This is a genomic window from Nocardia aurea (assembly GCF_003123685.1).
Lineage (GTDB): Bacteria > Actinomycetota > Actinomycetes > Mycobacteriales > Mycobacteriaceae > Nocardia > Nocardia aurea.
In genome coordinates this window covers 1-55,736 of the sequence record NZ_QCYJ01000137.1, presented here as the reverse complement: position 1 = coordinate 55,736, position 55,736 = coordinate 1, and the positions used below count along the sequence as shown (strand labels likewise).

58 protein-coding genes and 2 pseudogenes (1 of these 60 running past the window's edge) are annotated in these 55,736 nt (G+C 66.4%); 28 read left to right on the top strand and 32 right to left on the bottom strand.

The annotated features are described in order from the left end of the window. A protein-coding gene (locus DAT37_RS36320; RefSeq protein ID WP_109529477.1) for an acyl-CoA dehydrogenase family protein crosses the window boundary here: on the top strand, positions 1-983 show its 3' portion. 277 nt of this gene lie to the left of the window's left edge; only the last 983 of its 1,260 coding nucleotides appear in the window; its start codon lies off the left edge, out of view; it ends in the stop codon at positions 981-983. Between the two features lie 138 nt (positions 984-1,121). Here the strand turns inward: DAT37_RS36320 and DAT37_RS36315 are convergent, their stop codons facing one another. From DAT37_RS36315 to DAT37_RS36290, 6 genes are all read right to left on the bottom strand, one after another. Then, positions 1,122-1,790 carry a nitroreductase family protein gene (locus DAT37_RS36315; protein WP_109529476.1) on the bottom strand — a complete coding sequence of 223 codons (669 nt, stop codon included), beginning with the start codon at positions 1,788-1,790 and terminating at the stop codon, positions 1,122-1,124. Between the two features lie 58 nt (positions 1,791-1,848). Next, entirely contained in the window at positions 1,849-2,070 is a 222-nt protein-coding gene (locus DAT37_RS45845) for a helix-turn-helix domain-containing protein (RefSeq protein WP_269814829.1), read from the bottom strand. A 147-nt stretch (positions 2,071-2,217) separates the two neighbouring features. Then, a complete protein-coding gene (locus tag DAT37_RS36305; protein ID WP_109529474.1) occupies positions 2,218-3,036 on the bottom strand; it encodes an alpha/beta fold hydrolase in 819 nt (272 codons plus the stop codon). A 299-nt stretch (positions 3,037-3,335) separates the two neighbouring features. Further along, on the bottom strand, positions 3,336-3,716 hold the full coding sequence (locus DAT37_RS36300; protein WP_109529473.1) for an STAS domain-containing protein: 381 nt from the start codon (positions 3,714-3,716) through the stop codon (positions 3,336-3,338). Next, a complete protein-coding gene (locus DAT37_RS36295) occupies positions 3,713-5,002 on the bottom strand; it encodes a PP2C family protein-serine/threonine phosphatase (RefSeq protein WP_109529472.1) in 1,290 nt (429 codons plus the stop codon). Before DAT37_RS36295 ends, DAT37_RS36300 begins: the two co-directional genes overlap by 4 nt. After that, positions 5,002-5,799 carry an alpha/beta fold hydrolase gene (locus DAT37_RS36290; protein WP_109529471.1) on the bottom strand — a complete coding sequence of 266 codons (798 nt, stop codon included), beginning with the start codon at positions 5,797-5,799 and terminating at the stop codon, positions 5,002-5,004. The genes DAT37_RS36295 and DAT37_RS36290 overlap by 1 nt, the downstream gene beginning before the upstream one ends. A gap of 753 nt (positions 5,800-6,552) precedes the next feature. Here DAT37_RS36290 and DAT37_RS36285 point away from each other — a divergent pair. Then, positions 6,553-6,996: a response regulator gene (locus DAT37_RS36285; RefSeq protein WP_109529543.1), complete on the top strand. Its 444-nt coding sequence runs from the start codon at positions 6,553-6,555 to the stop codon at positions 6,994-6,996. A gap of 253 nt (positions 6,997-7,249) precedes the next feature. On the opposite strand, the gene DAT37_RS36280 is transcribed toward DAT37_RS36285, so the two are convergent. Beyond that, positions 7,250-8,131 (bottom strand): alpha/beta fold hydrolase, encoded by an 882-nt coding sequence (locus DAT37_RS36280; RefSeq protein ID WP_157978873.1) that lies wholly within the window; start codon positions 8,129-8,131, stop codon positions 7,250-7,252. Between the two features lie 103 nt (positions 8,132-8,234). On the opposite strand from DAT37_RS36280, the gene DAT37_RS36275 reads away from it, so the two are divergent. Next, a complete protein-coding gene (locus DAT37_RS36275) occupies positions 8,235-8,873 on the top strand; it encodes a TetR/AcrR family transcriptional regulator (protein ID WP_109529469.1) in 639 nt (212 codons plus the stop codon). A 110-nt stretch (positions 8,874-8,983) separates the two neighbouring features. Here DAT37_RS36275 and DAT37_RS36270 read toward each other — a convergent pair whose 3' ends face one another. Further along, positions 8,984-9,439 carry a MarR family transcriptional regulator gene (locus tag DAT37_RS36270; protein ID WP_109529468.1) on the bottom strand — a complete coding sequence of 152 codons (456 nt, stop codon included), beginning with the start codon at positions 9,437-9,439 and terminating at the stop codon, positions 8,984-8,986. Between the two features lie 103 nt (positions 9,440-9,542). On the opposite strand from DAT37_RS36270, the gene DAT37_RS36265 reads away from it, so the two are divergent. Next, entirely contained in the window at positions 9,543-9,938 is a 396-nt protein-coding gene (locus DAT37_RS36265; protein ID WP_109529467.1) for a hypothetical protein, read from the top strand. A 147-nt stretch (positions 9,939-10,085) separates the two neighbouring features. Beyond that, positions 10,086-10,895: an asparaginase domain-containing protein gene (locus DAT37_RS36260; RefSeq protein ID WP_157978872.1), complete on the top strand. Its 810-nt coding sequence runs from the start codon at positions 10,086-10,088 to the stop codon at positions 10,893-10,895. 39 nt (positions 10,896-10,934) lie between these two features. On the opposite strand, the gene DAT37_RS36255 is transcribed toward DAT37_RS36260, so the two are convergent. Beyond that, positions 10,935-11,666 (bottom strand): helix-turn-helix domain-containing protein, encoded by a 732-nt coding sequence (locus tag DAT37_RS36255; RefSeq protein WP_109529465.1) that lies wholly within the window; start codon positions 11,664-11,666, stop codon positions 10,935-10,937. An 875-nt stretch (positions 11,667-12,541) separates the two neighbouring features. Continuing rightward, positions 12,542-12,784, bottom strand: coding sequence for a hypothetical protein (locus DAT37_RS36250; RefSeq protein WP_157978871.1), 243 nt, complete (start codon positions 12,782-12,784; stop codon positions 12,542-12,544). A gap of 215 nt (positions 12,785-12,999) precedes the next feature. Here DAT37_RS36250 and DAT37_RS36245 point away from each other — a divergent pair, with 215 nt between their 5' ends. From DAT37_RS36245 to DAT37_RS36235, 3 genes are all read left to right on the top strand, one after another. Beyond that, entirely contained in the window at positions 13,000-15,759 is a 2,760-nt protein-coding gene (locus tag DAT37_RS36245; protein ID WP_109529463.1) for a helix-turn-helix transcriptional regulator, read from the top strand. 114 nt (positions 15,760-15,873) lie between these two features. Next, positions 15,874-16,125, top strand: coding sequence for a hypothetical protein (locus tag DAT37_RS36240; RefSeq protein WP_157978870.1), 252 nt, complete (start codon positions 15,874-15,876; stop codon positions 16,123-16,125). 128 nt (positions 16,126-16,253) lie between these two features. Then, a complete protein-coding gene (locus DAT37_RS36235) occupies positions 16,254-16,718 on the top strand; it encodes a hypothetical protein (RefSeq protein WP_109529461.1) in 465 nt (154 codons plus the stop codon). 130 nt (positions 16,719-16,848) lie between these two features. Here the strand turns inward: DAT37_RS36235 and DAT37_RS36230 are convergent, their stop codons facing one another. Then, complete coding sequence (locus DAT37_RS36230; protein WP_109529460.1) at positions 16,849-17,259, bottom strand: nuclear transport factor 2 family protein; 411 nt, start codon at positions 17,257-17,259, stop codon at positions 16,849-16,851. 85 nt (positions 17,260-17,344) lie between these two features. Between DAT37_RS36230 and DAT37_RS36225 the strand changes: the two genes are divergently transcribed. Further along, positions 17,345-17,896, top strand: coding sequence for a TetR/AcrR family transcriptional regulator (locus tag DAT37_RS36225; RefSeq protein WP_109529459.1), 552 nt, complete (start codon positions 17,345-17,347; stop codon positions 17,894-17,896). Positions 17,897-18,010: 114 nt separating this feature from the next. On the opposite strand, the gene DAT37_RS36220 is transcribed toward DAT37_RS36225, so the two are convergent. Next, the gene (locus DAT37_RS36220) at positions 18,011-18,853 is read right to left on the bottom strand and encodes an alpha/beta hydrolase (RefSeq protein ID WP_157978869.1); all 843 of its coding nucleotides are present in this window, start codon (positions 18,851-18,853) and stop codon (positions 18,011-18,013) included. Positions 18,854-18,912: 59 nt separating this feature from the next. On the opposite strand from DAT37_RS36220, the gene DAT37_RS36215 reads away from it, so the two are divergent. From DAT37_RS36215 to DAT37_RS36190, 5 genes and pseudogenes are all read left to right on the top strand, one after another. Beyond that, positions 18,913-19,440, top strand: coding sequence for a helix-turn-helix domain-containing protein (locus DAT37_RS36215; RefSeq protein WP_109529457.1), 528 nt, complete (start codon positions 18,913-18,915; stop codon positions 19,438-19,440). A 792-nt stretch (positions 19,441-20,232) separates the two neighbouring features. Beyond that, positions 20,233-21,414: a DUF4185 domain-containing protein gene (locus DAT37_RS36205; protein ID WP_109529455.1), complete on the top strand. Its 1,182-nt coding sequence runs from the start codon at positions 20,233-20,235 to the stop codon at positions 21,412-21,414. Positions 21,415-21,422: 8 nt separating this feature from the next. Further along, positions 21,423-22,088: pseudogene (locus DAT37_RS46565) on the top strand (serine/threonine-protein kinase); the annotation flags it as partial. Positions 22,089-22,419: 331 nt separating this feature from the next. Continuing rightward, the gene (locus DAT37_RS45840; RefSeq protein ID WP_232840216.1) at positions 22,420-22,851 is read left to right on the top strand and encodes a hypothetical protein; all 432 of its coding nucleotides are present in this window, start codon (positions 22,420-22,422) and stop codon (positions 22,849-22,851) included. A 236-nt stretch (positions 22,852-23,087) separates the two neighbouring features. Beyond that, complete coding sequence (locus DAT37_RS36190; protein ID WP_109529452.1) at positions 23,088-24,611, top strand: FAD-binding oxidoreductase; 1,524 nt, start codon at positions 23,088-23,090, stop codon at positions 24,609-24,611. Between the two features lie 44 nt (positions 24,612-24,655). Here the strand turns inward: DAT37_RS36190 and DAT37_RS36185 are convergent, their stop codons facing one another. Further along, positions 24,656-25,219 (bottom strand): hypothetical protein, encoded by a 564-nt coding sequence (locus DAT37_RS36185; RefSeq protein WP_109529451.1) that lies wholly within the window; start codon positions 25,217-25,219, stop codon positions 24,656-24,658. 100 nt (positions 25,220-25,319) lie between these two features. Here DAT37_RS36185 and DAT37_RS36180 point away from each other — a divergent pair, with 100 nt between their 5' ends. Then, on the top strand, positions 25,320-25,508 hold the full coding sequence (locus tag DAT37_RS36180; protein ID WP_157978866.1) for a hypothetical protein: 189 nt from the start codon (positions 25,320-25,322) through the stop codon (positions 25,506-25,508). Between the two features lie 147 nt (positions 25,509-25,655). Here the strand turns inward: DAT37_RS36180 and arfB are convergent, their stop codons facing one another. After that, positions 25,656-26,084 (bottom strand): alternative ribosome rescue aminoacyl-tRNA hydrolase ArfB, encoded by a 429-nt coding sequence (gene arfB, locus DAT37_RS36175; RefSeq protein WP_109529449.1) that lies wholly within the window; start codon positions 26,082-26,084, stop codon positions 25,656-25,658. A 96-nt stretch (positions 26,085-26,180) separates the two neighbouring features. On the opposite strand from arfB, the pseudogene DAT37_RS36170 reads away from it, so the two are divergent. Next, positions 26,181-27,140 (top strand): annotated as a pseudogene (locus DAT37_RS36170) (amidase family protein). Between the two features lie 127 nt (positions 27,141-27,267). On the opposite strand, the gene DAT37_RS36165 reads toward DAT37_RS36170, so the two are convergent. The 3 genes from DAT37_RS36165 to DAT37_RS36155 form a co-directional block, all read right to left on the bottom strand. Then, positions 27,268-27,771, bottom strand: a complete 504-nt coding sequence (locus DAT37_RS36165; protein ID WP_109529448.1) for a MarR family winged helix-turn-helix transcriptional regulator — start codon at positions 27,769-27,771, stop codon at positions 27,268-27,270. Beyond that, positions 27,768-28,859 carry an LLM class flavin-dependent oxidoreductase gene (locus DAT37_RS36160; protein ID WP_109529447.1) on the bottom strand — a complete coding sequence of 364 codons (1,092 nt, stop codon included), beginning with the start codon at positions 28,857-28,859 and terminating at the stop codon, positions 27,768-27,770. The genes DAT37_RS36165 and DAT37_RS36160 overlap by 4 nt, the downstream gene beginning before the upstream one ends. 70 nt (positions 28,860-28,929) lie before the next feature. Further along, positions 28,930-30,363 carry an FAD-dependent monooxygenase gene (locus DAT37_RS36155; protein WP_157978865.1) on the bottom strand — a complete coding sequence of 478 codons (1,434 nt, stop codon included), beginning with the start codon at positions 30,361-30,363 and terminating at the stop codon, positions 28,930-28,932. A gap of 34 nt (positions 30,364-30,397) precedes the next feature. Between DAT37_RS36155 and DAT37_RS36150 the strand changes: the two genes are divergently transcribed. Further along, positions 30,398-31,084 carry a TetR/AcrR family transcriptional regulator gene (locus DAT37_RS36150; RefSeq protein ID WP_109529542.1) on the top strand — a complete coding sequence of 229 codons (687 nt, stop codon included), beginning with the start codon at positions 30,398-30,400 and terminating at the stop codon, positions 31,082-31,084. 58 nt (positions 31,085-31,142) lie between these two features. Here the strand turns inward: DAT37_RS36150 and DAT37_RS36145 are convergent, their stop codons facing one another. From DAT37_RS36145 to DAT37_RS36135, 3 genes are all read right to left on the bottom strand, one after another. Beyond that, a complete protein-coding gene (locus DAT37_RS36145; RefSeq protein ID WP_109529445.1) occupies positions 31,143-33,326 on the bottom strand; it encodes an MMPL family transporter in 2,184 nt (727 codons plus the stop codon). 237 nt (positions 33,327-33,563) lie between these two features. Beyond that, a complete protein-coding gene (locus DAT37_RS36140) occupies positions 33,564-34,517 on the bottom strand; it encodes an NAD(P)-dependent alcohol dehydrogenase (protein WP_109529444.1) in 954 nt (317 codons plus the stop codon). Positions 34,518-34,697: 180 nt separating this feature from the next. Continuing rightward, positions 34,698-35,246 carry a TetR/AcrR family transcriptional regulator gene (locus DAT37_RS36135; protein ID WP_109529443.1) on the bottom strand — a complete coding sequence of 183 codons (549 nt, stop codon included), beginning with the start codon at positions 35,244-35,246 and terminating at the stop codon, positions 34,698-34,700. Positions 35,247-35,326: 80 nt separating this feature from the next. Between DAT37_RS36135 and DAT37_RS36130 the strand changes: the two genes are divergently transcribed. The 3 genes from DAT37_RS36130 to DAT37_RS36120 all read left to right on the top strand — a co-directional run bounded on the left by DAT37_RS36130 (position 35,327) and on the right by DAT37_RS36120 (position 38,551). Further along, the gene (locus DAT37_RS36130) at positions 35,327-36,550 is read left to right on the top strand and encodes a cytochrome P450 (RefSeq protein WP_109529442.1); all 1,224 of its coding nucleotides are present in this window, start codon (positions 35,327-35,329) and stop codon (positions 36,548-36,550) included. Between the two features lie 124 nt (positions 36,551-36,674). After that, positions 36,675-37,268 carry a TetR/AcrR family transcriptional regulator gene (locus DAT37_RS36125; protein WP_109529441.1) on the top strand — a complete coding sequence of 198 codons (594 nt, stop codon included), beginning with the start codon at positions 36,675-36,677 and terminating at the stop codon, positions 37,266-37,268. Continuing rightward, positions 37,265-38,551: a glycosyltransferase gene (locus DAT37_RS36120; RefSeq protein WP_109529440.1), complete on the top strand. Its 1,287-nt coding sequence runs from the start codon at positions 37,265-37,267 to the stop codon at positions 38,549-38,551. Before DAT37_RS36125 ends, DAT37_RS36120 begins: the two co-directional genes overlap by 4 nt. A 133-nt stretch (positions 38,552-38,684) precedes the next feature. Here the strand turns inward: DAT37_RS36120 and DAT37_RS36115 are convergent, their stop codons facing one another. Then, positions 38,685-39,494 (bottom strand): enoyl-CoA hydratase-related protein, encoded by an 810-nt coding sequence (locus DAT37_RS36115; protein ID WP_109529439.1) that lies wholly within the window; start codon positions 39,492-39,494, stop codon positions 38,685-38,687. A gap of 108 nt (positions 39,495-39,602) precedes the next feature. Between DAT37_RS36115 and DAT37_RS36110 the strand changes: the two genes are divergently transcribed. After that, positions 39,603-40,940, top strand: coding sequence for an aminotransferase-like domain-containing protein (locus tag DAT37_RS36110; RefSeq protein WP_109529438.1), 1,338 nt, complete (start codon positions 39,603-39,605; stop codon positions 40,938-40,940). A gap of 47 nt (positions 40,941-40,987) precedes the next feature. Here the strand turns inward: DAT37_RS36110 and DAT37_RS45835 are convergent, their stop codons facing one another. From DAT37_RS45835 to DAT37_RS36085, 5 genes are all read right to left on the bottom strand, one after another. Beyond that, the gene (locus tag DAT37_RS45835; protein ID WP_109529437.1) at positions 40,988-41,362 is read right to left on the bottom strand and encodes a PIN domain-containing protein; all 375 of its coding nucleotides are present in this window, start codon (positions 41,360-41,362) and stop codon (positions 40,988-40,990) included. Between the two features lie 191 nt (positions 41,363-41,553). After that, positions 41,554-42,207, bottom strand: coding sequence for a nitroreductase family protein (locus DAT37_RS36100; protein WP_109529436.1), 654 nt, complete (start codon positions 42,205-42,207; stop codon positions 41,554-41,556). Between the two features lie 282 nt (positions 42,208-42,489). Next, positions 42,490-43,443, bottom strand: coding sequence for a sugar phosphate isomerase/epimerase family protein (locus DAT37_RS36095; RefSeq protein ID WP_109529541.1), 954 nt, complete (start codon positions 43,441-43,443; stop codon positions 42,490-42,492). Positions 43,444-43,451: 8 nt separating this feature from the next. Next, positions 43,452-44,720: a tetratricopeptide repeat protein gene (locus DAT37_RS36090; protein WP_157978864.1), complete on the bottom strand. Its 1,269-nt coding sequence runs from the start codon at positions 44,718-44,720 to the stop codon at positions 43,452-43,454. Further along, positions 44,720-45,565, bottom strand: coding sequence for an RNA polymerase sigma factor (locus tag DAT37_RS36085; RefSeq protein ID WP_198654614.1), 846 nt, complete (start codon positions 45,563-45,565; stop codon positions 44,720-44,722). Before DAT37_RS36085 ends, DAT37_RS36090 begins: the two co-directional genes overlap by 1 nt. A gap of 183 nt (positions 45,566-45,748) precedes the next feature. Here DAT37_RS36085 and DAT37_RS36080 point away from each other — a divergent pair, with 183 nt between their 5' ends. Next, the gene (locus tag DAT37_RS36080) at positions 45,749-46,015 is read left to right on the top strand and encodes a hypothetical protein (RefSeq protein WP_109529433.1); all 267 of its coding nucleotides are present in this window, start codon (positions 45,749-45,751) and stop codon (positions 46,013-46,015) included. Positions 46,016-46,272: 257 nt separating this feature from the next. Here DAT37_RS36080 and DAT37_RS36075 read toward each other — a convergent pair whose 3' ends face one another. Next, the gene (locus tag DAT37_RS36075) at positions 46,273-46,662 is read right to left on the bottom strand and encodes a VOC family protein (RefSeq protein ID WP_109529432.1); all 390 of its coding nucleotides are present in this window, start codon (positions 46,660-46,662) and stop codon (positions 46,273-46,275) included. 669 nt (positions 46,663-47,331) lie between these two features. On the opposite strand from DAT37_RS36075, the gene DAT37_RS44505 reads away from it, so the two are divergent. Together DAT37_RS44505 and DAT37_RS36065 are read left to right on the top strand one after the other, a co-directional pair. Next, positions 47,332-47,640, top strand: a complete 309-nt coding sequence (locus tag DAT37_RS44505; RefSeq protein WP_157978862.1) for a hypothetical protein — start codon at positions 47,332-47,334, stop codon at positions 47,638-47,640. 268 nt (positions 47,641-47,908) lie between these two features. Further along, positions 47,909-49,009, top strand: a complete 1,101-nt coding sequence (locus tag DAT37_RS36065; protein WP_232840215.1) for a YncE family protein — start codon at positions 47,909-47,911, stop codon at positions 49,007-49,009. A gap of 163 nt (positions 49,010-49,172) precedes the next feature. Here DAT37_RS36065 and DAT37_RS45090 read toward each other — a convergent pair whose 3' ends face one another. Beyond that, positions 49,173-49,817, bottom strand: a complete 645-nt coding sequence (locus DAT37_RS45090; RefSeq protein ID WP_198654613.1) for a DUF6325 family protein — start codon at positions 49,815-49,817, stop codon at positions 49,173-49,175. A 253-nt stretch (positions 49,818-50,070) separates the two neighbouring features. Between DAT37_RS45090 and DAT37_RS36055 the strand changes: the two genes are divergently transcribed. Next, positions 50,071-50,409 (top strand): hypothetical protein, encoded by a 339-nt coding sequence (locus tag DAT37_RS36055; protein WP_157978861.1) that lies wholly within the window; start codon positions 50,071-50,073, stop codon positions 50,407-50,409. Positions 50,410-50,514: 105 nt separating this feature from the next. Here the strand turns inward: DAT37_RS36055 and DAT37_RS36050 are convergent, their stop codons facing one another. The 3 genes from DAT37_RS36050 to DAT37_RS36040 form a co-directional block, all read right to left on the bottom strand. After that, entirely contained in the window at positions 50,515-50,886 is a 372-nt protein-coding gene (locus tag DAT37_RS36050; RefSeq protein WP_109529428.1) for a hypothetical protein, read from the bottom strand. Between the two features lie 123 nt (positions 50,887-51,009). Beyond that, positions 51,010-51,426, bottom strand: coding sequence for a roadblock/LC7 domain-containing protein (locus DAT37_RS36045; RefSeq protein ID WP_109529427.1), 417 nt, complete (start codon positions 51,424-51,426; stop codon positions 51,010-51,012). Beyond that, positions 51,423-51,818, bottom strand: a complete 396-nt coding sequence (locus DAT37_RS36040) for a hypothetical protein (RefSeq protein ID WP_232840214.1) — start codon at positions 51,816-51,818, stop codon at positions 51,423-51,425. Before DAT37_RS36040 ends, DAT37_RS36045 begins: the two co-directional genes overlap by 4 nt. Before the next feature lie 387 nt (positions 51,819-52,205). On the opposite strand from DAT37_RS36040, the gene DAT37_RS36035 reads away from it, so the two are divergent. From DAT37_RS36035 to DAT37_RS36020, 3 genes are all read left to right on the top strand, one after another. After that, entirely contained in the window at positions 52,206-52,868 is a 663-nt protein-coding gene (locus DAT37_RS36035) for an alpha/beta fold hydrolase (protein WP_232840213.1), read from the top strand. Between the two features lie 290 nt (positions 52,869-53,158). Further along, positions 53,159-54,004 (top strand): alpha/beta fold hydrolase, encoded by an 846-nt coding sequence (locus DAT37_RS36025; protein WP_109529425.1) that lies wholly within the window; start codon positions 53,159-53,161, stop codon positions 54,002-54,004. Between the two features lie 301 nt (positions 54,005-54,305). Continuing rightward, positions 54,306-54,644: a DUF732 domain-containing protein gene (locus DAT37_RS36020; RefSeq protein WP_157978860.1), complete on the top strand. Its 339-nt coding sequence runs from the start codon at positions 54,306-54,308 to the stop codon at positions 54,642-54,644. An 89-nt stretch (positions 54,645-54,733) separates the two neighbouring features. On the opposite strand, the gene DAT37_RS36015 is transcribed toward DAT37_RS36020, so the two are convergent. Next, positions 54,734-55,150 carry a hypothetical protein gene (locus tag DAT37_RS36015; protein WP_109529423.1) on the bottom strand — a complete coding sequence of 139 codons (417 nt, stop codon included), beginning with the start codon at positions 55,148-55,150 and terminating at the stop codon, positions 54,734-54,736. Between the last annotated feature and the right edge of the window lie 586 nt (positions 55,151-55,736).

Below are 55,736 nucleotides of genomic sequence, written 5' to 3'. Positions count from 1 at the left end.
CCACCCGGTTCCAGGTGCCGACCATGTCGCCGTGCGCGGCGGTGCTGTTGGATTTCGGCACCGAGGAACAGAAGTCGCGCCATATCCCGGCCATCCTGCGCGGGGAGGAGATCTGGATGCAGTTCCTGTCCGAGCCCGGCGGCGGCTCCGATGTGGCAGGTGCTGTCACGACGGCCGTCCGCGACGGCGAGGACTGGATCCTCAACGGCGCCAAGATCTGGACCACCGGCGCTTGGTGGTCGGATTGGGCGCTGTGTCTGGCCCGCACCGATTGGGATGTACCGAAACATCGCGGACTGACGGTGTTCATCCTGCCGATCCATCAACCGGGGATCGAGGTGCACCAGATCGAAATGCTGAACGGCGCCAAGGATTTCTGTCAGGAATTCCTCACCGATGTCCGCGTTCCCGACAGCGATCGGGTCGGCGCGGTGGACGACGGCTGGACGGTCGGGCGACGGTGGATGTTCCACGAGAGGATGGCCGCGAACTCGCCGCACGTCACCCGGGCGGATCGGCCCGCGATCGTCGACACCCCCATGGTGGATGTCGCGCGAGCGGCGGGCAACGTCGACGATCCGGGCGTACGTGAGCTGCTCGGCGAAGCGCATATGCTCGACCTCGTCGGTTCGGCCCTGCAGGATCGACTCACCGTCGGTTTGGCCTCCGGGGTGTTGCCGGACCAATCCGCCGCCATCGGCAGGCTTTTCCACGGTGTCGCGAATGTGCGCCAAGCCACTATCAGAGCCGATATCGCCGGTTGCGCGGCGGCGGCGTGGCCCGAGGACGATGACGCGCTCGTCGGCGCGGGCGAGGCCTTCCTGATGCGTCAGGTCGCCTGCATCGGCGGCGGCACCACCGAGATGGCACGTAACGCCATCAGCGAACGCGTCCTCGGCATGCCGCGCGAGCCGGCCCCCGACGGCAACCTCACCTTTCGTGAGATACCACGCGGAAAGGTCCGCGGTTCCGGCCCGGGGTGAACAAACCTGGCCGGACCTCCGAGCCGAAAGGCCCTGTCGGCACCAGGGTTCGGCTCACGGCGCCTCGTCACGGAAGGTCGGGTTGCCCCGATAGACAGTCGAAGCGACGTCGGCGAATCTCGGAGGTGTCGATGTCGGCTAGCCTCTGGGGCGGGCGCCCCTCCCGAAGGTGATGTCGGCGTGTTCGGTATCCCAGCGGTTGCGGAAGACCACATCGGTGAGGGGGCGCCGACGTACCGGACCGTGTCGCCCGCGCGGCCAGCCGACAACGATGTGCCCGGCCAGAAACCATTCGTCGGGAATGCCGACCGACTCGCGGATAGTCTGGCCGCCCTCGTAAGAAGCCCAGCTCGTCAGACATGCCCCCAGCCCCTGCGCACGCGCGGCCAGGTAGAAGTTCTGTACCGCGGGATAGATCGAACCGCCCTGCAGAAACTCCGAGGAGAAGTCGTTCTTGAACGCGGTGAAGAGCACGGAGGTGTATTCACCCGCACGGTCGTGCAGTTCGTAGGTGGCGCGATTGTTCCGTGCTGCGCGGCTCTGGTCGCTGTCGTCGGGCCTGCTCATCCCGTAGATCGATTCGATCGACCGCAAGGCGATCCGGGCCGCCTGTGCCACCGCGGCCCGCTGTTCGGGCGCGTCGAGGACTACGAATCGCCACAGTTGCGCGTTGGCGCCGTTCGGCGCCCACGTCGCGGCCTGTAGGCAACGCTCGAGCGTCGCGTCGTCGACCGGCTCGTCGGTGAATCGGCGAATCGAACGCGCGGTGGACAACACTTGCCAGATATCGTCACTCGAAGAGGGCATTGCATCGGTGTACTCGACATGGCCGACGATGTCGAGAGCCGCACGTTGTCGTGCGAACTCACGTGACGGATCGGGAATCCGATCGTAAAGCGGTGTGGTAGCCGTAGGCGGTCAGCGCCGAAGTCGGCTTCCAGATTCCTGTGCTGGGGACGGGGTCGTGGCCGGTGAGTCGCGCAACCCTTTTCAAGCGGTAGTCGACGGTGTTGGGGTGGACGCCGAGTCGGGCCGCGGTGCGTTGTCGGTCGAGGTCGTTGCCTATGTGGATTCGTAAGGTGGACAGCAGTTCCCGATAGTGTACGTTTCCCGGTCGAGCAGGCCGCTCGGCGAGGAGGGCTCGGCGCGATCGAGAACGAAGTCGAGAGGCCGCCGATGCCCCGTGCGGCCGACATATCGCGCCGCCGAGTGCCCACGGAGACGTAGGCAGATCTCAGGCTTTCACGTCGGGATCGCGTAGCGCGGTGAGGGATCGGATGAACGGTTGTGTCAGTGCGAGGAATTCCTGTGGTGCCGAGGAGAAGACGACGTGGCCGGTGGGCAGTTCGTGCAGTCTCGATTGTGTGATCGCTCGGTGGGTACGGCGTCCGACCCGAGTCGGGATGGCGGTGTCGCGGGTGCCCCATACGATGAGGGTGGGGGCGGTGATCCGATCGGCCCGGTCCCGCAGGTCGAAGGTCTTGTCGTTGAAACTGCGCCAGAGCGCTGCGGCGACGGCGGTGCCGGCGGGGGTTCGCGCCGCGGCGGTGGCGCGCTCGATGATCGCTTCGTCGGCCGGTCCGGCTGCTTTCATATAGCTGCGGATGAACAACGGCATGACACGGCGCGTGATCCGCGGTGTTCCCAGCGCGGCGCAGAAGGCGTGGACGAACGGATTTCGTGGAATGAAGCCGCCGGTGTTGACCAGCACCAGTCCTGCCACGCGATCCGGACGTTCGATGGCCAGTTTCGCCGCGGCGTATCCACCCACCGAATTTCCCACGAAGACGGCTCGTCGTAGATCCAGACCGGTGACGAACTCGTCGAGCGTATCGGCCAGCAGCGCCGCCGAAAGGGTTGCCGTGGGCGCGGATTCGCCGTGGCCGGGCCAGTCCAGGGCGATCACCCTGTTCTTCCGTGCGAGTGCGGGGATGATCGGCGCGAAGTCTCGTCGGTCGTGCAGGGTGGCGTGCAGCAGTACGACCGGGTCACCGGAGCCGAGGTCGTCGTAGGCCACATCGCCTGTCGCCGTCGCGAATTTCCTGGTCACCATTGCGATTCCTCCTGATGGACGCCCGCCGTCGTACGCTATGACCGACCGGTCGGTCATAGCGTACGACGGGGTCGCGGCGTCGATCAAGGGAGGTTTCGCCGCTTTGCGGGGGATTCAGCGACTCGTCCGCGAGCGGCGTTGGTAGAGGGCGGATTACGTCCAGCAGAACGGCTCGGGCTCAGCGTTGCCCCGCTCGTCGGGGCCGTCGCGGGTGCGGGTCATAACGGCCGTGGAGATCTGCTGGTTCCCGGGACGGCTGGGTCTCCGGCATCTCACCCACGCACCCGGCGGGACGGGGTTCAGGTGTTGGTCGCGTGGGGTGCGGGGTGCGCGGCAATCCACGCGGTGTGGGCGTCTGCGCGGGTGGGGTAGGTGGTGAAGACGCGGTCCAATCCGATGAGGGTCAGCACCCGGGCCAGGTGCGCGGGTACCGCGGCGAGGGCGAACTCGGCGTCACTGTCGGTGGCGCGGTGGCTGGCGGCGATGAGAGCGGAGATGCCGCTGGAATCACAGAGCCGCAGCCCGGCCAGGTCGACGAGCAGCAGCTGCCCGCGCGATAGTGGCACTTCCTGGATCGCGGCGAAGGCGGTGTGGGCGGTGTGGGCGTCGAGTTCGCCGGTGAAGGCGAGCACCGGTCCCGCCGTGGTGGTGTGGCTGGCAGCGGCGAATTCGGTGCTCACGGTCGTGGGCCTTCGGTCGGTGGGATACTCAGGGCGAGCAGGGCGGTATCGTCGTCGACTCCGTCGCCGAACGCGGTGAGCAGATCGGTGAGGTCCGCGATCAGTGTCGACGCGTCCACCGGCCCGAGGGCGGCGATGTGGTGACGGAGTTGTTCCTCGCTGAAGCGTTCCCGCCCGCCGGTGCGGGCCTCGGTGAGTCCGTCGGTGTAGAACAACAGACTATCGCCCGGTAGTAGCTGCACCTCGACGGTGACGAAGGTCGCGGTGGGGAACGCGCCGACGAGCATCCCGCCCGGCGCCTCGATCAGGCTGGTGGCGCCGTCGGCACGGATCAATACCGCGGGGGTGTGCCCACCGGTCGCCAGGGTGAGCCCGAACCCGGTGTCGGTGGGGGTGAGGGAGCCGTAGACGACGGTGCAGAAGCGGGGCTCGTCACGCCGATACCTGTGGTGCAGCACGGTATTGAGGTTGTCGAGCACCGAGATCGGATCAGGGTCGTACACCGCGGCCGCGCGCAGGGTGTAGCGGGTCAGGGAGGTGACCGCGGCGGCGGTGGCGCCTTTGCCGGAGACATCGCCGAGGAAGAATCCCCAGGCGTCGCCGCGCAGGGGGAACAGGTCGTAGAAGTCGCCGCCGACCTCGTCGGCGGAGGCGGGGTGGTAGTAGGCGGCGATCCGCATGCCCGGTACTCGAGGAAGTTGCGGGGGTAGCAGGCTGCGTTGCAGGGTGGTCGCGAGTTTCTGGACCCGGTCGCGTTCGCGATCGGCGGCTTCGCGGGCGTCTTCGGCGTCTCGGCGGGCGCGCAGGAGTTCTTGTTCGTAGGCTCGCCGGTCGGTGGCGTCGAAGACGGTGGTGCGGATCAGTTGCGCGGTGCCGTCCGGGCCGGTCTTGACCACCGAGGTCGCCAGCACCGGGAGCCGAGATCCGTTGGCGCCCCGCAGCTCCAGGGCCACACCACCCACTTCACCGTGCATGGCCAGCATCGGGGCGAGATGGGTCTCGTAATACATACGCCCGCCCACGGTGAGCAGGTCGGTGACGCGTCGGCGCCCGACGAGTTCTGCACGCCGGTAGCCCAACCAGTCCAGCAGGGTGGTGTTGATCTTGGCGATGGTGCCGTCCATCAGGGTGGACAGGTACCCACAGGGAGCGTTCTCGTAGAGGTCTTCGGCGCTGTCCTCGAGCAACGCGGAGAACGCCGGGTTGGTGTCGGTGCCCTCGGGTCGGGGCTCGTCCCCGCAGGATCCGCCCCCACCTCCGGTGAGGTCACCGGTCGGCGACATCATCACGAGCGCGCGAACGCCGCGATCGCGGCCGCGGTGGCCTGCGGGGCGCTCAACTGTGGGCAGTGTCCGATCGCATCGAGGGTGACCAGCGCACTGCCGGGGATCTGGGCGCGTACGAACGCACCGACCCCGGGTGGGGCGATCGCGTCCTGTGCGGTCTGGATCACCAGGGTCGGCACGCCGACATCGGGCAGGTCGGCGCGGTTGTCGGACAGGAACGTCGCTTGGGCGAAGACCCGGGCGATCACCGGATCGGTGCGGCAGAAACTGGCGGTCAACTCCTCACCCAGCTCGGGACGCTCCGGGTTGCCCATGATCACCGGCGCCATCGACGCCGACCAGCCCAGATAGTTCGAATCCAGCGATTCGAGCAGTTCCTCGATATCGGCGCGGCTGAATCCGCCCCGGTAGTCGCCGTCGTCGATGTAGCGCGGCGACGGGGTGAGCAGGACGAGTTTCGCGAACCGCTTCGGGGCCTGGTTGACGGCCAGGACCGCGATCATCGCCGAGACCGAATGCCCGACCAGCACCACCTCACGCAGATCCAGCTCGTCGCAGATCTCGACGAGGTCCTCGGCATACCCGGTCAGGGAGCTGTAGCGCTCGGGCGTCCACGCCGACAGAGCCGATTTCCCGGCGCCGACGTGGTCGAACAGCACCACCCGAAACTCTCGCGCCAGTTCCGGGGCCACGAGTCGCCACAGGTTCTGATCGCAGCCGAAACCGTGCGCGAGCAGTAACGTCGGCCCGTCGTCGACACCGGTGACGACCACGTTGTTCCTGCCCCGCACGCTCATCGACCTCATACTGCCACGTCCGGGGACGACGCCCCGTCAGCTGTCGGGGACCGCGCAACGGATCGACGCTGCGCAGCGTGGGCGGACTGACACCGCTCTGACCTGCGGGTTCGGTCCCGTGAATATCGGTGTCGGCACCGAATAGCGGGCGGTCGATGGCCTGCCGTCCGAGGGTTTCGCGCCCTCGGCCTGCTCGAGGCCAGGCTCGGGCGTTCTCGGATTTCGACGCCGGTGGGCCCCGGCGCACTGTGCGCCGGGGCCCATGAACCTACGAAAGGGATTCAGGTTTTGCTCTGTCCGCCGACCGTACGGATCGGCGGCGAACAAGGCGCCCGATCCTCGGGCACGGAAGAGTCGAGTAACTGATGCAGTAAGCCACCTCCCTGATCGAACCAGCATATGTCTGCGGGGTTTTCCACGTCTCCTCCGGCGGGCCGGCCGAGTGCACCGGATTCTCTTCTCCGCCGGAGGAGACGGTCGAACTTTGCTTCTTCCGGGCAGTTCACCTGCCCGGCCATTCGGCCTTCTGCTCTGCAACGACAGCGACTTTAACCCCCTCCCGCCACAATGTCTACTCTTGCCGCTACAGATTTTTTTCGGCTACTGTGCGCGTTTATCTTCGGGAGTGCTCGGGTACTTCCGGCTCGATCCACGGGAAGGACGCCGATCGATGCGGTACGGACAGCGACAGAGTTCGTGGCACGGTAGGCCCGTGCTCGGCGGGATCGGAGGGCTCGCCCCGGGGTGGTCGCCGTGACGGTCCGCGTGCGTCCGATCGTCATCCTGCTCGTCGAGGACGACCCGGGTGACGAGTTGATGACCCTGGAGGCGTTCGCGGACAACACCCACGCCAGCACCGTGCATGTGGTGCGCGACGGTGAGCAGGCCCTGAACTTCCTGTTCCGCCGTGGCGAGTACAGCCGGGCGCCGCGTCCGGACCTGGTACTGCTGGATCTGAACCTGCCCAAATACGATGGCCGCCAAGTTCTGGCCCGGATCCGGGCCGATGAGGACCTGGCGGATCTTCCGGTGATCATCTTGACCACATCTTCGGCCGAGGACGACATCATCGGCAGCTACCGACTCTTCGCCAACGCCTACGTCACCAAACCGGTTGACCTGGATCATTTCACCGACGCCATCAACCAGATCGACACCTTCTTCACCCGCACCGTGCGCCTGCCCTCACACACCTGAGCCGGGCGATACCGACAACACGGCCGCCCGCGTCGAGCGCCGCGAGCACGAGCACTTCGAGCGGTAGCGCCAGGACATCGTGGCCGTGCGACAAGGCCAACCGGCGGGAGTGTGGGTCCGGGCGTAAGCCCGGGCCCACACTCGAAATGATCACCGCCCATCATCGAGAATCGCCACAGCTACGTCGCGAGCGGTGGAAGGGCCCTCGACTACCGGCCGGGAACGAATGGCGGTCGGCGGAGGTCAAGGTCGTTCATGCCTGGATGTGGTCGTGTTTGTCGGTGAAATCCAGGTAGCGGGGAATGATCTGTTCGGGGTTGGACCACAGTAGGTCGTGTCCGACTCCCGGGTAGATCTCCACCGTGACCGACGGGATGTGTTCGCGGGCAGGGGCTGCCGCGCGTTCGATGTCGTTGACGACTGTCTCGGCGCCGAAGAAGACCAGGGTCGGGGCAGTGATGGCGGCCAGCTGTTCGGCGGTGAACGGACGGTCCCACGGCATGCCCGGCCGGAACTCGAGCGTGGCCATCGCCAGGGCGAATTCCTCGTCGTCGAGCTCGAAGCCGGGCATCGCCCACTTGTTGAATTTGCGCATCCGTTCCGGCGTGGGTCGCATGCCGGCCTTCAGTATTTTGAGCAGGAGACCCACCCGCGGTTTGACGAAGGTGCCCGCGCTCGGTTCGAACATGGTCAGACTCGCCAGCCGGTCGCTGCGGTGCACCGCGACCGCACCCGCCAGCCATGCCCCCAGGGAGTTTCCGGCCAGATGGGCACGGTCGACGCCGAGTCCGTCGAGCATCTGCGCGATCCACGACGCGATGTCCTCGGTGTCGCGCACTGGCGCGGTCTGTACGCAGTGTCCCGCCCATCCGATGACGTCGGGTGTGTAGACGACGCGCTCACGGGACAGTTCGGCGATGAACCGCCACCACACCTGACCGTTTCCTCCGATGCCCGGCAGCAGCACGATCGGCGCGCCCGCGCCGTTTCCGGACCGGCGCACTCGTGTTTTTCCGAACGATGTCTCGACGTCGATCCGGGTCGAGGGCACCGGCCACTTGGCGGCGACGGCGTCGTAGGTGCGCAGGAAGGTCGCTTTGGCTCCCTCGTTGGTGAATCGTCCGATCTTCGGCATGAACATCCCCTTCGTCCCTTTTGTTGATATGAACATACCATATACATGGTATGGGCGTACCATCCAGGCGGGAGTGTTTCGTCGAGAGGAAGGTGTGGGTCGCGTGCCACGACTGGTCGACCATGAAGTGCGCCGCCGTCAGATCACCGATGCCGTGCGCCGAGTCATCGTCGACGGCGGACTGGAAGCGGTGACCTTTCACACCGTCGCCGCCGAGGCGGGGATCTCGATACGGTTGGTGCAGTACTACTTCGGAACCAAGAACGAGTTCCTGCTGGCGACCCACCGTTCGGTCATGCAGGACACCGGCGCCCGATTCACGCAACGGTGGAGCGCACTGGGCGCGGACGCCACACCCCGTGAAGCGATCCGCGCGGTGTTGACCGAACTGCTGCCCCTGGACGAGCAACGCCGCGAAGAAGCCATCGTGCTCGGTGCTTTCGGCACTGCCGCGATCACCGGCCGCAGCGTCACCGCCGAAGAGACCTTCGTCGCACCCGACGCCCTGGTCGCGATCCTCACCGATCATCTCCGCCGTGCCCGACGACCCGACGGATCAGGCCCTCGCGCACCCGAGCTCGATGCCGAACTCGTCCTCATGACCATCGGCGGACTCGCCCAGGCCATGCTCCAGGGATACAGCACCACGCAAGCCGGGCTCGAACTCCTCGATCATCTCCTCGGTTACGTGCTGGGCGCGCCCACCTCGGATGTCGACTCGACCCGCCCGGCGCCTGACTGAGCGTCGGCTCCGCGACGCCGTATCGGTAGGCGGCCCGAGGATCGATTCCACGACAGCAAGGGGGGCTGGAAGCGCCGCCCGTTCGCGGATCGGGGCCGTGCGCTCGCCACTCAGCTGGAAGCGACTGCTTTCTCGTAGGCGTGCAGTGTCGTGATGACCAGGGCGCGTTGCTCGGTGGTCAGTGGCCCCAGCGCGGCGCGCCATCCCCGATCCGCGCCGCCGAGCCAGCCCGCCACCGCCGTTCGATGCGAGTCGGCGATCGCGACGACGGTTCGTCGCCGGTCGTCGGTGTCGGTCCGGCGGTCCAGCACTCCTTGGCGTGCGAGGTCGCCGACCATCAGGCTCACGGTCGTCGGCGCCACTTCCAGACGACGTGCCAGCTCGTTCACCGTGAGCGGCCCGTCGAGCAGGACGTAGGTCAGCAACGACAGGTGTCGTGGTGCCAGGTCGAACGAGCGCAACGCTTCGGGCACCGGCAGGCGTTTGGCGCGCGCGACCAGCCGGGGCATGAGCAGCACCATCGCTCGCACGCTTTCGTCCAGGGATAGACCGTGCTCCGTTGACATAACCTTCTCCCGGAAATACCTTTGCTTACAAAGTTATATTTGGTGGACAACGACCGATGGTCCCACGCGGACGGGCGGTCACATCCCTCGTGGAGAAGAGTCGATGAACAATCCAGCTACGCGCCTGCGGGCACTGACCATAGGCTTACATCCCCGCGCCCTGGACTACAGCCGGTTCCCCGACCTGGACGAGGAACAGCTCACCGCCAGGGTCGCCGCCGCCAACGCCGCGCTGCGGAACGCCGAATTCGATGTCACGACGTGCCTGGTCGACTCGTCGCCAGACCGGGCCGAAGCCGAGATCCGCGAGCTGCTGGCGAACCGGTCCTTCGACCTGGTCATGGTAGGTGGGGCGGTGCGTGCCGTCCCCGAGCACACCCTGCTGTTCGAACGCATCGTCAACGTCGTCGTCGATACCGCGCCGCGAATCAGGTTCTGCTTCAACACCTCGCCCGAGACCAGCCTCGACGCGCTCCGCCGAGCAGCCGCGATCGCCTGAGTTCGCGCCGCGCAAGGGATACCTCGGTATCGGATCGAGGTACCGCCGGGGAGTGATGTGCTCGTGGATGGCTCGTCGACTTCCTGCGTCCTGAAATCGGTGAACTCGCGGCTTTGTCGACCGAGGACTTCGGGCAGAAGGGGTCCGGTGAGTACACCGTCACCGACCTCTACGATCTGGCTCGGCTGGTCGAGCGCCGCCTCGAAGACCATGACTCCGCCGGTCAGCACAGGCTCGGCCACCATGGAAGAGCTGAGCTATTTCCTCGACCTCACCCTGCGCAGCACGAAACCGGTTGTGGTGACCGGTGCGATGCGACCTTGGACCGCGATCGGGAGCGACGGACCGGTCAACCTGTACAACGCGATTCGCCTGGCAGCGAGCAACCGGACCACCTGTTTCGGCACTGTCATCACCCTCAACGACCAGATCCTGCCCGCCCGCGACGCCACGAAAACCGACTCGACCCGCGTGAACACCTTCACCACCCGCGAATACGGCGACCTCGGCACCATCGACCAGGCCGGTATCCGCCTGCAACGCGCGCCCGCTCGTGTCCGACACTGTGACGATCCCGCCCGCTGGACAACGCCGTTCGACCTGACCACGATCAACAACGGCGCCCTCCCTCGCGTCGACATCGTCCACAGCTACCTCGGCGCTCCTGCCGAGCCCATCACCGCCGCCGTCGACTCGGGCGTCGAGGGCATCGTCTTCGCGGGCACGCCCTCGCCGGACCAGGCGACCGCCGCGAGGGCGGCCGAGGGTGTCGCCATGGTGGCCACCAACGCCTACGGCTCCGGCGCGATCACCGTCGACCCGAAGATGGGCGTCGTCAGCGGCGGCGACCTCGCTCCCAGGAAAGCACGCGTGCTACTCCTGCTGGCATTGGCCAGGACTACCGACCACGATCAGATCGTGGCCTGGTTCCGTGATTACGGCAACCAACAGTTCTGAGGCGGCGGTCGGCGACCGCTCGGGGTGCACGGGTTCGGCCTACGCGCTTTCGTGGTCCGCCGGGGCCAGGGTGTACATCCACCAGTGACGGCGGGGGAAGTCGAATTTGAGTGAGGAGGTGTACATTTCGCGGATCCGGCCGGTGTCCGGGTCGTTGATGAGGATGGTCGGCCTCGGAATGTCCTGTGGCGTGACCTCGGTGCTCCACAGTTCTTCCCATTCCGGTGCTGCCGCACAGGCTCGGGCAATCTGTTCGATGCGTTCATCGGGGACGAGCCCCGGACCCATCATGCGTAGGACGTAGACGAGGAGGTGGGTCTGCCTGCGCCACTGCGGAAGTATTCGTCGCGCCGTCGGGTCGAGCATCGACCATTCGATGATGTTGACCCCGGGCTCCAAACCGGGGAACCAGCGCGTCCATGCCTGATTGACCGCGAGCACGTCGAAGGTGGGTTGGGACTGGAAACAGGCAGGGTAGGTGAACCCGTTGAGCACGGCCAAGTCGGCGGGGTTCACCGCGTCGGCGTCGCTGCTGAGCGAGGAGTTCATGCGCGGGGGGAGGCTGAGGCCGATGATGTGGTCGCGCATGGGTGGGGGAACCTCGAGGACCTCGAACAGTGGGGCGAGCGCGTCGAGTGTCGCGGGCCGTGAACCCTGCTCGATCTTCTGGATCAACCCCACGGACAGGCCTGCTCGCCTACTGAGGTTCGCGCGTGTCAGCCCGGCGGCTTCTCGGCGTTCCCGAAGATAGTCCGCGATCGAACCATCCATGCCCACCACCTGTTCCGTATCTCACCGAAACGCCATGGTAAGCCCACCATCTCGATGGTGCGACTTCGCCCACGAGAGCAGGGACGTCGGGTGGCAGTGGCAGCGGATTGTTCTTTCGGTCGTGGCAGGCGAGGGAAAGGACGGTGTCGCAGAAATCAGTTCGTCTGCCTCGGAGCGGTCCACCGGTGATGGGGGCGACAGGCCGGGGGCCGCGGTCGACCGGTCGTCGGATCGGGCCGTGGTGGCCGATCCCGGCGGGTGCGCCGCCGCGTGTGAGTCGATCGGTGATCGATCCAGGCGATGCACTCGGCACAGAGGGTGCCGTCGGCTTCCGCGGGCGTGGTGAAACAGAAAGCGCAAGTGGGCCGGAGATCGTCGTCGTTGATTTGCGTGACTTCGCGCATGCTTTCCTATCGCTGGTCGATCCGAGACCGAAAGTCGAGAACAAGAAGCAAAGGAGTCACCCACCGCGAGATTCATGCAGTCCGTCTCTGTGAGTTCCGCGGCGGGAGGATGGATTCGATTGTCGAGATGTTCGTGTTCCCCCGGGGAACTCGCGGTGACGTGCATTACCGGCGACTAGACCGGGAGCAGGCCCCCCGGGTGTGTCGGCTATCAGAATTGTTCGACGACCGCCTTCGTAGGTGGCCGAGTCGATTCTCGCAAGACGAGTCGCGGCCGGTCAAACGTGCATGCTGCCCCATTTTGTACCACCACTGTCGCGCTTGATATATACCGACATTTTCGGCTAGCGGCGTCGTCGCCCCGCACACGATTTTCGGAGCGTTGATCGCCGATGCCCGAATATCGACACTCGGCGCCTATCGGGTACGTCGAAAACCGCTCGCCGATGGGTGAACCGGCCGGACACCGGCCTACACCGAAACGAGGAACCGCTCCAGGCGCTCGGCGAAACCCGGTGCTGCCGGGACGAAATGCCCTGCGCCCGGTGCGACCTCCCGCTGTGAGTCCAACACGTCGGCGAGCCTGTCGCATATGCGTTCCAGTGCGGGGGCGTGACCGCCCGAGGCGACCAGGGTGGGAGTGCCGTGCGCGCGGATCGCCTCCAGCCGTGGTCGCGCTTCTCGAGGCAGGCGCCCGCCGTGAGCGCGTCGCACCGCCGCCACCGTCGCAGCTGGCAGCGGCTGTCCATCCGCCACCGGTGAGCGTGCGAGAGTGAGGAATTCGCGCAGCCGTGCGCTGTCGGTATCGAGACCATCGGTGAGTACGGTGTCGCCGAGTTGCAGCGTGGGGCTCGTGTCTTTGCGGGGTTTCGCGGGTGGTTGGGCGCGAGATCTTCGTCGCGCCTGTTGCCCGAACTATCGTTTCGGACATGGGTGGTGATTTCGTCGGACGCGTCCATGAGTCCGAGTTGCTCGCCGTTCACCTCGGCGAAGTCGTCTCGGGGCGCGGTCGTCTGGTTCTGATCGCGGGGGAGCCGGGAATCGGTAAGACGTGTCTCGCGCGGGAGGCCGCGGCGCGTGCAGGCAGGGTGGGGATGTCGGTCGCGTGGGGGCGCGCGAGCGACGACGCGGGCAGTCCGCCGTACTGGATCTTCCGCCAGGTCGCACGTGGACTCGGAGCTTCTCTGCCATCGACCTTGACCAGCGGTGGTTCCGAAAATGACTCTGCCACAGCACGTTTCGAAGATTTCGAGGAGTTCACGCAGTGGCTTCGGGAGGTGGCCGAGCCGCACGGGATGCTGGTCGTGCTCGATGATCTGCAATGGACGGATGCCGCCACGTTGGCGTTGCTTGTGCATGTGGTGCGCGGCATGGCCGAGTCCCGTCTCATGCTGGTCGCGGCCTATCGCGACACCGAGATCGACGGCGGGTCCGCATTGACGGCAGTGCTGCCCACGCTGGCTCACGAGGCCGCGCAGACTCGGATTCGTCTGGCGGGTCTGCCCGCCGACGATGTGCGGCGTCAGCTCGAACTCATGACGGGCCAACAGATCTCCGACGACGTCGCGGCCGCGGTAGTGCGCCGAACCGGGGGCAATCCCTTCTTCGTCACGGAGATGGCCCCTCTGATCGGCGCCGACGCGGATATCCTTCCCGCCGGTGCGCTCGACGCGGTCCGCGCACGACTGGCCAGGCTCAGTGCGCCCTGTCGCGAATTGATGTCGACCGCGGCAGCACTGGGCGACGAAGCGGAACCGGCGAGTTTGGCGGCGGTGACCGAACACCCGCTCCCGGTCGTGCTCGCCGCCCTCGATGAAGCCGAACTCGCGGGTCTGCTGATCCGCGCGGACGGCTGGCGCTTCCGTCAGGATCTCATTCGTGAAGGCGTTCGGGCGGGTCTGCCGACGGCGGCGCGCGCGGTCGCCCACGCCGGACTCGCGGCGTGGTTGAGCGCACGATCCGACGCCGACGAACGTGCCGGTGAGATCGCCCATCACTGGTTGACCGCGCTTCCGATGGGGGACCCGCGGCAGGCGGTCGAGTGGGCCGAGAGAGCGGGCGACCGGGCGCTGGCGAGCCTTGCGTGGGAGCAGGCCGCCGAATTCTACCGGCGGGCAATGGAAGTCGCCGCGCTGACCGACCAGTATCGGGCGAGACTTCTGCTCGGCCACGGGATCGCGCTGCTGCGCAACGGTGACATCCGCACCGCCGAAACGGTGTTGGCGCAGTCAGCCGAGATAGCACGCGCGGCCGCCGACCCGCACGCGCTGGGTGCGGTCGCACTGGCGATCGAAGGGGTATCCGATCCCTGGGGCACGTTCACCGGTGCGCGATTGGCCGCCGAGGCGCTGGCCCAGCTGCCCGCCGAGGACAGCTCGCTGCGAGTTCGGCTGCTGGCCCTGCGGGCGGGCGAGGCGGGTTTCGTCGGCGGCGCGGACTGCGATCGGATCTCGGCCCAAGCACTGGCGATGGCAGGGCGCCTCGGCGATGCCTCGGCGCTGCGGTCGGCCCTGCGGGCCAGGCAGATGGCGCGCTCGGACCCGGGCGGGGTGCACGAGCGGCTCCACCTCAGCGAACAAATGCTGGTGCTCGGTGAGTCCGAGCACGACGACGATACCGCTCTCTGGGGTCGGCTGTGGCGCTATGACGCGCTCATGATGCTCGGCAGGCTCGATGAGGCCGAAGCGGAGCTGGCGCCGATGCGACAACTGGCGCAACGCTCACGCAGGCCGCTCGCGCGCTGGCGCTACCTGCGAGCTGTGTCGGCGGTAGCGATATCGAGGGGCCGGTTCGACGAGGCCGAGGCGACCGCGTCGGAAGGGTTGCGCCTGATCGAAGGGCGCACACACGATTCGGTGACCGCGACGTCGGTCCTGGTGCTGACGGTCATCGAGGGGCTGACCGGTCGCGGCGGCCACGTCTCGGCCGAACAGTTCGAGATGCTCGACGGCAGTACCTGGGGGCTGGCCGTGCCGACCTACTGCGTCTATCGGGTCCAGCGCGGCGATCTCGAGCGCGCCCGACGGCTGTATCGCCTCGCCCCCGGCGTCGAAGCGATTCCGCAGCCCGGGCTGCTGCCCGGCCTCGCGCACAGGATAGAACTCGCGGCAACGTTCGGTGAGCCCGAGGTCGCCGCCGATCTCGCTGCCCGGCTGCGTCCGCACGCCGACCTGTTCGCCACCAGCGGGGCCGGAACCGTGACCAACCTCGGATCGGCGCATACCTATCTCGGTATGGCCGCGGCCGTCGGCGGACGGCTCGACGAAGCAGCGCACGAACTCCGTCGAGGCATCACCGCCAACGACGCCGCCGGGACTCCGTCCTACGCCGCCCTGGCCCGACTCGAATTGGCGCGGACTCTTACTCGCCGCCGCAGGCCCGGCGATCTCGCCGAGGCCGACACGCTGTGTGCGACCGTCGCCGAGACGGCCGGGCTGTTGAGTATGGCTCCCTTGCGAAGTCACGCCGAGGAACTCGCCGCCGAGCTGCGCGGTGATCGCCCCGGCGGGCTGACACCTCGCGAAGGCGAGGTCGCCGAACATCTCGCACGGGGACTCACCAACAAACAGATCGCCGCGCTCATGCATATCTCCGAACGCACGGCCGAAAGCCATGTCCAGCACATCCTCACCAAACTCGGATTCACCAACCGCACCCAGGTCGCCGCCTGGTCCGCGGACCGGCGCTGAACATCCGTACCCGCCCTCGGTACCACTACGGATTCCCCGACCGCGCGATTCGGACACGATCGGACTCGGCGAAGCGCGCACACATCGCCACCACCGATTTCGAGGGGACGAACAATGAACCAGTCATCCATGCCGCGCCGGCTGACATCCGTGGTAGCCGCCGCGCTCACCTGCGTCGGGCTCGGCGCGAGCGTCTCGACCGCTCCGGCCTCGGCGTCACCGAGTTACGACTGCCCGGGCGGACAGTTGTGCGGGTGGGACGGGCGCGACGGCAAGGGCGCCATGATCTTCCAGTTCGATCCGAGCTGTGTCCTGCACGATATCGGCAACGGCGGTGTCGGTGACCGCTTGACCTCGGCAACCTGACACCGGAAGCGGACAACATCGCCGACGCGGTCGAGTTCTGCCTCTGAGCTTCGCCGCCACGCTCATCGGCGTCATACCCCAGCCCGGCCGGTGCTCGGCCGGGCGAACGAAGCAGATCGGAAAATTCTGTGTTCGGACGTATCAGTCGCGCGTTTCTGTCCGGGACGATCATCCTCGCCGGCAGCGCGGCAATAACCTTCACCTCGACCGTCACCGCGAATGCCCTGCCGCGAGGCACGATCGAGCTACGGGAGGACTTCGACATCTATCAACGACCGTCGGGAACCAACGACAGTCCCCTGGGCTTCCACGTCCACGTCGACACCTCCGAAACCCGCCACATCCAGGGCGATACGGCGATCTTGTTCGAAGGTGCCGTGCACACGGCCACCCTCGAGGGGGACTTGCGTGACGGGGTGATCCGCAACGGTTCCCTGTCGTTCGTCATCCACTGGGACGACCAGAAGACCGGTATCTATCAGGGCGACCGCTACTTCGACGGATACCTGCGCGGTCATACAGTCGAGCAGGACCACTCCAGCCGGACCGCCGAATGGTGGAGCGGCGACAATGGGTGGACCGCCACGACGTAACACGACCCGAGACCACACCGGACATGCCCACCGGTTGGCGGTGGGCATGTCCGTCCGGTTCGGATCCGAGGAAAGTGTGTTGCCGTCCCGGTCCGTGATGGAAATCAGCGTATTTGGCGTGAGTAATCGATCAGGGACGCACGGGTGCGCGCCGCGCGAGGATCCTCCGGTGGCAGATGCGCCAACCTTGCGGTGTCTGACGAAGCGTGTCTTCGTAGACGACAGTTCCGCTCGACCCGTCCGCATTGACCGCCAGCCCCTTGGAGCGCGCTCGCACCCGGTCGCCATCCTGGGCGACCAGAACGATGTTGGTGACGTGATGTCCCAGTGGCTGGGACGGGTCATCCTGGTTGTCGCGGGCCATCTTCCGCAGTGCCGCGATGCCGTAGATCGTGCCGAGGCCGAAGTCTTCCAGGTCCAGCACCAGGTCGTCGGTGTACAGATCGTCCCACCGATCCCAGTCGCGGTCGTCGGCCACATGGCCGTGCAGTGCGATCGTCTCGTGTATCGCGATTCGATCCGCTGCGGTGATGTCCAGCATTCGACGACCTCCCTCATAATCGGGGAACTCCCCGTTCAGTGGTCGTCAGGCTAACCGGGGAGAACCCCACTTAGCAAGGAGAAGGATGGCCGACCGACCACGTCGCGCTGATGCGCGCCGCAACTACGAGCTGGTGCTGTCGGCCGCGAGAGAAGTATTCGACGAACTCGGCGTGACCGCCCCTCTGGATGAGATCGCCCGCCGCGCCGGGGTCGGGAATGCGACGATGTACCGCCATTTCCCTACTCGCCGCGACATGGTGATCGCTGTCTACGCTGAGGAGGTCACCGCGTTGGGGGAGTTGGGCCGGACCTTGCTCGAGGATCCCTCGCCTGCCGACGCGTTGTTCACCTGGCTGCGCGCGTTCATCGCACATGTCTCCGCCACGGGCCGGCTACCCCTGGCTATACCGGATGACGAGGCCGGGCGGCGGTCCGCGTTGTACCGGGAATGGCACGAGACGATGCACACCGCCGCGGCCGATCTGCTGCGCCGGGCGCAGGAGGCGGGTGCGATCAAGGCCGACCTCGATGTGGCCGACCTGCTTGCCTCGGCCAACGGAATCGGACGCGCTGCGGCCGACGATCCACAGGCCGCCCGGTTGCTTGCCATCGTCCGCGATGGCCTCGCGCGCTAGTCGCGAACAGGTAACTTGCCGAACGAGTCCGCGGCCAGAAGTGCATACAGGCCCCACCCGCGACAGGCGAAACATCCACCCTGGTCGGGTGGACTTGTCGGGCACGAAATCCTGCTACGCGGTGTTCACCAGTCGACGAATGGCCGCGGCGACCTGGGCGGGCTGTTCGGCGGGCACGATGTGCTCGGAATCGCATTCCTCGAGTCTCGCCCCGATCTGCTCGGCGTAGTGGCGGTGGTATTCCCGGATGACGCCGAGGTTGCGGGCTTGGTGGCGCGCGGCCCTGTTGGCGGAGAGCACGGTGACGGGGGAGTTCGGCAGATGTGGTGGGTGACGGCGGAATTCGTCGATCGCCGTGGCGACGGCGGCGATCTCGTATCGAGTTCGGGCGATGCCCGCGGGAGTGAAGTCCTCGGCCAGCATGGTGGTGTAGGTATCGGTGGGGAACAGGCGTCCGTGTGAGCGGGTCAGCGCCCGCATCAGTGGTGGGCAGAGCGCGAGTCGCTGCTGCACCGCGAGGATGCGGTTGGTCTTCGTGGCGGTCTTGGTCCAATCGTCATAGATCGGAGCGGCTTCCGGCGTCGGGTCGACGAGTATCAGACCTGCCGGCGGCGGGGAGAGCTTTTCGGCGGCGCGACGAATGATCAGGCCGCCCATGCTGTGGCCGACCAGAACCACTCGCCGCGGCGCGAGCGTCTCGACCAATGCGACCAATGTGATCGCCATGTCCTCGATGCTCTGCGGCCGTTCGGGCCGGGCGCTACGACCGCGCCCCGCGCGGTCGTAGGTGACGGTGCGCGCGACATCTCCCAGCAGCGGAACCACCGGATCCCAGAGTGTCCGTCCGGCTCCCGCGCCCGACTCGAAGACCACCGAGGTCGCCCCCGATCCCGACTCTTCGACATGTAGATCCGTGCCGCGCACCGATATTCGACGTCCAGGCGTTTCTCGAACCACTGCCCACCTCCGAGCGATACCAATTTTGGTAATAATACCGGAAGTGGGATAGTGAGGATATGACGCCGACCGAGTTGCTCCTGCACCCCGTGCGGCTGCGCATCATCCACGCACTGTCCGGAGGACGGTCACGGACCGCGGGCCAGTTGTGCGACCGCATGCCCGACGTGCCCCGCACCAGCGTCTACAGACACCTGGGGCTGCTCGTGGACGGGCGAATGCTCGAAATCGGCGACGAGCGCCGAGTGCGCGGCGCCGTGGAGCGCTCCTATCGGCTGTGCCCCGACCGCCCGACCATCGGCCCGGACGACGCGATGACCATCGATGAGCACCGTCAGGGATTCGCGACCGCCATGGCTGTCCTGATCGCCGAGTTCAACGCCTACCTCGACCGTCCTGCCGCCGACCCCGCCGCCGACGCGGTCGGATACCGACAGAGCACGGTGTGGCTCAGCCCGGAAGAACTCGAGGCGATGCTCTCGGGCTTCCGTGCCGTCGTCGCGCCCCTGGCCGCGAATACTCCAGGCCGGGGCCGCAAGCCATACCTGGTCAGCCCGATTCTGTTTCCCGGCGCAGAACCGGACTGAGCACTCACCCGCCTCCGCGGCGCGTCCGGTGCCGGGTCGGCGTCGGCGAAGGTCGCAACACCCGCGGCGAGAGCAGCTGTTCGCCGGAACGACTCAGATGGCGCATATGCTCGAAAACATCGGTGCTGCCGCGATCGAAGCGGTAGCCGGACGACCCCAGAGAATTATGGGCTTTCGACACCCTCTGGATTCGTTCATAATGCGCCGGTGTGCTGACGAGCCATCGGTTCATGCGGTTTCTCGATATTCGAATATCGCTGTAACGCTTCGGTTGTGCGGAAAGATACGCGGGGTGGGGGAGGTCGAGATCCTTCGGCGTCGGGGCCCAACGGATGGACGAAACACAATACTTTCAGGGGGGCGATATGCCTGGACAAGGCATGTATTCGAAATGCGGGTGGAGAGGTGTTCGGTGGCCTCGGGGGAGCTCATCGTCGGTACATCGGTTGCAGGGGAACCACTTTCGTGACCCTCGCGTGTCGGAGGGTGGGAATATGACCTACGAAGCCGCAAACGCATCCAGCCTGCCGGCGAATGATGGGGATTCTCACTTCCATCGCTGATTCTGCGCGCCGAGACCTTCGGCGGTGATCGGCGAAATCGCATTGTCGTCGCGCGAATGAACCGTCACGTCGGCCGCCTATTTTTACGCGGTGCACTCTTATCGGCACGACGGAACGGTCGGTGAGGGCACGGGTCTGTAGCGGCGCGAAATCGAATTACCGAATTTTCAGTGCTCGGGTTCACCGCGAATCCGAGCGATTCGATCGTGGATATGAAAGGGGCCGAACCATGCCCAAAATCAAGAATCTGAATCCCTCGACAATCGGCCGGATCGGTGGCAGCGACCTCGCTATCCCGTTCCGGATGCCCGACGGCCGGATCGGCTACCTGTGGGGGGACACCTTCGACGGGACCATTCCGGCGGTGGGCAGCGGACCGGATTGGCGCTCGCCGGTCCTCACCATCGCGAACGACACCCCGGTCGGAATGCCGATCGGGTTCGTGTCCTCGCCCGGCAACGGCAAACAGCTCTGGAGCTACCCACACAACAACGGCGAGTTCACCACGATCCTGCCGACCGACGCGATCAGTGTGGGCGACCGCATCTATCTCTGGGTCATGGTGGCCAACGGCCTCGGCAACGAGATCCGTTGCGAAATGTGGTACTCCGACGATTTGGCCCAGCACTGGTATATCGCGCTGGGCACGCACCAACTACCCGACGGATCACCGCGCTGGTCCACCGGCTATTCCGGTGGTCGTCGCACGATGGTCACCTGGGAACGCGGAGGTGACGGTTACATATACATCATCGGCACGGGCGGACTGGCCCGCGACAAGAACGCCTCGATGTGGCGCGTCGCCGAAACCACCACGGCGATCGAGGATCCGTACTCCTGGGACGCCTGGCAGTACCGTGATGGCTCCTGGCGGTGGGGAAAGGGCGATGCCGACGAGATCCTCCCCGCTGGAACGCGATTGGGCGAGATCTGCCTGCGGCGCATCCAGAACCACTGGGTACTGTCCGGATTCGACGCGGGCGCGTACCAGGCATTCGTCCGCGTCGGTTACGGCCCGATCGAATACATCAACTGGCACACCGCACCGCAGACCAATCCGGTGCGAGGCGCCGAACAGGGATCCGGGACATACGACATCCAAGAGCGCCTGTACGGCTGCTACGTCCATCCGTCCTCGAAATTCGAGAACGCCGACGGATCGACGGGCACGTTCGCGATGATCGTATCCACCTGGGCGGTGTCGGGAAATCCGTACCGCGCCATGCAGTATCGAATCCCCACTCCCGCCGCCCTCGGTCCGGTGTCGACATCGGGAGCGGCAACCGGAAAGACGGTGAGTCCGCTCGCCGCGGCCAAGTCGCGCACTTCGGCACCCGCGACGACGACGATCCGCGGCGGCGCCCATGACGATGTGCGCCGCGTCCGACCGGACGGTTCCCGACAGCACTGATCGGAGGAGTGACCACCACGCCGCACGACCAGGACCGGCGGCATGCCGCCGGTCCTGGTCGTGCGGCGGCCCGATCCGCCGGCCGCTTCGATACTTTCCGCGATCGTGTCGTGGTCAGGAACCGGGGAGTGGATCGAGACCGGCTGTGGATAGCGATGCAACTCGTGGATGGGATCGACGCCGCCGAACTGATCCGGCGCGGACCGGCAGAGCTGCCTTTCGCGCGCGCGGCCCATATCGTCGCCGGCGCGGCGCGCGGCCTCGACGAAGCCCATCGGCACGGCCTGTTGCACCGCGACGTCAAACCGGCCAACCTCATGGTGCAGGTACGGCCGGGGCAGCCGGAGCGGGTCTACGTCACCGACTTCGGAATCGCGCGGGCGGCAGCCGAAACGACCGCTCTGACAGAGATCGGGACAGTGCTGGCCACTCTCGCCTACGCCGCGCCGGAGCAACTCGGCGGTGGCGCGGTCGACTACCGAGTGGACATCTACGCACTGGGCTGCACGCTCTACGAAATGCTGACCGGGGCAAAACCTTTCCCGAATCGCGACGCCGCCGAGGTGATACGGGCACATATTCACGACCCGCCGCCCCGCGCGGCGACCGCGAATCCGGCCCTGCCGCCGGCGATCGACGAGGTGATAGCGCGGGCGATGGCGAAAGACCCGGATCAACGCTATCCGAGCTGCGGAGCACTCGCGGCTGCGGCGGCGAGTGCACTCGGTGTCAGCGCCGCTGCGGGCCAACATGGGGTTCGACTTCCTGAAGAGCGGGGGCGCTCCGCACGGCGGCCGAGGATCGGGTATCTCGTCGCCGGGGGGATTGTCGCGTCCGTCGCGATACTCGGTGTCGCGAGCGCCCTCGTTTCGACACGGCACGCCGGAGAGACGGCGACCACCCCGGGCACGCCACCGTCGAGCGGCACGACCGGGACATCGGCGGCCGCCTCGCCCACGGTCACCAGTGCCCCGGCCGCAACATCCTGGGGGCGGCCACAACTACATGGTCCGGGGGCTATCGCTGCTGCCCGAGACGCCGGCCGAAAGCGGATATCAGGGCATGCGGTGCCTTGCGGTCGACGAGAAGAGCCGGCCGGTCGATGTGAATCAGCGGGTGAGCGGGGTGCCCTGGATCTCCTGCAACGGTAACCGCGATCCGATGGGCAAACTACTCGTCGAGTGCAACGCCAATCGCCGATCTGCCACCATCAGCGCTTTCAACGATGGTCCGCCGATCGGCGACGAGCAATGGCAGAGGCCTTCAGGCAGTGGCCGGTTCATATGGGAGGACGACATCACCCGGTCCGGCTCGCCGCGCGGGATTCTGCAGGTTCAGTTCCACGACGCGGGGCGCACCTTCTGCAATCTGGTCGTCTTCGGAGGAAGCTCGGGGCAGGAACTGTTCGACCGGTGGTGGCGCGATGCGCCGTTCTGAGGGCCGGGGCGGTGAGATCGCCCGGTCCGGTCAGCGGCCGGTTGTGGGGAGTCGACCGACACCGCCGGGAACCTTGTTCGGATGTCGTCACCATCCTCGATTGGCGTGTCGGGACGCGCCGCCACGTCACCCCGTTACCGTGCGGGAGTCGACCACCAAGGATCGCCCGGCGGTGCGAGGGTAAGAATCCCTCGGCGGCCGGGTACTGGCGTAGCCCGATTGAGAGGATCTGGACCTTGAGCGATCTTTCTCGCCGTGACCTGTTGCGGGCGTCGGCCGCTGCCGGCGCCGGAGCAGTCGTTGTCTCGGGCCTCGCGGCCGCGGACACGCCGGATATCGCGGACGCGAGCGCCCAGGACGTTGTGGCCGCGGACCACCCGACCGGAAACCCGGAATGCCCGCCCGCGACGTTGACCGGGGACGTCGTACGCCCCGGTGACGCGTCGTACACGGATGCGCGACTCGGCTGGGACCAGCTCTTTTCCCACTATCCGCTGGTCATCGTCTTCGCGCAGGAGACCCGGGACGTGGTGAACGCCCTGACGTGGGCGCGGCAGCACGACATCGCGCTGCGGGTGCGGAGCGGCCGTCACGCCCTCGAAGGCTGGTCGAATATCGACAACGGCCTCGTGATCGACGTCAGCCGGATGAAATCGGTGCGGATCGACACCGATGCCCGTATCGCGACGGTCGGCGCCGGACTGACCCAACTGGAAGCGGTGACGACGCTCGCGAAGCAGAATTTCGCGGTCACCACCGGGAGCGAGGGCAGCGTGAGCTTGTGCGGCGCAACGCTGGGCGGTGGCCTCGGGCCCCTCAACCGCTGGCTCGGCATGGCCTGCGACAGCCTGCTGGCGGCCGAGGTCGTCGTCGCCTCGGGTCCCGACTGCGCCGAGGTGATCAACGCGGACCTGCAGCACAACTCGGACCTGCTCTGGGCACTTCGCGGGGCGGGAAACGGAAACTTCGGGATCGTCACACAACTCACCTACCGGGTGCATCCACTCGACCATCTCACCTCGGTGCAGGCGACATGGGATGGACTCGGGGACCTGTACGAGGTCTTCGAAGCGTGGCAGCGCACGGTGCCGTACGCCGACAGCCGTCTGGGATCCGAGGTCGAGATCCGCAAGTCCCAGATCTTGTTGTCCGCGTGGCTCGCGGACGGGACAGCGGCACAGGCCACGGAGATGCTGGCTCCGATCTTGTCGGTCGGCACGCCCGATGTCACGATGCAGGTCGGTAACTGGGGCGATTTCTTCGCGGCAGCCCAGCTCCCGGTCGATCAAGAGCCCGCGAACTGGAAGTTCTTCTCGCAGTTCGTCGAAGAGCCGTTCCCGAAGGAGGCGATCGACATCATCGGCGACTTCATGCGGAACGCTCCGAGCGAGGAGAGCAACTACTTCGTCGATGCCTTCGGTGGGGCGATCGAGCGGGAGCCCCCCGGCGGCACCGCGTTCGCGCATCGCGACGCGCTCTTCTACAGCGAGATCGGCGCGGCCTGGGGCACTCGTTCCACCGAACCGGGCGTCGGCGACCCGCTGACCTCGCAGGCCCAGGCCTGGACCGCCGAGTTCAGCCAGGCGCTGCGGCCCTACGTGGACGGCGCTTACGTCAACGTGCCGAATGTCGGAATGCAGGGGTGGGCGACCGCCTACTGGGGGAGCCGGCACTTCGAGCGGCTGCGCGGGATCAAGGCGAAGTACGACCCCCACAACGTCTTTCAATACGAGCAGAGCATCCCACCCGCGTCACACTGATCGACAGTTCGCCGCTCGAGCACGACGCGGGAGTGCGTGAGCGCTCAGCACGCGGTGAAGTATCGCTCCAGCATGTCCGGCGCGCCGTCGCCCTTCGCCTGCGTCCAGCACCGGTCGTGCGGGAAGACCACATACGTGGCCCAGCGCGAGGCCGCCCGCCACACGATGCGCTGGCTGTCGCCCGGCACGTCCCACGCGATGACCGCCCAGGTGCCGTCGCATTCGCGCACCGTCGCGGTCGCGGTCCGCTGATAGTCGGCGAGTTCGAGGTGCCCGACGATGCTCTGGGGATCGCAATTCGACGTCGGCGCGGCATCCTCGAAACGCAATGAGCCGGTGACCGATTCGCCGTCGGTCGTCACGAAGAGGGTGTGCATTCCCTCCGGCACGGGGTCGGAGCCGGGCGGCGGGGTCATGCCGAAGTGGTAGCAGCCCACCGGCACCGTGAACGTGCTCCGCCCGTCGGCGTCGGTCGTGCCCGTCCAGCGCTCGACCTCAGGAGTTCCCTCCGGTAGATCCCGTGAGGCGGGACCACACGGTGCGTAACGTGCCAGGCGCACAGGCACATTCGGCACCGCGACACCGCCGACGGTGACGGTGCGCAGCACGACCGTGCCCGATCCGGCAGTCGACGCGGGTTCGGTGGCAGGTGCCCCAGGGGCGCCGGTGGCCGAAGTCGTGGGTGACGCTGTCGTGGGAGACGCTGTCGTGGGAGACGCTGCCGGTGGTGACGATGCCGGGGCCGACGGCGGGGTGGTGCTCGAGCGCGGCGCCGTCGAGCTGACGGTCGATCCGGACTGCGACGCCCCCGTCTGCGAAGTGCTCGTCCCGCCGCCCTCGCATGCGGCGAGCGCCGCCACCGCGCAGACGATGAACGCCGTGTTGACGAATCGCTGAAGTCGCATGTTTCCCCCTGATGTTGTATCCCACCGACGCATGTATATCGCCTGTTCGCCCCCGGTATTACCGCGCGAGGAGTCCAATGTTCCGGGGGCTTGTGCCGGGCGATCTTTCATGCCTCACCCGCACCACCTCGAGACAGAACTAGTCGTCCGGGGAGATGCGGCGGTTGCGTTTGGTGACGCCGCGCCGCTTCTTCGCGGAGATGCGTCGTTCCTTCGCGCCGTGCGAGGGCTTGGTGGCGCGGCGGACAGGTGGCGGGGCGGCAGCGGCGTCGCGCAGGAGCGAGGCCAGGCGCTCGCGGGCCGCGGCGCGATTCTGTAGTTGTGCGCGGTGCTCGGACGCGGCGATCGTGAGCACCCCGTTGACCAGGCGGGTGCCCAGGCGCTCGAGCATCCGGGTGCGCAGCCGTTCCGGCACCGAGGGCGAGTTGGCGAGGTCGAACGACAGCTCGACCCGGCTGTCGGTGGTGTTGACGTGCTGTCCGCCGGGACCGGACGACCGGGAGAACCGTTCGCGCAACTCGGGTGCGGGGATCACCAGCGCCCGAGTCACGGTCAGGTCTTCTGCCATGATCCGACGCCGTTCTTTCCGTTTCGCGAGTCGACTCTGCCAGGTGGGTCCGGGTCCAGTCGTGACCGAGTGCCGACCTTGACCTTCACGATAGCGATGACCTCGCCGAGGTGTCACGAGCAGCCCATCCGCACATGCCCGATCCGAGCGGGTCGGCCGGTATCGCGTGCGTGCTTGTGCGAAGCGGCATTTTATGGCCTCCGCGGCACGCCGGTAGCGTCGAATTCATGGAGTGGAATTTTTCGATCGGCCGAGGAGCTTTCGGCCGCCTTGCGTGCAGGTGAGGTGACCTCGGTGGAACTGACCGACGAGGCGATCGCCCGCATCGAGCGCGACGACGAGGTGATCAACGCGATTTGTGTACCGGACTTCGATCGTGCGCGGGCCACCGCGCGTCGTGCCGACCGGGCGCGCGCCCGCGGTGCGGATCGGCCGCTGCTCGGTATCCCGGTGACGGTCAAGGAGTCCTACGACATGGCCGGGCTGCCCACGACCTGGGGCATGCCGCAGTACGCGGACCATGTGCCGACCGAGGACGCGGTCCAGGTGTCGAGGCTGAAGGCCGCCGGTGCGGTGATACTCGGTAAGACAAATGTGCCGTTGATGTTGCGAGATATTTAGAGCTTCAACGAGATCTACGGCACCACCAACAATCCGTGGGACCACACCCGCACCTCCGGTGGGTCGTCCGGAGGTTCGGCGGCCGCCCTCGCGTCCGGATTCGGCGCGCTGTCCATCGGCTCCGACCTCGCCGGTTCACTGCGCACCCCCGCGCATTTCTGCGGCGTCTACGCGCACAAGCCGACACTCGGGCTGGCGCCGACCCGCGGCATGGTCGCGCCGCCCGCGCCCGGCTTACCGATCGACCTCGACCTCGCGGTCGTCGGCCCGATGGCGCGCACCGCCCGCGACCTCACGCTGCTGCTCGACGTGATGGCCGGACCGGACCCGCTGACCCATGGCGTCGCCCACCACCTCGCCCTGCCGCCCGCGCGCCACGAGCGACTGTCGGACTTCCGAAGATCGGCGGTTTCCAGGCGCCGATGTAGGGCGTAGTACCGTGGCCGGATTGCCGACAAGGGTCACCGCGCCGGGCCTCGATTCGTGCTCGTGAGGTCGTTCGGGGAGCGGTCAGGTTCGGGTTGATCTACGACGTGCGCGCCGTCGTGGCGTGGCGGGCGTGTCAATGCGCGGTGCCGAGGTCGCGAAGGTTTCGGCGGATCTTGGTCGACATTTCGATGAGCAGGTCGACCTCTTCGGGGGACAGGGCATCGATCAGTGCTTCGCGGATGTGGCGGGCGCGGTGGCTCTGCGCTGTGCGGAAGCGGGCCAGACCGTCGGCGGTGAGGCCGATCACCGTGCCGCGTGCGTCGTCGGGAGCCGGATGCTGTTGCAGGAGGCCGCGTTTGGTCATCCGTGCCGCGTGCTGATGTAGTCGGCTCTTGCTGGAATTGGTGCGTTCGGCGAGTTCGAAGGCACGCATGAGGTGACCGGGTGTGTTGCCGAGGGCGTCGAGTACCTGCCAGTCGGCCTCGGAGAGATCGGTGTCGTCGCGGAGTCTGCGGCTGAGCCATTGCCACAGTTCGCTCTCCATCGGGAAGAAGCTCGTCCACAGCTTCCACTCCTGTGCGGACGCCACCGGAAACCTGTGTTCCCCGGTGTCGGAGGACGACGGCGGTTCGGTCATGCGGTGATCGGCAGATCGCCGGATTCCGGCTCGGGCGTCCACAGGGTGTTGGGTATCTCGACGCGCAGGATCGGCGCGACCTCACCGAAGAACCGTTCGAGGTAGCCCTTCGTTGTCGCGAGATCTGTTGTGTAGGTAGAGAAGAAGCCCTCGACGCCCACGCCGAAGACCTGGTTGCCGAACTTCGCGTGCGTGCGCAGCAGTTTCTCGGTGATCTGCTCCGCGGTACCGACGAGTGCCGAGCCGTTCTCGACGAAATCCTCGAGGGAGTCGAACGGAAAACGCGAGCGGTCGGAGAAATGTTCGCGCACAGAAGCTTCGAAGATAGGTCGGGCGATGGCGAGGGCATCCTGGGATCGGTCGGTGATGATGGGGGAGTGGACCCCGACCGCGACCACCGCGGCGTCGGCATCATGGCCGTGGTGGGCCAGGCGTTCACGGTAGTGACGTACCAGGTCGAGATAGGTCTCGTCGCGTCCGAGGCCGTTCGCGGAATAGAGCGGATCGCCCCACCGCGCGGCCAATTCGGTGGACCGACGGCTGGTGGCCGATCCGTGCCAGACGCGGGGTGCGGGCTGTTGCAGCGGATGAGGTTCGATCGTCGCGCCGGACAGCGGTGGCCGGAATCGTCCCTGCCAGTGCACATCCTCTTCGCGCCAGAGTCTGCGGACCAACTCGTAGCCCTCCTCGAGCCGGTCCCACAGGTCCGCCTGGTCGATCCGGAACACCGAGGGAGCGACCGCGTCGCCGCCTTTACCGATGATCAGGTCGAGACGTCCGTCGCTGAGATGGTCGAGGGTCGCGTAGTCCTCGGCCGAACGCACCGGATCGGTCAGTGAGAGCACCGCGACGGTGGTCACCAGCCGAATGCGGCGGGTCCGCGCGGCGATGTGGGACAGGATGACCGCGGGGGAGGACGACAGCAGCGCCGGATTGTGTCGTTCGCCGACGCCGAACGCGTCGTAGCCGATGTCTTCGGCCCATCGGGCCAGTTCGACGACTTCGCGGAAACGGGCCCGTTGGCTCAGCGGCTGCTGGGCGAATCCGGTGCTGTGCTTGGGAACCAGGGTGCTCGCGAGGAATTTCATCGTCGCGTCAACCGACCGTGCGCAAAGTAGTAAACATGTGAACCAAGGTAGGTCGTCGTCGGGTCCGCCGTCAACCGCGCGTCAGCTGTCCTGGGCCTGGAATCCGCGGCTGACAGCGCGGATCGGTGTGCTGGCTGTACGAACGGCTCACGAAACCATCGGGGCGGACCAGCACCGTCCCGTACGGCCAGCCATCGACGACATGCACCGGAATATCGGTTCTCACACTGGGATCGGCCGTGAGTACGCACCACCGCGATCCGACGAGATCCAGCGTGGACACTCCGTCGCCTACCCACATGTGCGGCAGCCGCGATCCCGGCGATCCGTCGAGGTCGAGGGCGACGTCCTCGGTGGAGGGGAGTTCCGCGCCGCCGTACCGGTAGCCCATGTGCACCACCGGCGCGTTGATCGCCCCCGCTGCCTTGCGTGCCTCTGCCATGTCCTTGCCCCAGTGCAGGGACGGATCGTTGAATCGCAGGTGCGCCTGCTCCATCGTCATGAGGGCCACCGGATGGCGTTCGGCGTGATAGGTCTCGAGTAATTCGGGCTCGGCTTCGCCGCGCAGCACGTGCGCGAGTTTCCATGCCAGGTTGTGCGCGTCGGCGATTCCGGTGTTCAACCCGAACGCGCCCAATGGGGGGATCGCGTGCGCCGCGTCGCCCACCAGGAAGACCCGCCCGACGGAGAGCCGATCGGCCACGTGGCCGCGTCCTCGGAATCGCAGCACACCGCGGATCTGTACCTCGATCGACGGGTCGCCGACCGCTGTCCGGATGAGTTCGGGAGTCGGCTCGGTGTCGAGACGGGTGAGGAACACCCACTCGCGTACGCCGTCGACGGTCACCAGCAGGCCGGTCGCGTCCGGATGTTCGATATTGCACATGGCGAACGGTGTACGCGGACGCAGATCGGCGTCGAACAGAACACTGGTGGTCTCGTGCCCGATCGCGCCGGGCCCGGTGAGGCCGATGTCGAGGATCTGTCGAATCCGGCTGCGAACCCCGTCGGCCGCCACCAGGTAGCGTGCTCGCGCGACACGCCCGTCCGACAGGGTTGCCGTGACGCCGTCGGAGTCCTGCTCGAACGAGTCGAGCGCGACGCCGAACTGCACGTGTCCGGCCTTGGTGACCAGCACGCGGTCGAGTCGGTTCTGCGCGCAGGTGCCGCGGATCCGGGCCGGTGTGTAGGTGAGCGCGGCCGCGGTTGTCGTCTTCCACTGCGCGTTTTCGGTGAAGTCGGCCTCGGCGAGTGTGCGTCCTCTGATCTTGCCCGCCCGCAAATCGACGGCGGCGTCGTTGACGGCGTGATCCAGGCCGACCTCGCGCAGGATCTCCACCGACCGTGACCCGATGCCGGTGGCGCGGGGGTGGGGCGAGAGTTCCGGTTTCTCCTCGACGACCAGGGGCTCGATGCCGTGGTGGCGCAGCAGCACCGCGAGCATCAGCCCGACCGATCCGCCACCCGCGATCAACACCTCTGTGGATACAGTGTTCCCGTTCATGGGAACACTGTATCCGACTCGGTAGACTCTGCCCATGCCGCTTATCTGGGAACGTGAGCCGTACCAGCCGAAAAGGCAGGCACTGAGCGTGGAACGCGTCGTGAACGCCTCCGTCGCCATCGCCGACGCCGAGGGACTCGACGCGCTGTCGATGCGCCGCGTCGCCGCCGAGTTGTCGACCGGCACGACCACGCTCTACCGCTACGTGGACAGCCGCGACGACCTGCTCGACCTGATGGCCGACGCGGTGCACGACGACCACGCGCCGCTGACGGGAGACTGGCGCGCCGACCTCGACGCGTACGCCCACCACGAGCGCGCGCTGTGGCTTCGCCACACCTGGCTCGCCCCGCTGCTGGCCACCCGACCACTGCTCGGCCCGAACTGGCTGCGCGGCTTGGAGCATGCCCTCTGCGCGGCGGCTCCGCTCACCTCCGACATCGCCGACGCGGCCTCGGCCGTCGGACTGATCAGGGACTACGTGCGCGGCGCGGTCATGCGTGAACTCGCGGAGAAACAGACCCAGCGGCGTACCGGTCACACCGAGGAGCAGTGGCGCGCCGCGGTCGCCCCCTACCTGCGCAAGGTCGTCGAAAGCGGCGCATACCCCCAGGTTTCGCGCATGACCGAAGCCCTCGACCCGAGTCCGGCCGAGCAGTTCTCCTACGGTTTGCGCCGCATCCTCGCCGGGATCGCGGACTCTCGGCAGACGCCGAAGTGATGAGCTGGAACCGACGAACGGTGCGTCCCCGATCGGGGACGCACCCTTCGTTGTCGTCCTATCCGCGCCGGACGGCGGTATCGCCCGCCTGATCGACCGTAGCGACGGGCGGTGTTCCCACATCGGCGGATTCACCGCGCGGACCCGGGTTCGTCCGGTCACCGTGCCCGGGCCACCACGCGCGCGCACCGATCAGGGCGGTGATCGCCGGGGTGAAGAACATCGCCATGACGAACGCGGCGATGGCGATGCCCACCGAAATCGCGAAACCCATCTGGGCCAGGGTGCTGTTGCCCGCCAGCATCATCGAGGCGAAGGTGCCCGCGAGGATGACGCCCGCCGCCGCCACCGTCGGCCCGGTGTGCCGGACCGCGAGCGCCGCCGAATCACGCGGACTGTTGCCCTCGCGTGCCTCCTCGCGGAGCCGGGCGACCATGAGGATGTTGTAGTCGGTGCCGAGTGCCACCACGAACAGGTACATGATCAGCGGCAGGGTGAAGATCAGGCCCGAATCGCCTTGGATGTGCTGGAAAACCAGCACCGTCGCGCCGAGGGTCGCGGCGAATCCGAGGAAGACCGAGACCATCAGGTACCAGGGCGCGACCAGGCTGCGCAGCAGCAGGCCGAGCACGATCATGATCAGGACGGCGGCCACCGGGAAGACGATGGAGTAGTCGCGATTCATGGCGTCCTTGAAGTCGACGAATATCGACGTGATACCGCCCACGACCGCGGTGGTGCCCTGCGGAGCCGAGGCGTGCGCGACATCGCGCAGCGGACCCGCGACGGTGTCGAGCGCGGCATCGGATTCCGGTGCGTCGCTGAGGGTCACCTGGAAATTCGCGATGGTGCCGTCGGTGGACAGTTGCGGCTGCCCCACTTGGCCTACGCCGTCGACCTGTCCGAGCGCGGCCCGGTAGGTGGCGAGTTGGTCGGTCGTCAGCACGCCGTTCTCGGATTGCAGCAGCACATCCGAGGGCTGGGTGGCGCCCGCGGGCAGTCCCTTCAGCAGTTCGCGGTTGTAGACGACGGATTCGGAGGCGTCCGAGGTCGAGCCGGAGGTCAGGTCGAAGGTCGGATTGAACCCGAGCGCGAAGATGCCGAGGACCACGAGCAGCCCGCCGGAGATCGCCGCGAAAGCGGCCGGTCGCCGTCCCATGGCCGCGCCGACGGCGGCGAAGCGGGCGCCCTTCGGCTCGGCCCGCCATGCCTTCGACGGCCAGAACACCTTGGTGCCCAGCAGCGACACGATCGCGGGGACCAGCGTGAGACCCGCGATCAGCGCGACCGCGACGGCGATGGCCAGTGCCGGACCCAGCGCGCGGAACATACCCAGACTCGACAGCACCAGTGCCATGAAGGCGATGATCACCGCGGCGGCCGCGGAGGTGATGGCCTCGCCGACCTTGGCGACGGCGCCGATCATGGCGGACTTGGGATCTTCGCCCGCGCGTAGCAATTCCCGGTACCGGAACATCAGGAACAGGATGTAGTCGGTGCCGACGCCGAACAGCACCACCAGCAGAATGGAATTCACCGAGGTGTCGATCTCGAGGTCGAATGCCTTGGCCACCACCGCGATCAGGCTGTTCACGGTGCTCGACACCGCGCCGATGACGATGATGGGCAGCAGCGCGATCACCGGACTGCGGAAGATGACCAGCAGCAGGACCAGGATCAGCAGAATGGTGGCGATGGCGACGATCGCCAGCCCCTTCTCGCCCGATTCGGTCTGGTCCAGGGTCTGTGCGGCCTGACCGGTGATACCGGCCTTCAGATCGCCGTCACCGACCTGGTCCTGCAACTTCGCGCGGAGTTCCTTCACCGCGTCGCTGCGTGTGGTGTCGGAGGCGCTGGTCTGTTTGACCATCTGCACGGCGACGATCTGGACCAGGCGGTTGTCCGAGGGCGGGGTCGGATGGATGCCGGTGACGCCCTCGACCTTCGCCTCGTCCAGTGCCGCGCTCACCGCGGCGACCTTCGCGGTGTCGGCCTCGCTCAGTTGCGCGCCGTCCTCGCGGACGAAGACCACGAGCGCGGCCGCGGCGGATTCCTGCGGAAATGCCTTCTCCTGCAGGTTCAGCGCCCGGATGGATTCGTAATGCGAAGGCAGGAAGGCGGATTGGTCGGTGGTGGAGGTCAGGGTCGGAGCCGCGGCCACGACGGCGATGATGGCGACGACCCACAGGCCGATCACCTTCCAGGGATGGTGGACGACCAGGCGCCCCAGGCGAGCGAACATGGTTGGGGGAGAGTCCTTTCCGAGTTCTTCGGTCGGATGCCACGATCCGGCGCGCCCGCTCGGGCGCGGCGCTCGTCCCGTCGACGAATGCACGGAACGGCATGGTCGTACGAGCGCCGACGTCGGGTCGGTCCGTGGTATCCGGTCTCGACGCAACTGTAGTTGGTCGCGTCACTGTCATCCTCACTATATGTAGATGTATACGTATAAAGCAAGGGTGGGAGTGACAGTTTCCCGCTATCGGATCTCGACCACCACTTTGCCGAGAGCGTGCCCTTCGCCGACGTAGGACAACGCCCGGGGCGCGTCGTCGAGTGCGAAGCGGCGGTCGATGTGGATGTCGAGTCGCCCGGCGGTGTGCTGTTCGGCGAGCGGGGTGAAATGCGAGGGTCCCAGCTCGACCGCGAGCACCCCCATACGGCGGCCGGTGACCATTCCGGCGAGTGCGCCGACCGTGGCAATTCGCAGCAGTGCGCGCGTCGTGCCTCCTACGCAGCGGTACCGGCCGCCGCGAACGAGGGCCCTGCGACAGGCGAACACCGAACGATGCGCGACGAGATCGAGCACGAGGTCGTAGGGCCCGGATCGGGTGTAATCCGTTGCGCGGTAGTCGATCACCTCGTCCGCGCCGAGCGAGCGCATGAACTCCAGTTTGGCGGCGTTGTCCACCGCGGTGACGTGGGCTCCGGCGTGCTTGGCGAGTTGGATCGCGAACGATCCCGACCCACCACCGGCGCCGTTGATCAGGATCGACTTGCCCGCGCCGACGCCCGCCGTGCCCTGTAGCGCGATCGCGGCGGCTTGTGGCAATGTCGACGCCTGCGCGAATGTCAACGACTCCGGCTTGAGTGCCAGCGCGGATTCGGGCGCCGGGGCGTATTCGGCGAAACCTCCTTTGAGGCCGAGATTGTCGCCGTAGACCTCATCGCCGGGTCGGAATCGGGTGACACCGGAACCGACGGCCTCTACGGTCCCGGCGATATCGGATCCGAGAACTCGCCGCGCGGGCGTTCGCAGCCCACCGATGCGTGAATACAGCGGTGTCCCCTGTAGGCATTCCCAGTCCGAAAGGTTGACCGAGGTGGCGTGAACCTTGACCAGTACCTGATTCGGCCCCGGCGACGGGATCGGAATCTCGGCCGTCGACAGCACCTCCGGGCCGCCGTAGCGGTCGTACACAACGGCTTTCACCGGGTTCGGCCATCGGACGTTGTCTGGCAGCGTGGCATGCCGGCGAGCATAAGCGAGCGGCTGTCACGCTGCGCTGGCAGACAGTCACCCGGCCGGTACTCGAGACGCTGAGCACGACGAGAAGGATTGCAAACCGAGATCCGGCGTGGACCCACCACATGGTCGAGTCCTCGGCAAGCCTCACTGTCCGGAGGCAGGTGTAATGCCCGCCGCGTGGCGCAATTGACCGAGGAAGCTCACTTTGTCGTCGCCCTCGATCAAATAGTGTGAAACCGCGACGCGCACAATGGTTGCGGCGATGACAGGTGCGTCGTCGCCGTCGAGAAGTTCCTCGATGAATCGACGCATGATCGGCAGCACCCGCGCAACCTCGTCGAGGACGTAGTCGGGCTCGACCTCGACCAGACGACTCAGCGAGTACGTGCCCTCGGATTGGAACCGCACGATGAAGGCGAGTACCGCGTCCAAGCGCGCCGCCCCCGTCAAGCCCTCTGTCGCGGCCTCGAGATCCGCTTGGATCTTTGCCAGCTCATAGCTGCCGAACGCGGAGAGTAGTCGATCTTTGGAGGCGAAGAACCGATACAGCGTGGGCCGCGAGACCTTCGCGGTCGCGGCGACGTCGGACAGGTTCAGTTTGCTGCGGCCCCGGCGAGCGAGCACTTCGTGGGTCGCGTCCAAGATCCGCGTTCGCGCCGACGAGTCGATCTGGGGCGCTTTGTCCGATTTCACCTTACAACCTTTACATCTTCCGTAATTTTCGTAACGCCAGCTGCTCGGCCGGCCTCGTTGACAGCAGTGAAGAGATCCAGATGACCCACACCCTGACCTCCGATGACGCTCTCGAGTTCGATCCGCACTCGGAGAGCTTCTTCGCCGACCCCTATCCGATCTACCGGCGCCTGCGCGACGAACAGCCCGTCTACCACAACCCGACGATCGGATTCTGGGCGCTGTCGCGGTATCACGACGTCACCCCGGCGATGAAAGACTTCCAGACCTACTCCTCGGCACGCGGCATCACCCTCGAGATGGTGCTCGACCCGAGCCCGCCGAGCGAGACCATCCCGATGATCATCATGATGGACCCGCCCGAGCACACCCGGATGCGCAAACTGGTCAGCAAGGTGTTCACCCCGCGCGCCATCTCCGGACTGGAATCGACGGTCCGAACGATCGTGCACGGTTTCCTCGACCGCGTCGACCGCCACGAATTCGACATGTTCACCGACTTCTCGACACTGTTCCCGATCGAGGTCATCACCACGATGCTCGGTGTTCCGCCGGAGCGCAGGCAACAACTGCGGCAATGGCACGCGGCTCCGATGGAACGATCCGACGGCTCCGGAGCGCCGACAGCGGAATCGCGCGAGGCGATCGCCGCCGCGACCCGGTTCTACCATCAGCTCATCCTCGAACGTCGGGCCAGTCCGCAGGACGACATGATCTCGCGACTGACCCAGGTGGAAGTCGAACGCGAGGACGGTACGACCACCATGCTCAGCGATCGCGAAATACTCGGCTTCGCGTCGTTGCTCGCGGGTGCGGGCGCCGAGACCGTCGCGAAGGTGATCGCCAGCGCCGCGGTGATCTTCGCCGAACATCAGGACCAGTGGCGGGCCATGCGCGCAGACCGCACGAAGATCCCCGGCGCCTTCGAGGAACTGCTTCGCTACGAAGGTCCGGTGCAATACGACATGCGCTACACCCTGCGCGATGTCGACATCCACGATCAGACCATTCCACGCGGCAGCGCCGTCCTCATGCTGCTCGCCTCGGCGAACCGCGACGAACGCGCCTTCGACGAGGCCGACCGCTTCGACATCACCCGACGCTTCGGCGGGCACAACCTCGGCCTCGGCTACGGAATCCACAGCTGCCTCGGTGCCGCGCTGGCCCGACTCGAAGGGCGCATCGCCCTCGACGCCCTGCTCGACTTCATGCCCGAGTTCGAGGTGGACCGCGCGGGACTGACCAGAACGCGCGAGACCAGCGTCGCGGGCTGGGCCACCGTCCCGGTCCGAGTGCGCTCGTGACCCTCGCTCGCCACCGAGGTCACGGGTAGCCGACGCGCCGTAGCGCTCCGACTCGCCGATCGGCGGCCAGGCTGCCCCAATTTCGCTTGACTGCTACTCAAATAAATGGTTGAGTGGCAGTCAAATGAAAACGACACGTGCTTACATCCAATCCGGGCGGGCGGAGAACGCCATCGCCACCCGCGCTCGAATCCTCGCTGCCGCACAGGAACTCTTCCTCGAGAAGGCGTTCGAGGATGTGACCCTGGCGGCTGTCGCCAAGGCGTCCGGGGTGTCGCATCAGACCGTGCTCAATCACTTCGAGTCCAAGGCCGGAGTGGTGCTCGGGGTCGCGGAGGCGCTCGCGACCCAGACCGACCACGCGCGCAACGCGGCACGCCCGGGTGACATCGGTGGCGCGATCGCAGCCCTGGTCACCGAGTACGAGCGGATCGGCGATGCCAACGTGCGTTGGGCGATGTCGGGGGACCGTTTTCCCGAGTTGGCCGCCCAGATGGATGTGGCGCGGGCCGGACATCGGACGTGGCTGGCGGCGATGTTCGGCGACCGGCTGCCCACCGAGTCGCCGGAGCGCGAGCACGTACTGGACGCACTGCACGCGGCGACCGACGTCTACGTGTGGAAGCTGCTCCGACGAGACCTCGGACGCGACCGCGCCGAGACCGAGAAGACCATGGCCGACCTGGTGGTAGGCGTCCTGAGGGGAATACCGAAATGAACTCGCGCACATACCTCTTCGCTCTCGTCGACGGGGGCGGCACCGTCCCTCCCGAACTCGGCATGGTGCGCCGTCTCGTCGAGCGCGGACATCGTGTGACGGTGCTCGCCGACGAGTCGATGTCAGCGGACGTGCACGCCACGGGGGCCACCTATCGGCCCTGGCGCGCGGCCCCCAACAGCGCCTCGTGTCGACCCGAGGACGTCCGCTACCGGGATTGGGAATGCGCCGATCCGTTCGCGTTGTTCCGCATGCTCCTCGATCAGCAGTTCGCCGGTCCCGCACCGGGATACGCGCGGGATATGACCGAGGCCTTGGACGCGGTGAATCCCGATCTCGCGGTCTGTTCGTTCTTCGCCATAGGCGCGATGGTGGCGGCGCAGGCGCGCGGCGTGCCGTTCGACGTGCCCTTTCCGAACACCTACCTGCTCCCCGTGCCGGGAATGCCGCCTTCGGGGCTCGGCCTGCGTCCGGCGAAGGGGCCGATCACCAGGCTGCGGGATCTGGCCCTCCGGACGATGGTGCTTCGGCAATGGAACAAGGGAGTGCCGGAGCTGAACGCGCTGCGGAGCTCGTACGGGCTGCCGCCGGTCGAGGAATTCTTCGATCAGGTGCACCTGGCGAGAAAGCACCTCGTCCTCACCTCGGCGGAATTCGACTTCCCCGCGCGGATGCCCGCGCACGTCCGGTACGTCGGCGCCGTCCTCGATGACCCGGCATGGGCGACGACCGAAACCTGGTCGCCGCCCGCCGGGGACGGTCCGCTGGTCCTGGTGGCCCTGTCGTCGACATTTCAGGATCAGACGAGTTGCCTCCAGCGGGTGATCGACGCACTCGCGGAGCTACCGGTCCGCGGGTACCTCACCACGGGACCCGCCATCGATCCCACGGACTTGAAGTCTCCCGGCAATGTCGAAGTCGTTGCGGTGGCACCGCATTCACAGGTCCTCTCGCACGCGAGCGCGGTCATCACGCACGCCGGTCACGGCACCGCCGTTCGGGCTCTGGCCGCGGGTGTCCCGGTGCTGGCGCTCCCGCACGGCCGGGACCAAGCCGACAACGCGATCCGAATCAGCCTGCGCGGTGCCGGAATCACATTGTCTCGCAAAGCGTCTCCGGGAAAGATCGCCACCGCGGTTCAGGGTCTGTTGTCGAATCCGGAATACGCGACGGCGGCGGCACGACTGGGCGAGATCATCCGGCGTGACGCGCAGGCGGGTGACCTGATCGCGGAACTCGAGGAAGCGGCACCGAGGAAGCCGGACTCCAGCGTCCTCGCGTGAACGCCGGTCGGATTCCGGCGACGCGTCCAGGATCCGCAGGATCGCTGATCGGTGCGTTGGACGGGACGAACAAGATCCGTCGGTGTCGATAGATCCGGGTATCGTTGTGTCCCAACGGTTGTCGCGTTATCAATCACTTCGGCAGGTCGGCGCGATCTTCGTCGGAATAGGCGAGGCTTGTCGTGCGCTCCAGGAATCCCCGCAGGCCCGTGCGCACGCCGTCGGTATGCACGGTGGCGGCGAAGCACGCCGCTTCGACCGCGAGACCCTCGTGGATCGGTAGATCGATACCGCGGGTGACCGCACGCAGGCAGGCTGCCACCGCCGTCGGCGCGTGGCGGATGATCCGGGCGGCCAGGTCGTGGGCGGCGTGGAGAAGTTCGTCGGCGGGTACGACGGAATTGACGAGCCCGATCTCGACGGCGCGGGTGGCCGAGATCGGGTCACCGGTCAGGATCATCTCGAGGCCGCGTTTGCGTCCGATGTGACGCGGCAGTCGCTGTGATCCGCCGAACGGCGGTGGAAAGCCCAGGGAAATCTCGGGTTTGGCGAAACTCGCGTGCTCGGCGGCGATCGCGAGCGGAGCGGCTTCGGTGATCTCACAACCTCCGCCGTAGGCGAGACCGTTGACCGCGACGATCACCGGCTTGGGAAATTCCTCGATCCGACGGGTCAGCGCGTGTCCCCGCTCCACGATCTCGCGCAGCGCGCGCTCCGGCCCGCCCGCGATACTGCCCGCCAGCGACGCGATATCCGCGCCCGCGCTGAACGCCCTGCTTCCGGCTCCCGTCACGATCACGGCCCTGACCGTGTCATCGGACTCGATACGGTGCAGGTGGGCGAGCAGCGCGTCGATCGTCGGATAGTCGAGTGCGTTGAGTGTGCGTTCCCGGTCGATGGTGAGGGTGACGACCCGGTCGTTCTGTTCGAAATGAAGGGGCATGTCGGAGACTCCGTTCCGCGTGGTGGGTCCCACCTACGCTAGAAGTCCTGATCCAAGACAATCCACTTATTGTCCTGGATACAATGCCCGCCCCGGAAAAGGTGACGTATGCGACCGCCCTCGTACAAATCCGTCGTCGACGAGCTCAGCCGGGCCATCAGGTCGGGGGAACTGCCCGCGGGCTCGCGGCTTCCGACCCATCGGGCTCTGGCACGCGAGCGAAATATCGCGTTGGCGACCGCCACCCGCGTGTACGCCGAACTGGCCGCCATGGGTCTGGTCGCGGGGGAGCCGGGCCGAGGAACCTTCGTCCGGGCGCTGTCGGGCTACGACGGTCTGGAGCCCGCACGAGACTTGCCGGTACCGCGACTGGCGGATCTCTCGTTCAACCAGCCGCTCGCGCGAGGACAGGGGGAGATGCTGCGGCAGGCGCTGCGCAAGCTCGCGGTGTCCGGCGAGGTCGAGGCACTGCTTCGGCAGGACCCGCCGGGTGGACGCACTCACGACCGCGCGATCGTCGCCCGGTATCTGCTCGACCGCGGGATCGATACCGCGCCGAGGAATGTGCTGCTCACAGCCGGGACCCAACAGGCACTCGATTCGGTACTGCGCACACTGACGCGGCCCGGTGACGTGGTCGCGGTGGACGCGCTCACCTACCCCGGGATCACGTTACTGGCTTCGGCCCACTCGCTGGAGCTCGCGCCGATCCCGGTCACGGCGGCGGGCCCCGACCTGGACGCGCTCGATCTGCTGTGCCGGACCAGGCCGGTCCGCGCGATCTACACGATCCCCACGGTGCACAATCCGCTCGGATGGGTACTGGACCGGGCACAGCGCGACCGCCTGGTCGGCATCGCCCGTTCCCGGGACTGTCTTCTCATCGAGGACGGCACCTACGCCTTTCTCGCAGCGGCACCGCCGTCGCCGCTGCGAACCCTCGCCCCCGAGCGCACCTTCTACGTCGCGAGCTTGTCGAAGAACGTGGCCCCCGGCCTGCGATTCGGGTTCGCGGTGGTACCCGACTCCGCGGTGGACGGGGTCGTGCGCGCTCTTCGCGCCGCGGCCTGGGGAAGCCCCGGACTCGTCACCGCGCTGGCCACGGGCTGGTTGGGCGACGGCACGGTGGCGCGTCTGGAGAAACACCGGCGCGAGGACGGCACCGCCCGCCAGGACGTCGCCCGCACGGCACTCGCGGGGATGAACCTCACCGGCCACCCGAGCTCGTATCTGGTGTGGCTCGGTCTCGCGCCGCACCAGCGCCCCGATCAGGTCGCGGACGTGCTCGCCCGCGCCGGTATCCTCGTCTCCACCGTCGACGCGTTCGCGACCGGCGCGCATCGTCCTCCCGCGCTTCGATTGGCGCTCGGCACCCCGGATCTCGCCGACCTTCGCGCCGCACTGCTCCGGCTGAGGGACGCGATCGAGTCGATCCCGCCGACCTGAGGTCCGGTCGCTCAGCGCCACATCGTCTCGGCGGGTGCCGCCGAGGCCTATCCCGGAGAAAACAGATCATCGATGTCGGCGACCGTCACGATATCGCGGGCTGTCGCCGCGAGATCCGGGTCGACCGTTGCCAAGGCATCGGCCTGTAGTCGAGTAATCGCGAGGTACTCGGCGTCTCGGAGAGTGTCCCAGTCGTGTTGACGGGCGAGTTGCCACGCGGTGCGACGAGACATCCGGTCGCCGAGCAGCCGGATCTTGACCTCGGTCATCCGGTCGTGTGTTTTCAGGGCATCCTGCTCGAAGCGCCTGCCCGCCCGGACATCACGTAGCAGCAACTGCGCCGCCTCCGACCTGATCGAGTTCGGTGCGACCAACCGGTGACTCGGATCGATGGAAAGTCCGGAATCAACCAGGTGCAGCAAGGTTCGAGCATCGATGACGAAACAAGTCATCGACCGAGCTCAGCCAGGTGCAGAGGGGGAGATATGCCGCCGGAATCCGTGTCCGACAATTGGTTCCAGTATCGCCGCCTTGGGTGTGTCGGATTACCGGTGGATCCGGACGGTAGTCGCCACTGGCTCGCGGACTCGTGTGCCAAGGGCGACGACGCGGCCTACCAGCCGTTCCAGTGGGTGAGTTGTTCGGCAGGCAGACGTTTCGCCGGCCGGAAGTCGGTGCCGCGCGTGTAGGCGATCGGGAACAGGCCGCCCTGGCTGTACTTGTCGAACGGGATACCGAGAAGGTCGGCGGCCTGCTTCTCGCCGTCACCGACGAGGTGCAGTGTCGTCCACGCCGAGCCCAGTCCGCGCGAACGCAGTGCGAGCATGAAACTCCACACCGCGGGCAGCAGCGAACCCCAGAAACTCGCGCTCGACACGCCCGGGGTGTTCTCCGCGCGGCCCGCGAGGCACGGGATCAGCATGACCGGGACCTCGTGCAGGTGGTCGACGAGGTACCGGGCCGAGTCGTGCACGTGGGGCCGGCGCTCATCGCGCTCGTCGCCGAACTCCGGTTTCGGTGCGGCGAGATACGGGATCGCGGAGGTCCGATAGATGTCGGCCAGCGCCTGCTTCTGCGCGGCGTCCTCGACGAACACCCACTGCCAGCCCTGGGAATTCGAACCCGTCGGCGCCTGCAACGCCAGATCGAGGCATTCCAGCAGTACCTCACGCGGCACCGGACGCTCGAGGTCGAGCCGCTTACGCACCGAACGCGTAGTGGACAGGACCTCGTCCGCGGACAAGTTCAGCGCATTCCCGAATGTCATTCGTGATCCTCTCTCGGGCCTCCGCCCTCGGGGGAGCTCCCAGTATCCGAGTACAGCACACCAGATCTGCTCAACACCGACCCGCTGCGTGATATTTCGACAATCGGTCGAGCGTTCGACCATCGGCCTGGACCGCGCCTTTCATGACCGCCCTGACCCGCACGTTCAGCGCCGACCTCGATCCGTGCGAGCGTGACTTCATCATCGGCCGGGTCGCAGCGCCCATTGTGCCGGATCGCTCACCTCGGGGTCGGCCGACTGGCGACCGGCCCCGACTCCGACTCAGTCTTCGGCCAACCGGTCCCGAGCAGCCGTAACGATGAGGGGACGCAGGGTGTTCGCGGCGATGCTCATGCCTTGGAGGGTCTTGTCGAGGGTGCCGCCCCAGACGGGGTCTTCGTGTTCGACGGCGACGTCACCGTCGTATCCGGCCCTGTAGAGGGTATCGATGATCCGATTCCAGTCGAGTTGGCCGCGGCCGGGCACTCGGTAGCGCCACCACCCGACGTCGGTGGACGAGGTGCGTGTGACTGTTTTGCCGAAGACGCCGTAGCGGGTGCGTGCGCATGGGTCGATCTGGATGTCCTTGGCTTGGACGTGGCCGACGATTCCGGCCCGGAGCGCGTGTTCGAGGGCGTCGATGGGGTCGATCCCGAGCCAGGGCAGATGGGACGGGTCGTAGGCGAGGCCGAAGCCGAGTTCGGCCATCCAGTCCCAGAGTTCGGGGGAGTAGGCGAGGTTGCCCGGGTACCCGTCGGGGTGCCAGCCTTCCATCGGGCAGTTCTCGGCCAGCAGTTTCACACCGCGCTCGGCCGCGTACCGGACCAGTGGTGGCAGGTGCTGTTCTGCCAGTTCGAGGTTGTCGGCCACCGGCAGCGTGACGTCGCGGCCGATGAAGGTGGTGACTTGGCGGACCTCGAGGGTTGCTGCCGCGTCGATGCAGGCGCGTAGGTGCTGGTGGATCCGGTCGCGTTCGGCGTCGTCGTGGTGCAGGTTGTTGTCGCAGTAGGTCACCGCGGAGATGCTCAGTCCGTGGCGGCCCATCAGGTCGGCGACGCGGGCGGCGTCGGCGCTGCCGAAGCCGGCGACGTCGAGGTGGGCGGCTTGGTGGATGTGCTCGCTGCCGACCGGCCAGGCCGCTATCTCGAGTGCCTGATATCCCGCGTCGGGGGCCCAGGACGCGATCTGTTCCAGAGTCATCCGGCCCAGAGCCGCCGTCAGCATTCCAAGTTTCATCGATTTCCTCACTGTCGTTGTCGAGAGTCGGTCGGAGTCGAGACGGGGACTCGCCCTTGTTCGGTTTCGGTCGGAGTCGAGCGCGCCTCAGCGGGGGGTGCCTGGACTTGGCGGAGCCGCATGGCGGTGTCGAGTGTGATCGGATGACCCGGACCGTGGCTTTCGGCTTGGGCGAACAGGATGTCCCGAAGGTTCCCGATTGTCCGGGCGAGAGCGTGGTCGTTGCGTGGCTCTGTCCGAAAAAGAGCCAGACAGAGGTACTTCGAGGTCTCCAGCGTGTCGGGATGCGCTTCTCCCAGGACGCGCCTGCGGTCTTCCAGCACGCCCTCCAGGATGGAGATGGCCTGCGCGAGTTGGCCGTTGAGTTGGAGCATCGCCCCCAACGACTGCTTCGCGTCGAGGGTTTCGGGATCGTCAGGGCCCAGAACGGCGGACCGGCCCTCGATTACGCTGTTGTAGCCATTCGCCGATTGCTCGACCAGTCCCTGTTGCCCCCGAACCCAGTTCCACCTGCATTCCAGATGTCCGAGTGCCGCGATGTCGACGTGGTCCGATCGGGCAGCAAGTCCGGTGCTCAGCGTCTGGAATCCCTCTGCGGCTTGCGACATCTCGCCGCGGCGGACGAACGTCCACTGGAGATGTATTTCCGTCCACGGTTCGGCGAAGTTCATGACCCGCTGTTCGTCATCTCTGAGCCGACGCAGCAGTCGTTCGGCCGTTCGATAGTGGCCCAGTTCCGACCGAGCCGCGGCCCAGGCACGCCGAACCCGGAATCCGCGCTGATCGTGGCGGCCCAGCACCTGCAGATGTGATGAGGCGGCCTGCATCAGGCGCAGGGCCGAACGCGCGTCTCGATCCTCGATCAACGCCTCCGACATCGCGGCCACGGTATCCAAGACCATCGCCGAGCCCGACGCGTCGAAACGCCGGACGGGGTATGCGCTCAACACTTCTCGCATCTTCGTGATCAGCGCCGAGGTCGTCGCGCGGTCGTCGGGACTCAGGATCCGCGGAACTGTCGGCAACTCCAGGACATCGACCGCGCGGCGCGCGGTGCGCGGCGCTGGTGTCGCCGGGCTCGAGGGGGGTGCTTGCGGCGCGTCGCCGCTGTCGGGCGGGCCGGCGGACTGGAGTCGCTGACGGATGCGGTCGACCTGCTCGTCGGAGGTCCGGTGGGCGAGTCTGCGAGCGCCTTCTTCTCCCAGAGAGGACCGCTCGATCAGCGCGCGCATCCGGATGAGCCGGTCGGGCACGGTGCTGTCGGGTCGGGTGTTCATCATGATCTCCTCGAGGAGAGGTTGGCGATCCACTGGTGCTTGGCCCGGAGTCGGGCCCACTTTCGTTCGATGGCCTTGGCTGTCGTGTCGAGAAGCTGCGCTATCTCGGCGTGCGTGTATCCGGCGGTGTGCCAATAGACGATCTGACGTTCTTGCTCGGTCAGCGGGGCGAGATGTCGTCTGATCAAATCCTGGTCACCGACAAGGTCGGCCGGGTCGGCGCCGAGGCCGGTGTCGCAGAGGGAGTCGTAGTGGAGTTCGTCGAGTGGGTCGAGATCAGAAGGGCCGGCGTGGTTCTGTAGGTTCGCGCGCTCGGACCGGAGGTGGTATTCGAACACTGTCTTGAAGTGGAAGAGACAGCCGCGCAGGAAGTAGGTCGTCAGTTTCGCTCCCTTCCCGGGATCCCAGCCGATCCCTTGGCGGATGTCCTTCTGAAGTGCCTCCAGGGCGCTGACGATGGTGGTGGCGAGAATTTCCTCGCGGAGGTCCTCGTTGAAGGCGAGGCGAAGACGCTGACGTTCCGACGCCTCGACGTGGATACGGCACTTTCCCAGCTCGCCGTATATCGCGCCGGTTCGTAGCCAAGCGTCGAGTACTGCTTTCGCGTATCGCGCGATGCGGTCGACGACCAGTTCCCACTCGGGGCCTCGAGCCCCGCATTCGACCAGTAGCTGATGTATTTCCCACTCGGCAGCCGCTTCCTCCAGTTTATCGGTGGCCTCGTCGATGACATCCTCGATCGCACCGGTCGCGGCGCCCGAGGGTCTGTCGGTGGCCATCATGGGGGTCTGTCTCCCCGGTGGTATCGCCCCGCTGTGTGACGAGCCCATCGCTTCCTCCTCCACGTACACACCGTTCGCCGTCGGGCAGTTCCGGCGCGAGTCGTGCGCACGGTCACCGCAGTTATAGGGCAGCGGGCGGGAACATCCCCCTCGGCTCGATAATTCGTCGAAATGTCTGTGCCCGGGGGGATTCGAGCGCCGCTTTCACTAGAAGGTCATCGAACGCGATCAAGGAGGAGTTTGCTCATGCCGACGAACCAGACCCCCATCCCCGTCACCGAGAGGCCGGATCCCGAAACCGACAGGTGCGAGAAGTGCCGCTCGCTCACCTGCCTGGCGCTGATGCGCGCCGAGACCCCGCCGGTCAACCTGCTCGACTTCCTCGACCGGCAGGTCAAACTGATCACCAGCGGACACTGGACCTGGAGCGTCGTTGGCTACTGCGTGGCCCTGGCGCTCGCGGTGGTGCCCTTGATCACCCTCGTTCACTCGGTCGCGGGACCGGTCGTTTAGGGTTGGCCGACGCGGAGATCGGTTGGTGGCGAGCACGAGTGCGCCGGTGACGACGGGGGCACTGCCCGCAGCGCCGCGGCGATATAGACATTGTGGCCGGGGGCATTGCGCCGTTCGGGGGTAGCGGCCCCGAATCGGCAACCCCTGCCTGATCGACGCCGCCCGTCGGCGATCTGCGATGGCGGATGCGGCATCGCAGATCCTGCGGCCCGGATCGTGGTGCCGATCTCGACGGTCGTCGCGTGGATGCGCGACGCTCAGCGATGGGCTCGGATATCCACGGGACGACCGTCGGGGTCGTGCGCGGTCATCGTCCATTGCGTCGGCAGTGTCTCGACCTGCCCCACCGACCGGCCCGCATTCAGGATTCGCTCGCGTACCTCGCACAGGTGCTCATAGGTTCCCACCCGCAGTCCCCATCCGGCCCTTCCCAGCGGGTCGAGACCAGCGGGTGGGACGGCGGCGGTTTCGACGATCATCAGATGATCGGCTCCGCCGACGTCGAGGACCGCGATACGCGGATCGGTCGAGGTTGCCGCGCGCTCGAACGCGACTCGTGCTCCCACTAATTCGGTGTAGAAGGACACGAGCCGATCGAGATCGGGTGTGGACAGAGTCAGATGGTTGATGCCGAGCAGATTGGCCATGGTGAACCGAGGTTAGTTCCGTTGATCGAACGTGAGCAAGGTCGAGTTCCATCGCGCATCCTCGGGCGCGCGCCGATCGACGGCTGACGAAAACCGCTTGCGGACATTATGATTCCCGTGACGGTGCGCCTCGTGTAGTTCTGACGGTGGGGTACGGGCTCATGCGCGCCGTGTTCGGGGCAGTTCGTTCGGCCCCGATCCGTCGAAAGGGAGGACGCGCCGCGAAGGCGGCGGGCGTACGGCTGGTGTACCTGAAGTGTTCGACAGTGCGGGCGGTGAAGGGGAGAAATGACATCGACTGGTCCTGACACATCGGGAGGGGCCTCACCGCCACCCGCCGGTGGCCCGACGCCCGCCCCGGCGGGTGGCGGCTTGTCCGTCGGTGAACGGTGGGCGAGGATCGGCGGCATCGCCGCCATAGTCGGGATCCCCGTCTCGATCCTCATCGCGTTCGTGCAGGGCACGGCGGGATCGCACGATTCGCGGAACTTTGTCGCGGAGTCGACGTCGAGCGCACCGTCGACGGTCATCGTGAATCCCCCTCCCACATCGACACCGGTGACGTCGACGCGCGCGCCGGTCACCTCCTCCTCGGTGGGTGCACAACCACGACAATTCAGCTCGGGCTCGGTCGATCTGCAATTCGCTTTCCTGAAACTCGGAGTCCGAATGACCACCCCCGGCAGTTGGGTGCTGGAATTCTCCTTCGACGCCGACCTCGGGGTGTCCGAGTCGGGGGTGTCCCCGGGGCCCGGGAACTCCTTGACCGCGTTCGGAAAACAGAAGCCGTCGTACCAGGATTGCCGCGACCGCGTCGGCGACGGATCCCCGCTACCGTGGGATGAGGTTCCCTCCGGCACACACCTGTGTATCCAGCTCGAGCAGAATCGAACCGGATACGCCCGCGTCGACTACGAATCCGGTGCCTCCGGCATCGCCCACATCAAGGTATCGGGCGTGGTCTGGCAACAGGGGTGAACGTTGAACGGACCCGCCCGGTCGCGAGGCGGTCTCCGGTGGGCCGTGCGTCGCGCACTCCGACCACGGTTGCCACGTATCTGGACAGTTCGTGTCCTGTGTCGCATACGCTGACCGCGTGCTTGTATCGCCTGTGCCGAAGGACGACTCCATCGATCCGCGCCGGAAGTCGTGGCCGGGTGCGCTATTCGTAGTCTTCGCTCTCGTTGTCGGCGTCGCGTCGGTGACCGGGTGCGGATCTACCGAGCCGGAGGCAACGGTTCCGACGGTGCCCGCACCTGCTCCGGCGACCGTCGCGGCGGTCGAGAAGCCGCCGTCCCCCCCGAACCTGTTACCGGGCATGCCCGCGCCCCTGTCGCCGACCGACGTGTACGCGGCGAACCGCGAGTTGAGCCCAACGGTGGCCGATCATCTGCCACGGGTCTATGTGCCCAACAGTCGATCTCATTCGGTGTCGGTCATCGATCCGGCCACCTTCGCGGTCATCGATACTTTCCCGGCCGGTGGTGTCGAACCGCAGCATGTCGTGCCGTCCTATGACATGCAGACGCTCTACGTCACCAACGACCTGCCCATCGGCGGGGGAAGTCTGCTGCCGATCGATCCACGGACAGGTAAACCGGGTGCACCGTTCCCGGTGCGCGACCCCTACAACATGTACTACACGCCGGACGGTCGGTTCGCTCTCGTTGTCGCCGAAGCCGACAAGTCCCTGGACTTCTACGACTCGGTCTCGTGGGAGAAGATGTACTCGATGGCGGTGCCGGACTGCGCGGGCGTCGATCATATGGATTTCACCGCCGACGGTCGCTTCGCCTTGGCCAGCTGTGAATTCATGGGCCGGATGCTGGTTTTCGACGTCGCGGAACGCACCGTCGTGAAGTTGATCGACCTGCCCGGCGGCCGGTCCGGTATGCCGCAGGATGTGAAACTCGCGCCCGACGGGCATACGTTCTACATCGCGGACATGATGGCCGACGGCATCTACACCGTCGACGCGTCGACTTTCGGATACACCGGTTTCGTCCCGACCGGCAAAGGCACGCACGGACTGTATGTGACCCGCGACTCCAAGCAGATGCTCATCACCAACCGTGACGAAGGCAGTATCTCGGTCTGGGATTTCGCCGCGAACAGAATCGTGCACACCTGGCGAATCCCCGGTGGCGGCAGTCCCGATATGGGCAACCTCTCCGCCGACGGGCGCGTCTTCTGGGTGTCGGGCCGCCACCACGGCGAGGTCTACGCCATCGACATCGTCAACTGGAACCTGTTGGCCCGCATCCCCATCGGCGGCGGGCCGCACGGCCTCACGGTCTGGCCGCAGCCCGGCCGCTACTCGACCGGCCACACCGGCGTCATGCGCTAGATCCCGAGTCACCACATCGCGCCGGAGGAATTCGCCGCGACGCCCGTGGACGCAACCCTCGGGGCAGTGTGGCGCACGACGGTCAGATGATCGGCCTCGCCGGATTCGGAGGCCGTTTTCCGGCGGCACAGTGATTCGTATCAGCGCGGGAGGGACCAGCGCTTCAGTAGCCGACCCCGGAGCCCTCTCGCCTGACCTCGACGAATTCCTCGTCCGGTCCGTCCGCCTGTGCGAGGCGCATCCGAGCTGCTCCGCACTGCTCGATATCGCGGGTGACCACGGGAACGGTCACGTCGCGGCTGCTCGCCGCGACCGGGGCGGCAGGAGTGCAGAGAGGAAGAAGTCCCGGTGTGTCTGCCCGGGTACCCCAGATCATCGACGATCCGCGCGTGCGCTCGAACCGGTGTCCGTGACCTGCGGATCGGATCTGCAGATGGAGCGTGACCTCCCCGCCGGCGAGGATGACCTCCTCGGCGAGTGCCGGTACCCAGGGCTGTTCGTAGACCACCACCAGTGCCGAACTCGCCACCGGCATCGCCCCCGCGACGACTGCGAGGTCGTGGTCGCTGAGTAATCCGTGGACCGTCACGTCCAGCCCGGGCAAACCGATCTCCTCGAGCGGTTCACCCACTTCGATCTGTCTGAGGTAGCCGTTGGCGTCCTTGGCCAGGTAGACCAGATCCAGCACGGTGACATATCCCCGGTCGACGACCGCGGACAATGCCGCGCGTGCGCCGTGCTCCACCGATGTCGCGGGGAAGGTGAGGACCACCAGCTCCATCGGACCGAGGTTCGATGACTCGACCATCGGACAACCATGACCCCGCCGCGCACCGGCCCGCCTCACCCGTTGCGGATGACACCGGCCCCCGGGTGTGGGGGCCGTAGCGCAATCGGCTGTCCTGCAATTCATTTCACGAACAATCGTGACGTAACTTCTCGATTGCTGGTGGGTGTCGATTGAACGACACTCCTGTGCGCATGTCCAGTTGAAGAATAGAGTCGTCATTCGCGTCACTGAACAACCTGCCACACAATGTGCTGTTCGTAGGAGGTGCGGGATGGCTGGAGCCGTGCGCTACGCCGGACGCGGACGACATCGTCGAGAATCGCGCGAACGCGAACTGGCGCCACATACGGTGGTAACCCTGGCGTTGCTGTCGTTGATTCCGGTCCTGGCCGCGGTCGGACCTCTCGCGGCCAGCGCGCTGATGCTGCGCTACCGGGTGACGAGCCAGAGCCCGGCGTCTGCCCACGTGGTCGCGGTCGCCTCCGCCGCCGGGTTGATGACCCTGGCCGCGAGCGCGGTGATCGTGATGCTGGCCGTCACCGCCCGACGCGCACACCAGCGGGTAGGTGCTTCGGCGATGCCCGTCGCCTCGACGTCCTCGCTGTCCTGAACGGGGTTCCGAGTGCGATCGCGGACGTGACCGCATCCGTCGGAAACTCTCGAAAGTCCTTGACCGATAGCGGTTTCGATCGTCGGAACCGGTTCGAACCGCGCGTTACATCCGCAGTTCGTCTTCGATCCGCTTGAGGTTGTGTCGGGCCAGCGCCAGGTTCGCGCGGCCGCGGTCCAGGGCGAGGTAGAGGAACAGTCCCTGGGCGCCCGCGCCCGACATCGGGCGGATGAGGTGATACTGGCTCGACAGCGAGATCAGGATGTCCTCGATACTTTCCTGCAGGCCGAGTTGGGCGAGCGTGCGCTGTTTGGCGCGCACCACTTCGGTGTTCCCCGCCGCCGCGACTTCGAGGTCGAGCGCCTTGGAGTTACCCAGGGTTCCGAGAGCCATTCCGCTCTCGTAATCGACGACGGCGGCTCCTATCGCCCCGTCGATTGTCATCATCTCTTTCAGTGCCGTATCCATGTCGGACATGGGGTTCCTCACTATCGATTCTTGTCATCCGATACCCGGACGCCTATCGGTATACCGATCGGTGCAAGAGGTGGATATTCGGATCCTGCTATCGGCTTGATCCGAATGGGCAGGTCAATGCGATCAGTTCTCGGGCGAATGCAATGTTGCGATTATCTTGCGGGCCGCCGCGGTCAATCGCCCGAGGCTCACCGACTCCGCGCCGCCGACAACCAATACCAGCGTGCTTGTCAACGGGAAGACGCCAACGCTGCCGCGATCGGCTTCGAACAGCACCGACTGGGAACGGCCGTGCGAGGTCATCGCGGCGAAGTGGTCTCCTATTCCGGCCGCGGCCGCGGCCAGGACCGAACCGCGAAGCGCGACCTCGTCCTCCTCGCTGGTGTCCACCGAATTGCCGGATGCGACCACCAATCCGTCTCGGCTGGTAATGAAGACGTAATCGGCGTCGGCGACCGATGTGCACACCTCGGTCAGTAGCCGTCCGACCGCCTCGGGATCGGTGAGTCGAATCTCTTTGCGTCGGGGTTGCTCACTCATGACCGCACCTGCCGTTCGATCCCGCGCAAATGTCTGCGGGCGAGGGCCAGATTGCCGCGCGACCGGTCCAGCACGAGGTAGAGGAACAACGTCTGGCGCTGACCGGCCGTGAAGGACGTGCCGTTGCCTCGGGCTTCCGTCGGCATGATGATGTGATAGTGCGCGCCGAGCGTGACCAGAATATCTTCGATATCGTCGTCGAGTTGCAGAGTTTCGATCGCGCGCAGTTTGGCTCGCACCACCTCGGCGAGCGCGGGACCCGCGACATCCAGATCGAGTAACGAGCTACCGCCCTGCTTGGCCACGGTGAAGCCGCTCTCATAATCGACGATTGCTATACCGAGAGCTCCGTCCATGGACATGCCCTCGCGCAGAGCATCATCGAGATTCACATAAACTCCATATTCGGAAGATATTGTGCAGCATCGTCAGACGACGTCGAACCATACCATTCAGTCGGTGGGGCGACAAGCCGCTCATCACTCGATGCCCAGAATTCCAATTGATGTCTTCTCGCTGTCAGACCCAACGGCTGCGACATTCCGTACCCGCGCTCGGTTGCGTGGGATCCGACTATTGCGGAACAAGTTTCATTTCCGTGGCGAAATCTGAATGGCGGCGGCATCGGTTCGAAATCGGGCGAATAGGGCGCTGTGTGATCGCGAAGGTAGGCGGGTCCGGCAGGCCCGTGTCGACACCGCGGATCGGGCTGCCCACGACGTCGCCACGCCCATCGCCGCCGAAACAGCCTCCGACGCAACGACACAGCGGGTTCGGGGGTGACCGAACCGCACGCGAGCGGACTGCTCGAGGTCGGTGAAGGGAGCCGGATCTATTGGGAGAGTTGCGGAAACGCGGACGGCAAACCCATGGTGGTGCTGCACGGCGGGCCCGGTCGGGGCGGCGACGAACGTATGCGCGCGGGGGAGGACCCGCACGGTCGGTACCGGGTCGCGCTCCTCGATCAGCGCGGGTGCGGGCGCAGCACACCCCACGCCGCCGACCCTGCCACCAGCATGGCTCACAACACCACCGCCCATCTGGTCGCCGACCTCGAGTTGTTGCGCGAGCACCTCGGTATCGATCGTTGGCTGCTGCGGGGTGGTTCGTGGGGTGTCACCCTGGCTCTGGTCTACGCGTCGAGTTACCCGCATCGGGTGTCGGAGATCGTGCTGTCGTCGGTCTTCATCGCGCGACCCGGCGAGATCGACCGGCTCTACGGCGGAGTCGGGTGGTTCTTTCCCGAGGAATACCGACGATTCACCGCCAGGGTGCGCGGGACCGACGAGGAACTGCGCGTTGCCCCTTCTGGCCGAGACCTGCGGGTTGTGGGAATCGAGCCGCGGCATCTACCGTGCTCTCGGATTCGACCACCCACGTTGTCCGCCAATGTAATTCGGATAGTCGGCTTTGCGGTGCTGACCCGACGAGACCGGTGCTGACGAGGTGGGCGCTGACCCGGCCCTCGACTGCGGCGCCCCGGCCTGCCGCATCCGCTTCGGTCACGCCGTCCAAGGGATCGCCGCGGACTCGCCCGACAACAGGTCGTCGCGCTCGGGGAGCGCGCGAACCGTGTACATCGATCGGAAGTTGCCATAGTATTGCTGACTGATGCAGCGCGGGCGCGACGATGCCGGTTGTCCTGGGCAAATAACCTTCTCTTGTGGCAATCTCACCTCGAACGGCCTTATTTGCTGCATGTTCGCGATCATCCACAACTTCGGGAGGTTTCATGTTCGATGAGCGTGACCAATTCGCTGAGTTGTCCGATGTTCGTCTGTGTTACCGCGACGAAGGGGATCGGGACGGGCAGCCGCTGCTGCTGATCATGGGGTTGAGCTCGCAGTTGATCCACTGGCCCCAGGAAATCGTCGACGATCTCGTCGCGCGCGGCTACCGGGTGATCCGGCCCGACAACCGCGACAGCGGATTGACCGAGTGGAAGGCCACGCCGAGCCAGTACTACCTGCGGGCGATCGCGCGCGACACCGTCGAGTTGCTCGACTATCTCGACATCGAGGCGGCCCACGTCGTGGGTGCGTCGATGGGTGGGATGGTCGCGCAGTTGCTCGCGATCGAGTATCCCCAGCGGGTGCTGTCGCTGTGTTCGATCATGAGCACCCCGCACATCAGCATCGGCATGGCCGACGGTGATGTGCTCGAGGAGCTGATGAAGAAACTGCCTGCCGATCGTGAGGCGGCGATCGAGCAGATCACCGATCTGTACGCGCTGATCGGGTCGAAGACCTACGCCGACCGCGAAGCCCGTCGTGCGCTGGCGACCCAGGCCTACGACCGCGCCCAGCATCCCGAGGGCGGGCAGCGTCAGGTGACCGCGGCGCTGATCGCTCCGGACCGCACCGCGAAACTTCGGCAGTTGCGGTTGCCCGCGCTGGTTATCCACGGTGGTGAGGACTCGCTGATCAAGATCGCAGGTGGGGAGGCCACCCATCGCGCGATCGCCGATTCGATCTACCTGCCGCTCGATGAGATGGGCCACGATTTTCCGGCGCCGCTGATCGAGCAGATCGGTGTTGCCATCGCACAGAACGCGGCCCGGCGTCCGGTCCGCGTGTAGGTCTCGCGCCACCGCGATTGTTGTTTCGCGATGTAGATCGGTGACTGCTCACCCGTGGTGAGTGAGTCGGTATCGCGATACCAGGGCGTGGATTTCGACTGCGCCCTGGTATTCGCGAGGAGTTGACAGCGGCCGAGCTCTGCTCCTGGCGAAAGGCCGAGGGGCGACAGCGTGCGGTGAGAAATCAGCGGGTGAGATGCGAGGGTGGTCCGGTCCAGCCCTGGGGTGGGTTCTCTGCCGCACTCGGCTGCGGGATCGTTGGTGCTACGCCGCCAACGGCCAGAACCCGAGGGATGACATCATGGTGATCGACCGAATCCGCCTCCGCACCTTCACAGTTGCCTGTGCCGCGACACTCGTCGCGCTCGGCACTGTCGTAGTCGGCGGTGCTACCGCGACGGCCGACACCGACACCGCCCAAGCGGCGTTCGTCGACGAGATCAGCCTGAACAACGCCACCCTGCCAGGGAAGTCGGCGGACGAGATGATCATCGCGGGTTACGCGACCTGCGACCACCTGCGCGCGGGTGTGTCGGTTCTCGACGAGATCTCCGCGGTGGAGCGGGATTACCGGTTCGGTCAGGGCACGCTGTTCGTCAGCGCGGCGACGACGAACCTGTGCCCGGACTTCGCCTCGTGAATCACGCGCCGCGTCCAGGGTTCGCGTGACCGCGTCTGCGTCGAGGCCTCGGGCCTCGACGCAGTTCTCGCGGTCGTGCTATCGCTGGCTCAGACGATCCGGACGTTCATCGTGTACGAGGCGTCGTTCTGCTTCGTCGTGATGGTCAGGTGATACCTGCCCGTGGCCGGGAGCTGGAACTGGCTCACGGGGGTGTCGGTGGGGTACAGCCGACCGTCGGGTGCGGTGAGCAGGACGAGGGCGGTGCCGGACGCGGAGGTGTAGTGCGAGATGACCTCGATGGTCATCAGTTGTCCCGCGCGGGCCTCGAGCGTCCAGATGTCGCTGTATCCACGGTTGATGTAGCCGTCCACGGTGCCGTGGTCGGTACCGGGCGCGAACCGGATCTCCGCGTAGACCCCGCTGGCGTTGGCCGCGCCCGCGCCCGCGGTGACGACGAAGAACGCCGCCGCGATCGTTGCCGTGGCGACGGCCGCTTTGCGTAACGTGGTGAGAAAGGCGGTCATGATTCCCCCGTTGTTCTGTGTGGTGACTGGTCTAGATGCATGAGATAGCTTGTCGTGCAACGCTTATGGATTTCTAATGGTCCGCTGAGCCCGGCTCCGGAACTTTCACGTCCGCCGCCTTGTCGGTGCTCGGAGTGGATATCGGCCGGGCGTCGCCGTGACGAACCGTCGGATCCCTCCTTTCATGCCCGAAACCGGCTGGCGCAGACGGAGCATGGTCGATTCGGGTAGCTGTCGGGTCGATGCGACAGGTTCGCGAACGCTCATGTTCACTGTCGGGAAGTTACCGGGAGTTGTTACAGGACATCGGGTCGACAGTCCGATGGTCGGGTGAATGGACTGTCGATGGTGCTCATGGCGCAGTTCGCGAATCGGTGAGGTCTCCGGTATTCGGATTCGACGACCGAGCGTCAGGAATCCTGGAGCGTTGTCAGTTCGTCGAGAGGACCACGTCCGGGATCCCGGTCGGCCCGCGTTCTGTGGGTTCGTGTGGAAACCTGGGATCGGTAGGTGGTGTGCGCGGCTTCTACTTACCTCATGACAACTTCTCATAACCCTGCCGAGCGTCCGCAGTCCACCGGTGTGG

Excerpts from the sequence above, each read along its gene's own strand:
- DAT37_RS36315 (WP_109529476.1), bottom strand. The coding sequence starts at position 1,790 with ATGCCCTCTTCGAGTGACGATATCTGGCAAGTGTTGTCCACCGCGCGT.
- DAT37_RS36305 (WP_109529474.1), bottom strand. The coding sequence starts at position 3,036 with ATGGTGACCAGGAAATTCGCGACGGCGACAGGCGATGTGGCCTACGAC.
- DAT37_RS36295 (WP_109529472.1), bottom strand. The coding sequence starts at position 5,002 with ATGATGTCGCCGACCGGTGACCTCACCGGAGGTGGGGGCGGATCCTGC.
- DAT37_RS36290 (WP_109529471.1), bottom strand. The coding sequence starts at position 5,799 with ATGAGCGTGCGGGGCAGGAACAACGTGGTCGTCACCGGTGTCGACGAC.
- DAT37_RS36280 (WP_157978873.1), bottom strand. The coding sequence starts at position 8,131 with ATGCCGAAGATCGGACGATTCACCAACGAGGGAGCCAAAGCGACCTTC.
- DAT37_RS36270 (WP_109529468.1), bottom strand. The coding sequence starts at position 9,439 with ATGTCAACGGAGCACGGTCTATCCCTGGACGAAAGCGTGCGAGCGATG.
- DAT37_RS36265 (WP_109529467.1), top strand. The coding sequence starts at position 9,543 with ATGAACAATCCAGCTACGCGCCTGCGGGCACTGACCATAGGCTTACAT.
- DAT37_RS36255 (WP_109529465.1), bottom strand. The coding sequence starts at position 11,666 with ATGGATGGTTCGATCGCGGACTATCTTCGGGAACGCCGAGAAGCCGCC.
- DAT37_RS36245 (WP_109529463.1), top strand. The coding sequence starts at position 13,000 with ATGGGTGGTGATTTCGTCGGACGCGTCCATGAGTCCGAGTTGCTCGCC.
- DAT37_RS36240 (WP_157978870.1), top strand. The coding sequence starts at position 15,874 with ATGAACCAGTCATCCATGCCGCGCCGGCTGACATCCGTGGTAGCCGCC.
- DAT37_RS36230 (WP_109529460.1), bottom strand. The coding sequence starts at position 17,259 with ATGCTGGACATCACCGCAGCGGATCGAATCGCGATACACGAGACGATC.
- DAT37_RS36225 (WP_109529459.1), top strand. The coding sequence starts at position 17,345 with ATGGCCGACCGACCACGTCGCGCTGATGCGCGCCGCAACTACGAGCTG.
- DAT37_RS36215 (WP_109529457.1), top strand. The coding sequence starts at position 18,913 with ATGACGCCGACCGAGTTGCTCCTGCACCCCGTGCGGCTGCGCATCATC.
- DAT37_RS36205 (WP_109529455.1), top strand. The coding sequence starts at position 20,233 with ATGCCCAAAATCAAGAATCTGAATCCCTCGACAATCGGCCGGATCGGT.
- DAT37_RS45840 (WP_232840216.1), top strand. The coding sequence starts at position 22,420 with ATGGTCCGGGGGCTATCGCTGCTGCCCGAGACGCCGGCCGAAAGCGGA.
- arfB (WP_109529449.1), bottom strand. The coding sequence starts at position 26,084 with ATGGCAGAAGACCTGACCGTGACTCGGGCGCTGGTGATCCCCGCACCC.
- DAT37_RS36165 (WP_109529448.1), bottom strand. The coding sequence starts at position 27,771 with ATGACCGAACCGCCGTCGTCCTCCGACACCGGGGAACACAGGTTTCCG.
- DAT37_RS36160 (WP_109529447.1), bottom strand. The coding sequence starts at position 28,859 with ATGAAATTCCTCGCGAGCACCCTGGTTCCCAAGCACAGCACCGGATTC.
- DAT37_RS36155 (WP_157978865.1), bottom strand. The coding sequence starts at position 30,363 with ATGAACGGGAACACTGTATCCACAGAGGTGTTGATCGCGGGTGGCGGA.
- DAT37_RS36150 (WP_109529542.1), top strand. The coding sequence starts at position 30,398 with ATGCCGCTTATCTGGGAACGTGAGCCGTACCAGCCGAAAAGGCAGGCA.
- DAT37_RS36145 (WP_109529445.1), bottom strand. The coding sequence starts at position 33,326 with ATGTTCGCTCGCCTGGGGCGCCTGGTCGTCCACCATCCCTGGAAGGTG.
- DAT37_RS36130 (WP_109529442.1), top strand. The coding sequence starts at position 35,327 with ATGACCCACACCCTGACCTCCGATGACGCTCTCGAGTTCGATCCGCAC.
- DAT37_RS36125 (WP_109529441.1), top strand. The coding sequence starts at position 36,675 with ATGAAAACGACACGTGCTTACATCCAATCCGGGCGGGCGGAGAACGCC.
- DAT37_RS36120 (WP_109529440.1), top strand. The coding sequence starts at position 37,265 with ATGAACTCGCGCACATACCTCTTCGCTCTCGTCGACGGGGGCGGCACC.
- DAT37_RS36115 (WP_109529439.1), bottom strand. The coding sequence starts at position 39,494 with ATGCCCCTTCATTTCGAACAGAACGACCGGGTCGTCACCCTCACCATC.
- DAT37_RS36110 (WP_109529438.1), top strand. The coding sequence starts at position 39,603 with ATGCGACCGCCCTCGTACAAATCCGTCGTCGACGAGCTCAGCCGGGCC.
- DAT37_RS36100 (WP_109529436.1), bottom strand. The coding sequence starts at position 42,207 with ATGACATTCGGGAATGCGCTGAACTTGTCCGCGGACGAGGTCCTGTCC.
- DAT37_RS36095 (WP_109529541.1), bottom strand. The coding sequence starts at position 43,443 with ATGAAACTTGGAATGCTGACGGCGGCTCTGGGCCGGATGACTCTGGAA.
- DAT37_RS36090 (WP_157978864.1), bottom strand. The coding sequence starts at position 44,720 with ATGAACACCCGACCCGACAGCACCGTGCCCGACCGGCTCATCCGGATG.
- DAT37_RS36080 (WP_109529433.1), top strand. The coding sequence starts at position 45,749 with ATGCCGACGAACCAGACCCCCATCCCCGTCACCGAGAGGCCGGATCCC.
- DAT37_RS36075 (WP_109529432.1), bottom strand. The coding sequence starts at position 46,662 with ATGGCCAATCTGCTCGGCATCAACCATCTGACTCTGTCCACACCCGAT.
- DAT37_RS44505 (WP_157978862.1), top strand. The coding sequence starts at position 47,332 with ATGACCACCCCCGGCAGTTGGGTGCTGGAATTCTCCTTCGACGCCGAC.
- DAT37_RS45090 (WP_198654613.1), bottom strand. The coding sequence starts at position 49,817 with ATGGTCGAGTCATCGAACCTCGGTCCGATGGAGCTGGTGGTCCTCACC.
- DAT37_RS36055 (WP_157978861.1), top strand. The coding sequence starts at position 50,071 with ATGGCTGGAGCCGTGCGCTACGCCGGACGCGGACGACATCGTCGAGAA.
- DAT37_RS36050 (WP_109529428.1), bottom strand. The coding sequence starts at position 50,886 with ATGTCCGACATGGATACGGCACTGAAAGAGATGATGACAATCGACGGG.
- DAT37_RS36045 (WP_109529427.1), bottom strand. The coding sequence starts at position 51,426 with ATGAGTGAGCAACCCCGACGCAAAGAGATTCGACTCACCGATCCCGAG.
- DAT37_RS36025 (WP_109529425.1), top strand. The coding sequence starts at position 53,159 with ATGTTCGATGAGCGTGACCAATTCGCTGAGTTGTCCGATGTTCGTCTG.
- DAT37_RS36020 (WP_157978860.1), top strand. The coding sequence starts at position 54,306 with ATGGTGATCGACCGAATCCGCCTCCGCACCTTCACAGTTGCCTGTGCC.
- DAT37_RS36015 (WP_109529423.1), bottom strand. The coding sequence starts at position 55,150 with ATGACCGCCTTTCTCACCACGTTACGCAAAGCGGCCGTCGCCACGGCA.